A 55702-nucleotide genomic window follows, 5' to 3' on the forward strand; every position below is an offset into this window, starting at 1 on the left:
CCATCAAGACCATGCGCGACACCGGCCGCGACATGCTCGACAAGTACAAGGAGACCTCACGCGGCGGCCTGGCCGTCAACGTCATCGAGTGCTGACCGACCCCTTGAGTGGTACCGTAAAGCTGTACCACTGAAGGGGGAAGGTCATGTCCATCACCGCCAGCGAGGCACGTCGCCGCCTGTTCCCGCTCATCGAAGAGGTCAACAACGACCGCACCGCCGTGGAGATCGTCTCCAGGAGCGGAAACGCCTACCTGGTGGCCGCGGAGGAGTACGAAGCCCTCCGGGAGACGGCCTATCTGCTGCGTTCTCCCGCCAACGCCCGCCGGCTGATCGAGTCGTACCGAGAGGCGGTCGAGGGACGCCACGAGCGTCGCGAACTGCTGGACGACGAGGCTCCCCGGTGAAGGTCGCCTTCACCAGTCAGGGTTGGGAAGACTACGTCCACTGGCAGATGGCCGATCGCCAGATCCTCAAGCGGATCAACCGGCTCATCGAGGACGCGCTGCGCGATCCCTTCGAGGGGATCGGCAAGCCCGAGCCGCTGAAGTACGCGCTGGCAGGCGCGTGGTCACGGCGGGTCACCGAGGAGCACCGCCTGGTGTACCTCCCCGCCGACGACGAGATCGTCGTCCTGCAGGCCCGCTACCACTACGAGTGAGTAGCCGTACCGGCCGGCTCCGACTCCGAGGCGGCCGGCGCGGCGGCGGGCTGCCGCGCGGCGCCGCGCAGCGGCAGCTCCTTGAGGAAGACCACGGCCACGAACCCGAGCAGGCTGACCGGCACCCCCACGAAGAACACCGTCTCCAGGCCCCGGGTGAACGCCTCCAGCACGATGCCCCTGATCGGCTCCGGCAGCTGCTGGATCTCGCTGGGACTGCCGAGCGAGATCGAGCCGCCTCCGGGCACCTTGACGTGCTGGGCGGCGAGCAGGCCGGTCATCTCGTCCTTGAGCCGGTTCACGAGGATGGCGCCGAACGCGGCCACGCCGACGGCGCCGCCGAGCGACCGGAAGAACGACACGCCGGCCGTGGTGGAGGCCATGTCGCGCGGCTCGGAGCCGTTCTGCGCGGCGAGGATGAGCATCTGCATGGACAGGCCCAGCCCGAGGCCCAGGACGGCCACGTCGAACCCGATGAGCCACTCGCTGGAGTCGACGTGCAGCCGCGACAGCATGAACTGGCCCACGGACACGATCAGCAGGCCGGCGACCGGGAAGATCTTCCACTTCCCGGTACGGGTGACGATGCGCCCGGAGACCACGCCCGAGACGAACAGCGAGAGGACCATGGGCAGGGTCATCAGGCCGGAGTGCGCCGGGCTGAGCCCCTTGACGATCTGGAGGTACTGCGGCAGGTAGATCATCGCGCCGAACATCGCCATGCCGACGAACAGCGACGACAGGCTCGTCAGCACGAACGTGCGGTTGCGGAACAGCCGGGGCGGCAGGATCGGCGTGCGGGCCGCGCGCTCGGCGAGGACGGCCAGGACGAGCATGAGCACGCTGACGCCGCCGAGCGCGTACGTCCAGGGGGAGTTCCACTCGAACTCCTGGCCGCCGAGCGTGAGCAGCAGCATCAGGGCCGTGGCGCTGGCCGTGATCGTGGTGGCGCCCCAGATGTCGATCGTGGTGTCCCGCCTGATCCTCGGCAGCTTCAGCACCTGCTGGATCACCACGAACGCGACCACCGCGAACGGCACGACGACGTAGAAGCACCAGCGCCAGCCGAGCCAGTCGGCGTCCACGATGAACCCGCCGAGCAGCGGGCCGGCGACCGTGGAGATGCCGAAGACGGCGCCCATGTAGCCGGAGTAGCGGCCGCGCTCGCGGGGCGAGACGATGTCGCCGAGGATGACCTGCGCGAGGGCCGACAGGCCGCCGACGCCGATGCCCTGCACGGCCCGGGCGGCGATGAGCTGGCCCATGTCCTGGGAGAGGCCGGCCACGAGCGAGGCGGCGACGAACAGGCCGAGGGCCACCTGGAAGAGCAGCTTGCGGCCGAAGATGTCGGACAGCTTGCCCCACAGCGGCGTGGACACGGTCATCGTGAGCATGGTGGCGGAGGCCACCCACGAGTACTGGTCCTGGCCGCCGAGTTCGCCCACGATCGTCGGCAGGGCCGTGCCGACCACCGACGTCGAGATCATCGAGGTCAGCATGGCGAGCATGAGCCCCGACATCACCTTCAGAATCTCGCGGTGGGTGTAATGCCGCGTCTGCGTCATCAGGGCGTCATGCCTCCTGTCCGGAGCCGGGGGGAATGGGGCGCGGAACGCGCGTCGCTCCAGTATACGCCTGTTTACTAGCCGGGCGGCAAGTGGGCTGGGGACGCTAGAGTTTTCGGGTGGAGCAGGTTCAGGTGGAGGCGCGGCCGAGGGGCCGGGAGGCGACGCGCGCCCGGTTGCTCGCGGCGGCCCGCGCGCTGTTCGCCGAGCACGGCTACGAGCACGTCACCGTACGCATGATCGCCGCTGCGGCCGAGGCCAACCTCGCCCTGGTCGGCCGCTACTTCGGGTCGAAGGCCGGGCTGTTCCGCGAGGTGCTGGCGGGGGAGCCGACGATCGCCCCCGTCCTCGACGGCGACCGGGCCGGGCTGCCCGCGCGGCTCGCCGAGTACGCCGCGCTGCGCATGCACGCCGACCCCGAGAGCCGCATCCTGCGCTCGCTCGAACGCTCGGCCGGCGATCCCGAGATCCGGCAGCTCGTCGGCGAGCGCATACGCACGGCCCTGGTCGAGCCGCTGGCCGAGCGCATCGGCGGGCCCGACGCGATGGCCCGAGCCCGGCTGGCGACGGCGGTCTTCCTCGGGGTGGGGGCGCTGCGCCGCAACCTCGGGCCGGAGGAACCGACCCCGGCCGACCTCGCCCGCCTGACCGCCGCCTTCGAGGCCTGCCTCGACGTCTAGGCGTCGAGGTCCGCCTGGACGCCTAGGCGTCCTTCGCCTTGGCGTACTCCGCGATCCCGCTCGCGAAGTCGAACACGATGGCCGACTCGTCGCCCACGACCCACGCGTCGTGCCCCGGCGGCGCGACGAAGACCTCGCCCGGGCCGACCTCCGCCTCGGTGCCGTCGTTCATGCGGATGTGGAGCCTGCCCTTGGCGACGAACCCGTTGTGGTGGACCTCGCACGACTCGGTCCCGGCGATCGGCTTGACGGACGCCGACCAGCGCCATCCCGGCTCGAACGTGGCCACGCCGAAGGTCAGGCCGGTCAGGTTGCACACCTCAAGGTGCCCCATCGGGAAGTCGCGGCGCTCGTCGGGCTTGTCGATGCTCTTGACTTCAATCATGACGTCCCCCTTCGTCACCTTTCAGTGTTTCATCACGGTTTTGACCGGGTTCGAAGGGGGGCTCAGGGGAGGCGTGACCGGTAGACCTCACGGGCCCGCTCGTACACGGCCAGGTGATCCTCGTACTGCTGCTCGCTCTCGAACCGGCCGGACTCCTTGAGGATCTCCTCCAGCCGGTCGAGCCAGGCCAGGCACCACCGCACGTCCGCCGGACGGGCCACGTGCGCGCCCGCCACGTCCAGGTAGACCGGGCTCGTGTGCGCGTAGACCCCGCTCCGGGGGTGGGCGCGCGGGTGCGGCCCGCCGGTCGCGACGGCGACGACGTACGTCGGCTCGCCCGCGACCAGCGTCGCGCTCAGCCGTCCCGGCGGTCCCTGCGCCAGCACCCCGTCCGCCGTGCGGATCTCCAGCTCCTCCACCTCCGGCCCGACCGAGGTGACGGTGATCTCCACCCGCTCGCCCGGCGCCACGTCGAGGGTGCCGCCCGGGCCGAGGCCGTTCACGGAGAGCTCCAGCCAGGGGCCGGAGGTGGCGAAGGTACGGCCGCGCCGGACCGCCTCCGCATACGACTCGACGGTCAGCGGCCCCTCGACCCGCGCGTACACCCGTGCCCATCCCGGCGGGCCCGACGCGGTGCCGCGGCGCAGGAACGACAGCACGGCGTCCGTCCCCGCCGTCACCGCCAGCCGGTTGCCCGCGCCGACCAGCCGCCGGTAGACGCCCGCCGTGCCGGCGATCGAGGAGTGGTTCAGCACGTCGAGGGTGTCCACCAGGCCGAGCGCGGCGTCGGCCACGATCTCCCTGGCCGCGCAGTCGCGTCCCCGGTCGAGCACGACGTCCGGCGGGTCGGCGTCGGAGAACGAGGTGTGGAACGGGTGGCCGTAGCCGAGGACCGCGCCGAGCCCGTGCAACTCCTCGCAGGCGACGGCGTTCGGCGGCCAGTCCACCGTGCCGGCGAAGCCCGCGTGGAAGCGTCCGGGCAACCCGCGCGGCCCGAACGCGCTGAGGTGGCCGACCAGGTCCTCCCGGTACTCGACCCCGAACCTGGCCACGTGCCGCGCGTCCGACCAGGGCAGGTCGGCGTCCAGCCAGTGCGTGAGCGCCTCCAGGTCGTACACCCGCGCGCCCGCCACGTTGCCCGCCACCAGGTTGAGCACATGGAGGTCCTCGCCGTGCTGCGCCGCCGCGGCCAGCGCTGGCGCGGCGGGCTCCTCGCCCATCCAGTTGAGGTGGACGTGCAGGTCGCCGCCGTACCAGCCGCGCGCCGCCGCGTCGTACAGCCGCTCGGGGGTCAGCTCGACCGGCGTCTCCTCCCCGGCGGCCGGGGTCAGCTCGATCTTGGCCTCGGCGTACTCCATGCCGCGCGTCACCGTCACCGTGATCGGCTCGGCGGGCACCGTGAGGACGAGGTCGTCGCCGTGGAAGTACGGCCGGCGGTGGGCGTCCATCTTGTGCGGCACGCCGGCGGGATACCAGCCCTGGCCGTTCGCGCCGGTCACGCTCCACCGGCAGGGGAACCCGGCGCGCAACCGGAGCCGGGCCGCCGGCACCCGCCTGACCAGCGGCGCGAGGTCCACCCGCCGCCCGTCGACGGAGACCTCCCGCTCCACCTCCACCACGCGCGCCCCGCCCGGCTCGACCTCGCGGGGCGTGCCGTCCACGAGCACGGTGACGGGCTCGTACCGGCTGGAGTCGAGCAGCAGCGCCGTACGCGGGGGCGGGCCGTCGCCGGCGACCACCCGCGGGACGCACTCCAGCGCGTGACCATGGCCGGGGGTGAGCCGCAGCGCGGGCAGGTTGTCGGGCACGTGGCCCGCCAGCGCGTCCCGCACCACGCGTTCGGCGTCCACCTCGCCGAGGCGGTCCTCGAGGTCGCCGGGCGAGGCGTCCGGATGGCGCTCGGCGAGCTGCCGTAAGCCGGTGCCCCAGTAGTCGTGCCGCTCCGCGTCGAGGAAGACGGTGGCCCACGCCTGCACGACGTACGTCAGGCGGTCCTCGCCCCACGTGGGCCCGTGCTCGTCACGCAGGGCGCGGTAGTCGTCGAGGGCGCGGGCCACGGAGGCCGGCAGTAACGGATCGTCGTCGAGCATGAGCGGGCTCCTTGGCTCAGACAAACTTCACGTTCATCTCAAAGTAAAGGAATGCCGGACTCAGGGCAGGCAAAGACGGCGGTTCTAGCTCACGGTGCCGTTCGCGGGCGTCTCGCTCGCCGCCGCCGCTCCGGCCAAGGACCCGGCCCGCACCACGACGGCCACCCACGCGCCCAAGGACCAGGCGGTGAAGGCCCAGGTCACGCCGGGCAAGGTCGCCGCGGGTGACGCGTACAAGGTCACCGTCTTCGCGAAGGGGGTCCGGCCGGGCGCCACGGCCACGGTCAGGAGCCCGCAGGGCGCCACGTACAAGGCCACCCTGAACGACGGCAGGGCGGCCAACGGCGACCACGAGGGCGGGCACCGCACGCCCGGCAGGTGACGCCTCCCGGTAGCGGGCCGGCGACGGGGAGGAGCCGGCCCGCCCGCCGGTGTCCGCGGGCGAAGACCAGGTGAACGCCGGATGTTCGCAAGCGTAGATCTGATCGTAACGAAGGCGAATCGCGCTCGACATCTCACATCGTGAGCATGGCCGCATGACGATCACGTCCGCGCGATTATCGGAGACCTATGGCAGAGCCGCCCTCTGACCCGCCGTCACAGCAGTCCTTCGACTTCAACCACGAGCAGCTCAGGAAACAGGCCGCACCGGCCTTCGACGACGCCGCCGCGGCATGGCGGCTGGCCGTGAGGAAGGCGTTCGGCATACTGGACGCGCTGGGCGGCTGGCCGACGGAGGAGGAGGCCGACAAGGCGTTCGTCGAGTGGTACAAGCCGAAGCGCGACGAGATGCGTGAGTGGATCACGGACTTCGCGAAGGTGTACGAGGACATCGCCGACGGCATCCTCACCATGCGCCGCAACACGGTCGTGACCGACTGGGGCATCGCCGACGACGTCAAGCTCGATGACGTGCCGGTCTACGAGTGGCCGAAGGGGGACAAGCCATGGTGATGAACATCAGGCCGATGTTGTCGCCGACGGCCCTGTCCGGGGCCAGGACCCTGTCTCCCGCCACGCTCCTCACGACCCTGCTCGTCGCCTCCGGCGGGACCATGGTGGCGCTGCGCATCTACGCCGGCGTCACCGCGCCCCAGATCGACCCCGCCGAGCTGCGCAAGGCGGCCGCCGCCTTCCGCGAGCTGGCCGACGACCTGAACGGCCCCGAGCAGTCGTCCCAGGTCGACAAGATCGGCGGCGTCGCCGAAATGGCCAACGACGCCGCCGCCTCGGTGTGGAACAACAACAGCGGCGAGAGCGTGGACGCCTTCGCCCGGCTCTACATCCAGCGGATCATGGGCTTCCCCGCCGCGTTCGCCAAGGACTGCCGCGTGATCGCCGCCGGCTGCGACGCGTACGCCGAGCTCGTGGAGGCGGTGCGCAAGCAGCTCGCCGAGCTGGACAAGGCCATCATCCAGTTGCTGTGGCTGGTCTGCTTCCAGCCGCTCACGACCGCGCTGTACGGCGTGGCGCAGGCGATGGCCGCCGCCCAGATGGCGCGCCTGGTGAAGCTGGCCCAGACGGTCAAGGCCGTCTTCGGCCTCAACGTCGGCCGCATCCTGCAGATCTGCCTGCCGAAGTACGTGCTCACCACCCTCAACTACGCCGCCATCGACGGCGCCGCGTACGCCGGTGGAGCCCTCGCGCTCGACGCGGTGAGCGACGCCTCCAACGGGCAGCCGACGAGGTCGCGCGGCGAGAACGCCGACGAGTTCGGGAAGATCGTCGCCGGGAACACCGGCTACATCCTCGGCTACGACGTGGCCAAGCTGGGCCTGCCCGGCCCGGCCACGCGCGGCGGCGAGATGGTGGCGCGGCTGTTCGGCTCAGGCTTCGGCTACACGCCGGTCAAGAGCGCCCTGGACGGGGACGGCGAGATCCTGCCGACGCAGGAGGAGTGGGCGTCCAAGATCGAGGGGCACGGCCTGCGGGCGCTCATCTTCCCCCCGGGCTGGAGGTTCGGCCGTTGAGCCCGTCCTCGAGGCCGTCGAGCAGGGCGTTGCAGTCCCGCAACAGCGTTCCCGCGTCAGCGGCGGTGAGCATGAAGACGCCCAGCCAGTTCGCTACGCCGGCGGCGGGATCGTAGGCGGGGACGGCCTGGCCGATCGGCCGGTCGAAGGCCGCCACGGCTTCGATGGCGCTGCCCGGCGACAGGATCGCCGGCCAGTCCACGGCGCGGGGTGACCAGGGGGGCGTGCTGCGCCACGGGTTTCCCGCGGAGTCGGCGGGAACGGCGACGACGGAGGCGGCCGCACCGTGCCCTTCGACGAGCATCCGCTCGGGGTAGACGACGCGTTCGCCGAGCAACTGCCGGGTGAGCATGGCGATCGGGTCCAGCCCGAACACCTCCTCGACCTGCCGCGTGATCATGACGCCGCCGAACCTGGCGCCGGTCTCGATGACGGCCGGCACCCCACCGGCCCGAAGCTTCAGCTCCGTGTGCGTGCCGCAGGTGCCGAGCCCGAGCGCGTCCACGGCCTGCCTGGAGACCTCCTCGACGACGCGCTGCAACGGCTCGGACAGCACGCATGGCATGAGGCTGGCGACCTCGTTGAACGGCGGGATCGGCGGCATCCGCGCCGCGATGCACAGCGGGTGGTAGACGCCGTCGGCGACGATCCCCTCCACGCTGACGTAGTCGGCGTAGCCCGGCACGTCGTACCAGCCGTCGACGGAACCGGTGACGATCTCCTCGACGATCAGGTGGCGGTCGGCCTCGCTCTCGTACAACTCGCTCATCCCCACCTCGTTGCCCTTGTCCAGGGCGGCGGCGACCTGGACCCAGGCGGCCGGCACGTCGTCCGGTGAACGGAGGACGAGCTGGGCGATCGAGCCGGCGCCCCACGCCGGTTTCAGGAGGACCGGCGGGGTCAGCTCGGCCAGCGCGGTGCGCAGGTCCGCCTCGGTCGAGACCCGGCGGAAACCGGGAATGGGCACACCGGCGGCCGCCCAGCTCTCCCTCATGAGCCGCTTGTCGCGGGCCTTCTCCGCCGCGGCGGCGCCGGCTCCTGCCAGGCCGAGCCGGTCGGCGGCGTGCGCCACCGCCAGGACCGCGAACTCCGACAGCGTCATGACGGCGTCGGCGCCGATGGCCTTGGCGTGCCGGACGATCTCGTCCACGGCGGCCTCCCCGCGGACGCCGCCCGCGTGGGCCTCGGTGATGCTCGCGCAGTGCGGTCGCCACAGCTCCGACCCGTTGTCCGGCAGCGGCATGAGCGCGAGCACGTGCAACTCGCCGCAGCCCGCGATGCGCGGGAAGGCGTGTTCGAGCGGCGCGCCGCCCTTGGCGTAGACGTACAGGATCTTGTTCACGTGACGTTCTCCTTCGTGGCCGTGGATGCCTCCGCGGCGGCGCGCGGCCGCTGCCGGCTCCTGCGCAGCAGTACGGCCAGCGCCGCCATGAGCACGGTCGTCCCGACGGCGACATGGATCAGGAACAGGTCCATCGCGCCTCTGGACAGGTAGCCGCCGAGCGCGAGCACGACGAGGGCGCAGACGGAGCGGTCGATGAGCGACTCCAGGGACAGCAGCGTGGCGCGGTGACGCGAATCGGTGATGGCGGTGTTGATCAGCCGCCGCTGGACGGGGAAGACCAGGCCCGAGGCCAGCGAGAAGACGCACAGGCAGATCACCGTCCCGGTCAGCCCGGCCGGGACGAGCAGGGCCAGCGTGGCCGCCATGACCACGGTGAGCGCGAACACCACCGGCACGTCCCCGAAGCGCCGCAGCCAGGTCGAGCGGGCCGCGCCCACCAGCTCGAAGACCGTGGTCACCGCCATCACCACGCCGAACACCGCGAGCGGCAACTCCTTGACGGTGAGGATCGGCTGGAACAGGTTGGCCTGACCGATGCGCACCAGGGTGAAGACGGCCACCCCTTGGGCGATGAGCAGCATCAGGAGGGGGGAGCGCCAGAGCGTCCTGCCCACGAGGAGCTGTTCGCGCACCGACGGGCGCCGTCCGTCGCGCCCCGCGTCCCCCGACGGCAGGGCGGGCAGCCGGAGCGCGATCAGCACGGCGACCGCGCTGCAGGCGGCCGACAGCCAGTACGGCGAAGGCGCGTACCACTGCATGAGCACACCGGCCGCGGGAAGGCCGGCGATACGGCCGGTCAGCGTGTAGGCGCGTCCGCTGCCTTCCGCCTGCTGGTAGGCCGCGACGGACTCCGAGCGCCGCAGGTACTCGTACAGGTAGGCGCTGCCCGCGCCGGACACCAGCGAATTGCCGAGCGCGACGAGCAGGAAGTGGACGAGGAACCCGGTGTAGGACGTCCAGGCGACGGGGACCAGGTTGGCCGCCGTCAGCACGAGCGCGCCGGCCTGCAGGAACCTGCGGTAGTCGAAGCGGTCGGCCAGCGCGCCGGTCGGGATCTCCAGGAGACAGAACGCCAGGTAGTAGATGCTCTGGATGCCGAAGATCTGCCCGTCGGACAGTCCGCTGTCGTGCTGGTAGACGTAGTAGATCGGCAGCCACCACAGCAGACCGGTGAACAGCTTGTAACCGTTGAAGAGCCTGACGACGCGCCGGACGGCCGGTGCGGTGCCCGCCGTCATGATGTGGGCCGGTAGGGCCGGATCTGCAGGAGTTTGATGCGGTCGCCGTCCAGGGCCCACTCGATGTCGACGGGAACCCCGTAGAGGTAGTCCGGGGAGAAGTGGGACTGCAGCAGGCGGCCGATCAGCGCCAGGCGGGCGAGGGAGTCCTTCGTGGCGGGGGCCAGGTCGGACCGCGCGGACCCGAGGGAGATCGTCCGGCCGCCGCCCTCGACGGTGTTGTAGAGATGCTGCAGGGGATCGCCGGTGCCGGTGACGACGTCGGCGACCGAGCCCAGGGAGATGTTGACGTAGACGTTCCTGAAGTCACGGGGGTCGGCCGGGTTGCAGGTGACCAGGACGCCGCCGAGGGGGACGTCGACCCACTCCTGCACGATCACCCCCATGTAGCAGTCCTCCAGCGGGATGCCCGCCTGCTCGCGCAGCCGTACGCTGCGCGCGGACACGAGCGAGGACCACACCTCCTTGACGCCGTCGGCGATCGACTCGAGGGTGCGCGCGTGCGCCACCGACTCGTACACCCCCGCCGCGGAGAAGCCGGCCAGGTCCTCCGCGTTGGACGAGCTGCGCACCACGAACTGCCCGACACCGGACAGGTGGGTGACGATGGCGTCGTCGATGCGCCGCAGGAGGTCGCTGGGGAGCCGCGTCTCGACGATCATCTGCTGGAGTTCCGCGCAGATGTCCTCGACGTGGTGAGTTCCGGCCTCCACCGCCATCTTCAGGCGGCCGATGGTCTGCTGGATCCGCGGCGACGACTCCAGGAACTGCCGCTGCAGGGAGAAGGGCAGCGCGATACCGCGCGGCACCTCGACGTGCTGTCTCATCAGGCGTTCGGCGGCGGCCGACAGGGTGGCGTCGTCGGCGGGACCGGTGACGCCGAGCCGCCCCGCCAGGTAGCTGAGCAGGTCGGACCGCGGCGGCCGGGGGATCTGGTAGAAGCCGAGCCACCGGCGAGAGCCGTGTTCCAGCACCTGGCACACCTCGCCGAGGTTGGCGGCCTTGGTGCCGTAGCGATAGTGGTCGCCCATCCGCAGCCATGACAGGGGGATGATTTCGGCGGCGGCCGTCTCGGGCCGTTCCAGCGCGACGCGTTCGGCGGTCCACGGCGGCCGGGAGTCGAGACCGGCGGGCGGGTCGGCCGCCTCGATGAGCACCCCGGGAGCGTCGGGAGCCACCTCGTACCTCACCCAGCCGCCGTCGAGGTCGGCCAGGCCGGGCCGGTCGAGCAGGTCGGTCTGGATGGCGTTGGGGATGCCCCACCCGGTGGCCAGCACGTTGGTGTGCGACAGCGGGGTGGTGTGCTCCGTGTTGACCAGACCGGTCACCCGGGGGATGTCGTCGGGTACGCGAGGCATGACGATGATGTCGTGCCATTCCACGGAGCCGGCGGCGGCGCGGTAGTCGGCGGCCGAGGCGAAGAGCCGGAGCCTGCCGTGCGCGGTGCCGCTGTTGAGCGGCACGAACGGCGCCTGGGACAGCAGCTCGTGGGCGAGGAGCCGGGGTAATTCCTCCTCCGGGATGCCTGCGACATGGGATTCCTGCAGGTGGTTGGCCGGCTTGAGGAAAAGCGGCACCGACGGGTGGAGGTGCGCGCGCACGTGGCGGTAGAAGGACAGCAGCATGTCCGCGGACATGGTGTCGGCCTCCACGGTCTCCAGCGACAGGAAGACGCGCTCCTCCCCGTCGCCGTCACCCTGCCTGCGCCGGTGCAACGCGAGCAGGCCCAGCAGGAAGCGCCGGTCCGGGCGGACGTAGACGTCGTGGTTGAAGGCGTCTATGTCGCGCAGCAGGTTCTCCGCCGGAACGCCGAGGATGTGCTCGGCGATGTAATGCACATGCAAAGGGTTGCCGGTGCTGTCGATGACGTGGAACTGCGCTTTTTCGAGGTCCACGACGACCTTCACGAACGGGAACCCGGCCAGGCGCCCGGCGAGCTTCATGAACGTCGGGACGGTCAACGGAACGTCCAGCGTGGCGGGGACGACGGACGTGCGGGGAAGTGTCTTGTCCATGGCGGTCACGACTGCTCGACACCGCCCTTCTTCGTCGGGGTGGAGCTTCTCACGTGATCTCCTTTCGCTGTCGTGTGCGGGTTTCGTCACGGTGTGCGGGCACGCGGGAGGGCACCGTACGCTCACTGCGCGGACGGTGCCTTACTGCAGTTCATGGGTGGTGCGTGCGGGGCGAATACGCCCGATGCGGCTCGGCCGCGCGGTCTCCTGTGGGCAATGGCCGGAGACGTCAGAAGAGGTGGCGCGGCTGTTCGGCACGGCGCGCGGAATTATCTGGAGAATAACTCTCCGAGGTCACTGGGTCGCGAAAGCTAATACCTCATCTGCTGCAACCTTAAACCTTTCTGCGTTCAAGCACATCGGCGGCGGGGCGGTTGTGCGCCGTCGCTCGGGTACGACGATACACATGCCCTGCAGTTAGGAAAAATCACCAAATGGCGGTCGTGGCGTCCTTCGTATACCGGAAGCCCCGCGTTTGCCGTCGTCATCGGCGAGGACTATGATCAACAAGTAAATGCGGCGCTAATTCGCATTGCCGTATGGCGTATCTGACTGACGGTCTCGGCCACGTCCTGCGGGCGTTCATCACCGCCCGGGCTGCACGTCCGGCCGCTGCTCCCGTCAGGGCGAGGTGCGTCCCACCAAGGACGGTCGGACGTAGTCGCCCGGCAGCGTTCGCGTGCCGCCTCCGTGGCAGGTCGAAACCCGCTTGAGCGGTCCCGGTCGTCCTTGCCAGACTGGGAATCCGCCGGACCTCGAACCATCAGCGTCACCCATCCGCGAGGGCCGGGCCGTGAGAGAGCTGGTCAGTGGAAGAGCCTATCCTCGACGATCTCGGGTTCCCCGTCGAGATCGCCTGCGACGAGTCCGGCTCGGAGGGCGAGAAGCTGGTCGGCGGCAACACCGACATGTTCGCCCACGCGAGCGTGCGGATGGACGCCCGGGCGGCGGCGCGGTGCCTCGAGGCCGTGCGCGAGCGGGCGCCCTCACCCACCACCGAGTACAAATCCAGCATCCTCCGCCGCGCCAAGCACCGCTGGGTCGTGGCCTGGCTCCTCGGCCCCTCGGGCCCGCTCCTCGGCCACGCCCACGTCCACCTGATCGACAAGCCGCACTTCTTCACCGTCCGGCTCGCCGACCTGCTCACGGGCAGCCCCGCGCGGGCACGCCACCTGGCCGCCGGGCTTCGCCTGGAGGGGCCCCGGGTGTACGGCGCGGAGACCTGGACCGCGTTCCTGGCCTCGTTCAACGACGTCATGAGAGCCCGCAACGGCCGGATCGAGTTCTCGGCGGACGCCGCCTACGATCTGGTGGAGTCCCTGCGCCCCGCCGCGCCGCCCGGCGGCCCGGTGGCCGAGCTCATGGACCTGCTCCTCCGCGCCAGGCCACAGGTGGAGGCGTTCGGCGCGCGGGTCCCCGGCGCGATGCCCGCCCTCGACCCGCTCATCGCGGCCATCGTCGAGACCGTCGCCCACTGGGGCCGGGGCGGCGTCCGCGTGCGCGTCGTCCACGACCGGCAGACCATCCTGACCGACGAGCGGATCGCCGAGCTGAGGAGCCTCGCGCGGCCCCTGCCCGGCGGCGACCGGCTGGACGCGTTCCGCCTGGCGCCCTCCGTGTCGGACACGAGGATCCAGGTGGCCGACCTGCTGGCCGGCGCGGCCCGGCAGATCGCCGAGGCCGACCTCCGAGGCGATGGCGACCCGGAACTGACGGCCCTGCTCCGCCCGTACACGTCCTTCTGAGGGTTCAGATCGCCATCAACCGGAGAATCTTGCCGTTCTTGTCCGCCGCCAGGTAGGCGGTGCCGTACTTGTCGCCGACGTAGTACAGGATGACCGGCTGGTTGTTGGCGAACACCCAGGACCCCTGCACGATCACATAATGCGTGCTCGGCTTCTTGATCCCGAGCCGCCGGTCGGCCTGCCGGCGGAGGTTCGGCAGGGCGTTCCAGTCGAACGTCTTCGCCGAGAACGGCTTCGTGCCCGGGGTGAGCGTGCCTCCCGTCATGCGGGTCACCTGACCGTCGCGGAACATGTACCTGTCGTACGCGCCCTTCCTGCCGCGCACCGGCGCATCGGCCATCGCGTACTCCTCCCACACGGTCAGTCCGGTGAACTGCGTGCTGCCCGACGCCTTCTCCAGCGCGGCGATGGTCGCGCGGATGCCTGCCGGGGTGAGGAGGTTCCCCGCCGCCGCGGGGTCCGCGGGCTCCGTGGGGTCCGTGTCGGCGGGCTCGGTCCTGGTGGGCTTGCCCGTGCTGGGTTTGCCCGTGGTGGTCTCGGTCTCCTTGGGGGTGGACGTCGTACCCGGGTCATCGGGCGTGGTGCGGTCCTGCAGCCGGGGGACCACGATGAGGGCGGCCGCGAGGACGCCGCCGACGGTGGCCACCCCCGCGATCGTCGCGGCCCGCCGCCCGCCGGAGCGCCGCTTCACATCGCCTGTGGGCAGGCCCGCGTACGCCTGCTGCCGCCCCGGGCCGGTCGCGAAACCACCGCCGGGTGGTACGGGCCCGGAAGGCGCGGGCCCCTGAGGCATGGGACCACCCGGATACATGGGGCCGGACGGGTGCATGGGACCGGACGGATGCATGGGACCGGACGACATGGGACCGGACGACATGGGGCCGGACGACATGGCGCCGGCGGGCGGCGGCGCGAAGGGCGGTGGGGGTGCGGTCGCCGCCTGCTCCTCGGCCCTGGCCAGCATCCGGTCGAGCTCCGCCAGCGGTGGACGCGCCCGAGGATCGGGCGTCATCAGGGCGTGCAGCACGTTCGCCAGCGGCCCCGCCCGGTGCGGCGGCGGGACCTGCGCGTTCAGCACGGCCGCGAGCGTCGCGATGGGCGTGTCCCGGCGCAGGGGGTGGCGGCCCTCCACCGCCACGTACAGCAGCATGCCGAGCGACCACAGGTCGGAGGCGGGGTCGCCCTCGTGGCCGCGCAGCCGTTCCGGGGCGATGTACTCGGGGGAGCCCACCACGTCGCCGCTGGCCGTGAGGCCGGGGGAGTCGAGCATCGCCGCGATGCCGAAGTCGGTGAGCACCGGGCTGCCGTCGGGTCGCAGCAGGACGTTCGCCGGCTTCACGTCGCGGTGGCAGATACCCGACTCGTGGGCGGTCCGCAGCGCGGCCAGGATCCCGCGCCCCAGCCGGGCCGCCTCGGCGGGCGTCATCGGCCCCTCGGAGAGCCGGTCCGCCAGCGACCGGCCGCGCACCAGCTCCATGACGATCCACGGGTGCGCCAGGGCCGGTGTGTCGATGATGTGGTGAATGGTCACCACGTTCGGATGGTCGAGCCGGGCCAGGGCGCGGGCCTCGCGCAACACGCGTTCGCGCAGCATGTGGGCCCGGCTGGAGTCGGGGTCGGGGGAGTCGGACGGGCGGACCTCCTTGAGCGCGACCTCACGTTGCAGGGCCAGGTCATAGGCACGCCACACCGTCCCCATGCCGCCGCTGCCCAACCGCCCGACCAGCTCGAATCGGCCGTCGATGACCGTACGCCCGGATGTCACAGCGCACAGCCTAGAGCCGCCAAAGGGGATACACCGGGTTGATCGCCCCTTATCTACCCGGCAAGATATCCGGACTCCCTTTTCCCCTATTTCTGGATCACATGTTTCCGCGAAAGCTCCTCCCCGCACTCGTCCTCGCGGCAGCCGTCATGGCGGCCACCGCGTCACCCGCCGGGGCGAACGGCTTCGGCTCCGGCAACGGCTGCTGCCCCTTCGCCGACAACGGCAAGCACTGGTACAACTACGCGTCCCTGGAGACCCGCACCCGCACCGCCGTGAAGGCCGCGCTGCTCAACCTGGACGCCCAGACCGACATGACCGTGGCCGCCGACACCACGCCCGACCCCAGCACCGACGTCGAGTCGTTCGACCGCTACTACGTCGACCACTGGGACCTCGACTGGGACGGCTCCAGCACCGGCTACAACCTGTACGCGTACTCGAAGTGCGTCAAGACCATCGCCCCGGCCAGCAGCGGCCAGCCGTGGCGCTGCGACCAGTACGAGGTCCGTTACGATCTGCGCGACATCGACTGGATGACCGCGACGCAGCGGCAGGCCCTGGCCTGCCACGAGGTCGGGCACACGGTCGGCCTCGACCACTCCACCGAGTCGACGTCCTGCCTGAAGACCGGCGCGCACAAGATCCTCAAGTACAGCGCGCACGACGTCGCCCATATCAACGGCCGCTACTAGGAGACCGGCGATGCGAAACCTCAAGCTCCTCACGACCGGCCTCGCCGCCGTCGCCGTCGCCTCCAGCGTCGGGTGCGCCGCCCAGCAGAGCGCGGCCCGGCAGCAGCCCCAGCGGTCCTTCTGGTCCCAGCTCCACACCGACGCCGGCGGGACGGGACAGTACCTGTTCGACTCGCTCGACGACATCACGCCCGGCGCCCGGCCGTCCGGCGCGTTCCGTCCGGCCGCCGCGCTGGTGGAGGGCACGGTTGTCGGCGTCGAGCCCGGCATCGCGTACGCCTCGGACGACGACTCGCCGACGCCGCGGGTCGTGCCGTACGAGAGCCAGGAGGCGGCGATCCGCTGGGCCAGCGTCGTGGTCAAGGTCGACAAGGTCCTCGCCGGCAAGCTCGGCCGCGGCTACACCGGCGGGCAGATCCGGCTGCGGGTCGAGCAGCCCACGGGCACCACGCTCGACGGCCTGCGCCAGTCGATCGGCACGGCCGGCCGTGGCCTGTTCTACGTGGACAACGCCCTCACCCGGGCCAAGCGCCGGGCGGCGTCGCCGCAGGCGCAGGCGTACCAGGCGTCCGTGCACATCCCGATCGGGCAGGGCGTGTTCATCGAGGAGAAGCCGGGCGCGGCCCTGGTCGCCCCGCTCACGGACGAGAACCGCGCCGCCCAGCTCCTCGGGGGCGGCGGCGAGCAGGCCGCCCAGCCCACGTCCACGTCCACGAGCGCGAGCGCCGCGCCGTCGGCCAAGCCCGACACCGCGGGCCCCTCGTCCTCCGCCCAGCCCAACGCGACGGGCCGGCCCGACGCGACGGGAGCCACGCCGCGATCCACGGCCACGGGCGCCTCGCCGCAGCTCAAGGTCGCCGGCGACTCGCCGCTGGCCCGGCTCCGCGGCCGCGCCCAGCGCTCCGCCTGCGAGACGGGCACGGCCACGGACCGCTCCACCTGCTGACGAGTACACGGCTGGGAGCCTCGCCGGCTCTCAGCCGTGGCTGATGACGACCTTGCCGAAGCCGCCGCCGGCCATGCAGTAGCGGTACGCCTCGTGGACGTCCTCGAACCGGAACGCCCGGTCGATCACGGGACGCAGCCGGTGCGCGGCCATGGCCCGGTTCACCTGGAGGAAGTGGGCCCGGCTGCCGGTCGCCACCGGACGCAGGACCGCGCCCGCGCCGAACAGGACCGCCGGGTCCACCGGCCTCGCCCCCTCGGCGCCGGACAGCCGGTAGCCGACGAACGCCACCTCACCGCCGAGCGCCACCGACCGCAGCGACTGCTCCAGGGGCCCCGCCGGGTCGACGACGCGGTCCGCGCCTCTCCCGTTCGTCAGCGCGCGGACCTCCTCCCACCAGGAGGGGGTCGCCCGGTAGTCGATCACGTCGTCGGCGCCGAGCTCCCGCAGCCGCCCGGCCTTGTCCGGGCCGGACGTCGTCACGATCACCCGGGCGCCGGCCGCCTTGGCGAACATCAGCGTGAACAGCGACACCCCGCCCGAGCCGAGTGTCAGCACGGTGTCGCCCGGCAGCGGCATGCCGCCGGAGGTCAGCGCGTTCCACGCGGTCACGGCCGCCAGCGGCAGCGCCGCCGCCTCCTCGAACGACAGGTGCTCCGGGATGGGCACCACGCCGTCCTCGCCGAGCACCGCGTACTCGGTCAGCATGCCGTCGATCATGGTGCCGAGCTGGGCGGCGTTCTCGCGCAGGAACGGCCCGTCATGCCACTGCGGGAACACGGCGGCCGCCACCCGGTCGCCCGGCTTGACCCGGGTGACGTCCTTTCCGACGGCCACCACCTCGCCCGCGCCCTCGCAGCCGGGCACGATGCCGGGCCTGATCGGCAGCGGGTAGTCGCCGTTCAGCACCAACAGGTCGCGAAAGCCCAGCCCGTTGGCGCGCATCCGCACCACGACCTGCCCGCGTCCCGGCGCGGGCTCGTCGCGGTCCGCCATGGTCAGCCCGTCGAGCCCGCGCCCCGGCTCCAGGTGATAGCTCCTCATCGCACGTCCTTCCTCGCGGTGTTTCCGGTACGAGGGGATCGTCCGGACGAACCATGACATCGGGCAATTCCCCGGAGGGAATCGCCGACGGTCGTACGAAGCGGATAGAACTACCGGGTGAGCACCATGACGGAGCGAACCGCCATCGGCGGCATCGCGGGCGAGCTGAAGCGGTGGCGCCAGACGCGCCGCGTCAGCCAGCTCGAACTCGCCACGCTGGCCGGCACGACCCAGCGCCACCTGAGCTTCATCGAGAGCGGCCGATCGCTGCCGGGACGCGCCATCGTGATCCGGCTGGCGGAGTCGCTCGGCCTCACACTCCGCGAGCGCAACGACCTGCTCACCGCGGCCGGCTACGCGCCGGTGTTCGCCGAGTCCGGCTTCGACGAGGCGGCCCTGCGTCCCGTGCGCGCGGCGCTGGAGCAGATCCTGGACGGCCACATGCCGTACCCGGCGCTGGTCATCGGGCCGTACGGGCAGGTCGTGGCGGAGAACGCCGCCATCGAGGTCTTCACCGAGGGCGCGGCGCCCGAGCTGCTCGAACCCCCGCTCAACATGCTGCGGCTCATGCTCCACCCCGACGGGATGGGACCCCGCGTGCGCAACCTCCCGGAGTGGGGGCGGCACGTCGTCGAGAACCTCCGCGCCCGCTCCCGCCGCAGCCCCGACCCCCGCCTCGACGCCCTGGTCGCCGAGCTGGCCGGGTACGTGCCCCAGACCCCGGTCGGACCGGAGCACCTCGGCTTCGCGGTGCCCATGCGGCTGGCCACGGCCGACGGGGAGCTGCGGCTGATCACGACACTGACGTCGTTCGCCACGGCGACGGACGTCACGCTCGCCGAGCTGCGCCTGGAGGCCTTCCTGCCCGCCGACGACGCCACGACCGCCCTCCTCCGCGCCCGCGCCCACCGCCACCGCGTGAACGAGTAGCGGAGACCGGCTCCACGGTGGACCGCGCGATCGAGTGGCGGGAGATCGGCTCTACGGTGGACCGCGCGATCGAGTACACGCCCGCGCCGGACGAGGTGACGCGAGCGCTCGGGGAGGGCGTCAGGCGGCAGCTCAGGACGCTCCGTGTGGTGTTCCCGGCGGTCCTGGCCGCGGCGGGAGCGGTGTGCGGCGTTCTTGGCGACCTCGGCCTGGCGACCTCGGCCTGGCGACCTCGGCCTGGCGACCTCGGCCTGGCGACCTCGGCCTGGCGACCGGCATGTTAGCCGGGGCGGTCGCGTTCCCGGTCGCGCTGACGTGGGCGATCCGCCGGACCGCGCGGCGGCGGCTCGCGTACCTGTGCGTCCCGACGACGCTCCGGCTGACCAGCGGGGGGCACGAGTGCCGGACCGACCAGTACACGACCACCCTCAACTGGTCCATGTTCGGAAATGTCGTGACCACATCGGAGTTCTGGTTGTTCTTCGTCGGCAGGCAGTGCGCGGCCTTCCTCCCGCGCCTTCGCACCCGACCAGCAGGCCGCCCTCGACGCCTTCTTCGCCACGCGACGCTCCTCGGGCGCGGCGGTCTCCTAAGATCGCAAATGTCGCCGGTATCCACAGGGGGAGCGCGTGAACCGCACCATCCGCACGATGGAAGACGTCGACGAGCTGTTGGAGCGGCTCTCCGCCTCCGGCTCGGACCGCATGGAGACGCCGGTTTCCTCCGACGGCAACGGCATGGAGATCCTGGACCGGCTCTTCGCGGCCGACGCCGACCGGTGGACCGCCGAAGCCTCGGCCTGGTGGGACGACTTCTACGCCGACCGGTCCAAACCAGTCCCGTTCTTCGCCACCAAGCCGGACGGTAGCCTCGTCTCGTACGTCGAACGTGGTCTCCTCGCCCCAGGCGATCCCGTCCCCGCCGACAGCGCTGCCCCTCCAGACCGTGCCCGGACCCCGGACCGTGCCCGGACCTCACCCCGTGCCCTCGACCTCGGCTGCGGCCCCGGCCGCAACGCCCTCTACCTCGCCTCGCTCGGCTACGAGGTGGACGCCGTGGACCTGTCCCCGGCCGCCGTCGAGTGGGCCGCGCAGCGCGCCGCCGACATGGGCGCCGACGTCCGCTTCATCTGCGGCGACGCCTTCACCGCCGACCTGGCGTCGGGCGGGTACGACCTGGTCTACGACTCGGGCTGCCTGCACCACCTGCCGCCGCACCGCCGCGTGAGCTACCTCGAGCTGCTGGACCGGGTCCTGGCGCCCGGCGGCCACCGCGCCGTCGCCTGCTTCGCCGCCGGCGCCATGGGCTCCGAGCTTTCCGACGAGGACTTCCACCGGGACGGACGCCTGCACGGCGGCCTGGCCTACAGCGCCGAGGCGCTGCGCTGGATCTTCTCGGACCTCAACGAGATCGAGATCCGCAGGATGGAGGAGCAGCCGCCCGACTCCCCGTACTTCGGCGTCCCGTTCCTCCTGACCGCCCTCTTCCGCCGGCCGGCGGAGGGCTGAGCCGTGAAGCCGGAGCCCGCCCCGCGCACGGTCCTGTTGGCGCGCGTCGTCGCGACCGTCCAAGCGGTCGCCTGGTTCGTGGGGGCGGGAATCTGCCTGCTCGCGGCGGCTCAAGGGGCCGGCGTGGCGTGGGCCATGGCGGCCGTGGCGGCTGCGTGGGGATGGGCCATAGGCAGGTTGGCGAACCGGGTGCCGCGGCGGGTGCGCGGCACCCGGTGGCTGCTGATCGCGTTGGAGGCCGCCGAGGCGGCCTTGTTCGTGACCCTGGGAGTGGTGGACGGCGACTTCGGCGACGGCAGCGGACTTCACCTGGACCACACCGGGCTCTCCCCGAACGTGCTGATGGCGGTGGCCGTCATCGTCCTGCTCCTGCTCCCGCCCGCGAGGCGGTGGTTCGACCGCCCCGGTGACGCCGTTCACCTGAGCGCGTCGCGCACCAGCGACGGGTAGTCCTTCAGGGCGATGTTGTCGGCGAAGTCGTCGGTCATCTTCATCATGAGCTTGAGCAGGAAGCCGACCTTGAACGTCCAGTTGCGCATCGTGATGCGCGTCTGGGACGGGGGAGCGAGCCACGGCCCGGCGTTGCCCTTGTCCGAGACCTTGGCGTACTCGCGGAAGCCCTCCTCGTAGCGCCGGAACGCCGCCCGGTGGTCGCCGCCGGCCGCCGCCAGCTCACCCGCCAGCACGTACGCCCCGACGAGGGCGAGCCCGGACCCGAACCCGCCCAGCGTGTTGGCGTAGGCCGCGTCGCCCACCAGCGCCACCCGGCCCTCCGAGTACCGGTCGATCTTCACCCGGCTGATCGAGTCGAGGTAGAAGTCGCCTGTGCGGCGCACCGCGTCCAGGACGGCCGGCGTCTGCCAGCCCATCCCGGCGTACGCGTCGAGCACGACCCGCTTCATCTGCTCGGTGTCGTAGCGGTCGTAGTCGAGGCGCGGTGCGGCGAAGACGAAGAAGACGGACGCCTTGGGGCCGCCCGCGGCGATCATCCGGCCCGGCTCGTTGTAGATCTGCGGCTCGGCGCCGAACCGCTCGGGCAGCTCGGCCAGGGCGTAGTAGTGGCCGAGGAACTCGACGTAGTCCGACTCGGGGCCGAAGGCGAGGCGGCGCACGTTCGAGTGGATGCCGTCGGCCCCGATCACCAGGTCGAACGTGCGCGGCGCGGACCGCTCGAAGGTGGCGTGCACGCCGTCGGACGTCTCGGTGAGCGAGGTGATCGAGTCGCCGAAGACGTACTCGCAGCCGGCCGCGACGCTCTTCTCGTAGACCAGCCGCGCCAGGTCGCCGCGGGGGATCTCCAGCTCGCCGCCGGTGAACTCGCCGGGCAGGACCGCGAGCGCCCGGCCGCGGGCGTCGACGAAGGTCTGGTCGGCGCCGCCGGTCTGGAGCCGCCGCACGTCGTCCAGGATGCCCATGCGGCTCAGGACGGTCATGTGGGCGTTCCCCTTGAAGTCGACGGCCTGGCCGCCGGGGCGCAGGGTCGGGGCCTTCTCGACGACCGTGACCCGGAAGCCGTAGCGGGCGAGCCAGTAGCCGAGGGCCGGGCCGCCGACGCTGGCACCGGAGATGAGGATGTTGGTGTTCTGCATGTCCACGACTCTCGCCGGACCCGCTGACACCCTGGGCTCAACCGGCTGACAGTACCTGAACCACACCGAAGAGCACTGACAGTACGCCGCCTCGGACCAGCCGGCATGCAGGGACAGCGCGACGCTTCAGCTCGTCATGGGGGGTGAGGGGTGTGTGGGAGTTCGGCCTCTTGCGGGGTGGGGGTGGTGTGAGTTTGCGGGGGCGGGTGGTGCGGAGACTTCGGCCTCTCGCGGAGGCGGGTGGCGTGGGACTTCGAGGTCTCTCATGTGGGCAGATGAGCGCCTCAGGCCCCTCAAGAGGGCCGGGCCCCTCAAGAGGGCCGGGCCCCTCAAGAGGGCCGGGGAGTACGGTGCTCCACCCTCTCAGGAGCGCCTAGGAAGTGCGGTGCTCAGAAGACGGACAAACGGCCGTACGAACGGCCGGGCAACGGGGCGGGCTCAGTCGAAGAGGGCTGACAGCGCCTCCTCCTGGCTCAGCGCCGCGCCCTTCGTGAAGTGCGCGGCGAACGCCTCGGCGCCCAGGAACGCCGTGACCCCGGCCGCCACCCTGGCCACGTCCCGGTCGCCGGTGATCGTGGTGCCGCGCAGCGCGGCGCCCACACCGAGCAGGTACGCCGCCCGCTCGGCCGCCCCTTCGAGCAGCGCCGGCCCGGCCAGGCCCTCGGCGACGTCGGCCACGTCGCCGGGGACCGCCCCGCGCACCAGGCGCAGCGCCTCGGCGTGCCTGCGCCCGGCCTCCGCGTGGTCGCCCTCGGCCTCGGCCAGCCGCCCGAGCGCGGTGTGGGCGAGCGGCCTCATACCCTCGGTCACGTATGCGCCTGGAGCAGCGGACTGCAGCACGGCCGTGTAGCGGGCCCGCGCCTCGTCGTGATCGCCCGAGAAGCGGGCCAGGTCGCCCCATCCCAGGTCGAGCGCCGGCACCGAACCGTACGTGCCCGTCCGGCGGGCCAGCTCGGTGGCCTGTTCGAGGTCGGCGCGGGCGCCGTCCAGGTCACCCTCCCGCACCAGGCCGGCCGCCCTGCGGTACAGCACGTCCACCAGCTCGTCCGCCGAGCCGAGCTCCTCGTGCAGCTGGACGGCCTCCCGCCAGAGCCGTCTCGCCCCCGCCCAGTCGCCGCGCCAGCTCGCGATCATCGCGAGGAATTCGAGGCTCTGCGCCGTCCCCCAGCGCTCGCCGGCGGCGCGGAAGCGTGCCAGTGTCTCCGCCAGCCGGCGCTCGGCCTCGGCCGGTCGGCCCTCCACCAGGGTGATCAGCGCCTCGCTGAGCATGGACACGGCCTGGCTCCACGGATCGGAGCCGAGCAGCCGCCCGCGCCGCCGGGTCGTCGCCGTGTCGGCCGGACCGGCCGTCATGCCCCACAGGGCGGCCAGGAACGGGTGGCGCAGCTCGCGGTCCATCGATCCCATGATCTCCATGGCCCGCGTCCATCGCCCGGGAGGCATGTCGCGGATGGCCAGCAGCACGCACAGGACATACTCCTCCTCCAGCCCCTCCAGCGGCTCGCCGCCGATCCGGTCCAGCAGCCGCACCGCCGACGAGGTGATCTCGCCGCGCCGCCCGCTCAGCCACCAGTACGCCGCCAACGCCCCGACCAGCCGCGACGCCGTCTCCGGGTCGTGCTGGACGGAGTGCCGGAGCGCGGCCCGCAGGTTGTCGTGCTCCTCGGAGAGCGTGGCCAGCCAGTCGAGCTGCTCGGCCCGGCGCAGCCACGGGTCGGCGCGCCGCGCGAGGCCGAGGTACCAGGCGGCGTGCGCGTCGCGGGCCCGCCGCTGGTCTCCCGCCTCGGCCAGCCGTTCGGCGCAGAACAGCCGGATGGTGTCGAGCATCCGGTAGCGCCCGCCGTCGGCCTCGACGAGGGACTTGTCGACCAGGTCGGCCAGCACGTCACCGTCACCGCAGACGCTCTCGGCCGCCTCCAGCGACGCGCCCCCGGCGAACACCGAGAACCGCCCGGCCGCCTCCCGCTCCGGCGGGCTGAGCATGCCCCAGCTCCACTCGACCACCGCGTGGAGGGTGCGGTGCCGGGCCGCCGCCGTGCGGTCGCCGCGGGAGAGCAGCTTGAAGCGGCCGTGCTCGGCCAGCCGGGCGGCGATCTCGGCGGGGGTGAAGGTGCGCAGCCGGGCCGCCGCCAGCTCGATGGCCAGGGGCAGGCCGTCCAGCGTGGCGCAGATCTCGGCGACCTCGGGGCCGGTCGTGAACCCGGGCCGGACGGCCGCGGCCCGCTCGGCGAACAGCCGTACGGCGGGATAGGACAGGGCGTCGGCGGGGCCGGTGCCGGGCGGCGGCACGGCGAGCGGGGCGAGCGGGACGAGCACCTCGCCGGTGAGCCCGAGCGGCTCCCGGCTGGTGGCCAGGATCGTGAGGCCGGGGCAGGCGTCCAGCAACCGCCGGGCCAGCTCGGCGGCGGCGGCGATCACGTGCTCGCAGTTGTCGAGGACGAGCAGCAGCGGCTGGTCGGAGAGCGCGGCGACGAGGCGCTCGACCGGGTCGGGACGGTCCAGCGCCGGCGCCTGCAACCCGGCCTCGCGCAGGCCGAGCGCGCCGAGCACGGCCAGCGGCGCCTGCGCACCGTCGTCGACCGGCGACAGGTCGGCGAACCCGGCCTCACGCCCGGGGCCCGCCCGGTGGGCGGCCTCGACGGCCAGGCGGGTCTTGCCGGTGCCGCCGGGACCGACGATCGTGATGAGCCGGGCGTCGCCGAGCGCGGCGATCCTGGCCAGCTCGTCCTCCCGCCCGATGAGCCGGTTGAGCGGGGCGGGCAGCCGCCGCCTCGGCGGCTGCTCCCGGCGCTCCTCGCCGCGCAGGATCGCGAGGTGCAGCTCCGCCAGCTCCGGCGCGGGGTCGGCGCCCAGCTCGTCGGCCAGCAGCCGGCGCACCTCGTCGTAGACGGCCAGCGCGGCCGCCTGCTGACCGGAGGCGTGCAACGCCCGCATGAGCAGGCCGCGCGGCCGTTCGCGCAGCGGGTGGGCCGCCACCAGCTCGCGCAGCTCCGCGATCGGGGCGCCGCCGGGCAGGGCCAGCTCGGCCTCCGCGAGGTCCTCCCTGGCCGCGAGCCGCGCCTCCTCCAGGCGAGCCACATGCGGCTGCGCGAACGGCGCGTCGGCCACGTCGGCCAGCGCGGGCCCCCGCCACAGAGCCAGCGCCTCCTTCAGCACCCGGGCGGCCCGCTCGTGCTGCCCCGCGGCCAGCGACTCCCGGCCCTCGCGGGCCAGCCGCTCGAACCGGTGGGCGTCGACGTCCTCCCGGTCGGCCACCAGCCGGTAGCCGGCGCCGTGGAACTCGACCAGCCCGGCCGGCAGGTTGCGGCGCAGCCTGGAGACGTGGGTCTGGATGGCGTTGGCCGCACCGGCCGGCGGGGCGTCGCCGTACTGGCCGTCGATGAGCCGCTCCACGCTGACGAGGTGCCCGGCGTCGAGCAGCAGCAACGCGAGCAGCGCCCGAGGGCGGGGCCCGCCGACCGCGACCGTCTCGCCCCCGGCCGCGCGCACCTCGAGGGGCCCGAGAATTCCGAACTGCACGCCGCTGATTCTGCCCGGCGCGCCGGCCGGACCGCACCGGGGTGTCAACACCCTGTGGACAGAGGGGTGGACGCGTCAGCGTCCTGTGGACAACGACTCCGGCAGGGGGACGCTCAGCGAGGGGAGGTCGGGCGGGAGCGGGGAGGCGAAGGCGTCCGTCAGCATGACCGAGACTGTGTACAGGTGCCAGAGGAGGTCCATCCGGGCGCCGGGCGGTTCCTCGCCGGCGATGTGCGCCTCGTTCACGACGGCCGCGAGCCCGTCCCCCTTCAGCGCCTCGTGCGCCTCCACGACGCCCGCGCGCATCAGGCCCAGCAGCTCCGGCGAGGGCTGCAGCCGCCAGTTCCAGGGCTTGCCGGCCGGGACGGAACCGCCCGGCTCCGGCGCGGCCTCCTTGGCCGGCAGCCGGAGGTGGAGCCGGAGCCGGTCCGCCAGCGTGGGGTCGCGGGCCTCGGTCGTGAAGCGCCAGGGGCGGCCCTCCACGGGGACGTCGCGCAACTGGGGGGCGAAGGCGCCGATCACGCCGTGGATGAGCGCCTCGGAGCGCCGCCACAGCGGGTCCATGCTCAGGGCCGTCCGTACGACCAGATTGTCGAGGAACGGCGGGACGGGGTTCTGCGCGCGCAGCAGCGACGCGCGGGAGGCGGCGTGCCAGCGGCCCACCCGGTACGCCAGGTACAGGTGGTCGAGCGTGCCCGGGCCGTCCTCCCGGCATCGCTCCTGCCACGGGGACGCCACGGCTCGGGCGTGCTCCTTGCCCTCCCTCGTCAGCACGTCGGCGTTCTTGCCGAAGAGGGCGTCCACCCGGCGCCTGATGGCCCTCGGGTCCGGATCGGCCTGGTTCTGCAGGAAACCGCCCCGCAGGACCTCCCCGCCGTGGCCGGACATCCGGGGCGTCGGGTCGTACCGCGTGCCGCCGGGGATGTTCTCGTACGCCGAGATCATCCCCTCGCAGGCGAACAGCGCATTGTGCGTGCGTACCCGCGGGTGCGGGATGATCAAGTCGGTCCCGCCCTCGGAGCGTTTCGGCCGGGAGACGCGGTGCCGCACGCCGAGCGCCTCCGCGACGCGCCCGGCGAGCACCACGTCGGGGCTGTCGTCGTGCCCCGAGGTCGCCGTCACGAACGGGATGTCCGCCTTGTACAGCAGCGCGGCGAGAAGACGGCTGTCGCGGCCCCCGGTGAGCGACAGACGTACCGGTTCAGTGGTGTCCCGCAGGGGACGCACGGCGGTGAGCAGGGCGTCGGCGAGCTCGTCGACCTGGGCGCGCGTCCCGCGCCTGGAGGTGGGCGCCGCCCGCGGCTCGGGGGCCGGGCTCACGGTGATGACGCGCCGGCCCGCCGTGATCGAGATCTCGGCCCCGGCCGGTAACGCGCCGACCCCGCGGAACGGAGTCTCGTCGGAGAGGAAGTACCCCGTCCGCGCCATGGACTCCAGCGCGGGCAGATCCCAGACGATCTCGGGCCGGTGCGACGCGGTCTCGGCCGCCCTGGCGGCGAGGTGGACGAGCAAGGCCCGGCTGCCCACGACATGGACGTCGGCGGTCTCGGCGTGGAAGACCGGACAAGCACGGGTGAGCCCCGTGGCCGCGTCCACCTGTCCCTCGCCGGCCCGGAAGACCGAGAACACCCCACCGGTACGGACGACGGCCTCCCCCAGCCGGGACGCGGCCAGCAACCGGTCCATGTCGCCCGGATCGGCCAGGTGTCCGGTCAGACCCGCCACCCGGCCGGCCCCCGAGCACAGGGCGGGCGGCCCGTGCCCCTCGGGCTCGTTGGACCAGGAGAGCGACGCCGTGTCGCCGGAGGCCGAGCGCCATCCGCTCGCGGTCACGGTCGCGGCCGGCACCGGGAAGGCGCGCGTGATCGCCTCACGCGCCGCTTCCAGCACCACGGGCGGCACCGGGACACCCGCGCGCCTGGCCGCCAGCATCAGATGGACGCGCAATGCCACCTCCCGGGGACGGGACGGGCTGCGGCGTTCGGTGGAGCGGTCATGCGGCGCGTGTCCTTTCGATGGCCTACACCCTTTACTCCGCCTTAGTCCGGAATCGCGTTCACGCCCACGGGGGCCGCATCGCACGGTTTATGCCTGTTGAACACGTAGGGGAGTTGCCTTGCCCTGCGCCCGCCCTCGATCGACCCGGCGGGCGGGTCCACCCGAGACGTGAGGAGTGGGGCATGACCTCCCGAGACGATTCGCACACGTTCGGCCGGCGCACCTTCCTGCGCGGAGCCGGCCTGGCCGCGGCCGTGGCACTCCCGCCGGCGGTACCGGCGGACGCGTCCGCGGCGGCCACCGCGACCCCGGACGAGCTGTTCAGGGACGGCAGGTTCGCCGAGGCCGAGCGCGGCTACCGGCGCCTGCTGCGCGACGACCCGAAGAACGCGCGCGCCGCCGCGCAACTGGGCTACATCGCCCTGCTGTCCAACCGGTTCGGCCCGGCCGAGACGTTCCTGTCCGGAGCAGTCGCCCTCGACCCCGGCGACGTCGCCTCGAAGCGGCGGCTCGCCGAGTGCTTCGTACGGCAGGACCGGCACACCCGTGCCGTACCGCTGCTGCGGCAGACCGGCGACCAGCGTGACGCGGCCTTCGCCACCGCCTTCGCCCAGCTCCCCGGCACGCCGTGGCGCGTCGAGGGGGCGGCCGGCACGCGTGTGCCCTTCCACACCCTCGACCCGGTGCCCTCCGTCGAGGCCGCGCTCAACGGCGGCCCCCCCAGGAAGTTCCTGCTCGACACGTACGCGACGCTCGACCTGTCACAGGAGGCGGCGGAGGAGGCGGGGCTGCGGGCCCTGGCCACCGTGCCGGGAGGAGTCGCCGACAACAAGCCGGTCACCATCCGCCTGGGCGTGCTCGACTCGTTCCGGATCGGACAGATCGAGATCCGCGACCTGCCGGTGCAGTGGATCGACATGCGGCGGCCGCCCATGCCGGACGGCTCCCAGCCCGCGGGCGTGATCGGGACGACCCTCTTCTACCATTTCCTGACCACCATGGACTACGCCGGCCAGGCCCTGATCCTGCGCCGCAGGACCGAGGCCCAGCGACGGCGCCTCCGGGAACGGGCCCGCCGCGCCGGAGCGAGCAGGCTGCCGCTGTGGCTGGCCGGCGACCACTACCCCTGCACGCTGGGCGGCGTCCTCGACTCCGGGCAGCGGATGGTCACCGTGGACACGGGCGGCATCGGCCACGGCCTCGACACGACGGTGGAGATCGCCGAACGGCTCGGCATCACGGTGGACCGCGACCACCCGGTGCCGGGGAACGGGCCCTCCAAGCTCTACCCGATCACGCCGGAGCGGATCAGCCTCGGCCGGGCGGTGGGCCGCGACGTGCGGGGCTTCGCCGCGGAGAAGGTCTTCCCCGGCTTCCCCGGCCCGGGCCAGTCGGCGCAGTTCGGCTTCGACCTGCTCGCCAACTTCACCCACGAGTTCTTCAAGCCGTACGCGATCACCTTCGACTACAGCGGGATGGACTTCTACGTCGCCGGCGGATGACACGTCTGCGCTACGGTTGCCCGCCTTGACCGACTTCATCTCCTTCCCCTTCTACGACCTCATCCATGAGGACGGGCAAATACCGGCCATCCGTGAGAAGCTGCCCCCGCTCCTCGCCGGGGTGAGCCGGAGCATCCTGGAGATCGGCGCGGGCAGCGGGCTGATCACCAAGTCGCTGGCCGAATGGACCCCGGCTGAGATCTTCGCCCTGGAGCCGTCGGCCGGCATGCGCGGGATGCTGCTCACCCGCCTGAGCCGGAGCCAGGAGCTGCTCGAGCGGGTCACGGTGCTGCCGTACGACGCGCTGAGCCTCGACCTGGACGAGCCGGTCGAGGCCATGGTGATGATCAACGTGATGTACGCCCTGGAGCCTGATTACCGCAGGCGGCTCTGGCCCGTACTGGCGTCCCGGTTGGAGGCCGGCGGGCTCCTGGTCTTCACGTGGCAGCCCGGCGGCGCTCCGCGGCCGGGCCCCCTGCCGGAGATCCCCCCGCGCCGGGTGGGCCGCCACACCTACAAGGTCTCGGGGGAGATCCTCGAGTCGGACGGCGAGTCGTGCAAGGCCCGGTACCTCTACGAGGTCGTCCAGGGCGACAAGGTGATCGACGAGGAGGAGATCGTCGGCCACGCCTACCGTCCCGTATGGGAGACGATCCAGGAGGAGCTCGTGGGGGCCGGCTTCGTCCAGGCCGACGCGCCCGACGGCCTTCTCGCCTGGCGGCTCCCCTGAGGGACCACCCCCGCTGACCGAAAGCCCCTTGCCGAACGAGAGGCGAAGTGTCGGTCATCGCCGCTACGGTCACCAGGCATGATCATCCATGGCAGGCAGATCGTGCTGGCCGGGCGGTTCGGGCGGCTTTCGAAGGACGAGGCCAAGCGCGGCCTGGAGGCGTTGGGCGCGAAGGTGGCCACGTCGGTCCCCGCCAAGACGGACCTGGTCTTCGCCGGGGCGCAGGCCGGCGCCAAGGCGGGCGCGACACCGTGCCGCTGCGGGACGCCCTCCACGCCCTGGAGCGCGTCCACGGCGTCACCGGCGCGCATCGCCTCGCGACCGCCCGGCTCCGCGAAGCGGGCGCGCTGCTGCGCCACTCCGACGTGCACCGCGGCGAGCCGACCGGTCACGCGCTCAGCCCGGACGGCCGTCACCTCGCCGTCGGCGTCGACGTGGACGTCTGGTGAACCGGACGCCTCGCGGAAGGGTGGCGGTGCCCTGAAGTCCATCGCGGCGGAGTAGGCCGGTCATCCGGCGGGCTCACTCCGGCTCGTTGGCGGCCGGCCCGCCCACGGTGAACGGCGTGCTGACTCCCTCGTACATCAGATGAGCGACCAGCCCTTCGGTCGCGTGCGGCAGGTTGTGGCAGTGGTCCATCCAGACGCCGGGGTTGTCGGCGACGAAGGCGACGTCGTACGACTCGCCGTTGCCGACCTCGAGCGAGTCCATCCACCACGGGCTCCCCGTCGCCCGCACGCCGTTCCTGCTCAGCACCACGGCGTGATGGCCGTGCAGGTGCATGGGGTGCGACTCGCCGCTGTGGTTGGAGACGCGCATCCGCACCACGTCACGCTCGGCGACCACGAACATCGGCACGTCGGGGAACATGTGGCCGTTGACGGTCCACCAGACCCCCGGGACCCCGTCGAGGAAGCCCGGCCGGCGCCCGATGTCGTACGCGAACCGGCGATCGGCCCGTTCCACGGCGAAACCGATCGGCTTCGGCGCGCCGTAGGAGAGCAGGTCCAGCTTCTTCGCCGGCCGGGGCGCGGCCGGCGCGTCGTACGACCGTGAGCCGAGCACGAGACCGCCCGGGCCGCCGATGTGGACCCGTACCGGCGACCCGTCCTCGGGCATGGTCACCTCGATGTCGGCACGGCCTCCGGCGGTCACCATCACGGCGGTGTCGCGCACGGGGGTGGGCTCGTTCACGTCGGTGCCGTCGACCGCGACGAGCCGGAACGGTGCCCCGCCGACCCATGCCGGCGTCTCGCCGTTCTCCGTGTTGATCACGCGTACCCGGACCCGGTCACCGGGACGCGCCGCCACGCGGACGTCGCCCTCCCGCCCGTTGACCGTGCGGGCCGCGTCGTACAGGTGCAGCAGCGCCACGACGTCGACCGTCCCGGCGGGCGGCCGCCGCGCCGGGGCCACCACCAGCGCTCCGAGCAGACCCCGGCGAACCTGCTCGTGGGACACCTGGTGGGAGTGGTACCAGAACGTGCCCGCCTGGTCCACGACGAAGCGGTAGGTGTGCGACCTGCCCGCGCCGACCGCGTCCTGGGTCACGCCCGCGACCCCGTCCTCGGCGTTCGGGACGTCGACGCCGTGCCAGTGCAGCGTGATGCCGCCCGGCACCGACTCGTTGACCAGCCGGACCTCCACCAGTTGCCCGACGGTCGCGCGGATGGCCGGGCCGGGGGACGTGCCGTTCAACGTGTACCCGTCGACGGAACGGCCGGTGGGCAGCCGGAACCGCTGCGCGCGGGCGACGAGCGTGACCGCGACGTCGGCCGTGCGGCCCCGCTCGGCGGTGAGCGACGTGACGCTGCGAGCTGTCGCGGTGTGGCCGCTGTGCCCCTGGGCGCCCGTCGTGAGGTGGGGTCCGTGTCCCGAGCCGGTTCCGTGGCCGGGCGGGCTCGGTGAAGGGCCGCCCCCGTAGTCCGCGTACCCCATGTCCATGACCGAGTACGCCGCCGGCATCAGGCTGTCCTGCCAGAGCCACACCAGGGGGCCGAGTACGGCGATGGTCGCGACGCCCGCGACGGCGAGACGGAGGCGGGCGCCACGACGGCGAGTGTCCTTCATGCGGTGTGCGTCAGCCCGTGGTCCCGAGACGTGGCTCGGCCTGGGCGGGAACGCCCACGCTCCGGTCACGGCGCGCCGCGTAGAGGGCCGTGCTGAAGAGCAGCAGCGCGTTCAGGCCGTGCAGGGCACCCAGGGCGGGGATGTCGTGGCCGAACAGGCCGAGCGTCACCTGGACGGCGACGAGCAGCAGCACCAGTCCGGCCGCCTTGACCGCTCCCGGCACCCGCGCGAAGAACGAGGAGATCAGGAGCAGCAGCGCGATCACCGGGATGACCATCATCCCGTTGATGCCGTGCGCGATGAGGCCGATGACCTCGGGGAACGGGGACGCCTCGCTCTCCATGACCGTCTTGTCGAGCACGCCGCCCTGCGCCACCCACTTGCCCAGGCCGGCATCGCCGTAGACCATCACCGCCGCCTGTACGGCGACCTCCACCGCGACGAGGTAGGCCAGGACCTTGTAAACGATTTTCATGCCGTACTCCCCGCCATGGGTCTTGCGTCGTGGGCCATGCGATCCCCTCCTGCCTCGGTCACCGAACTGGTGCCTTCATAGGCGAAGGTAGGGAAGCCGACTTGGTGAACTCTTGTAGACGAGTTGCAACGCTCTGCCACCAAGGTCGGGCTGAGCTGCTCGTACGGGTCGAGCTCCGCCGAGTTCCGCACACGAGAGGAACACCGCCATGCGAATGTTCACCTTCGGAATCCCCGGATACAGGCCGGAATGGTTGAGCGGACGCTCGGCGATCACTGCCACCCATGGGGCGAGACTGGGCCGCCTCGTCGACCGGCGACTGACCCGGGCGCTGCTCGTGTGGGACCTCGACGAGGACGAGTGGTCCGCCGACTGCCCGGTCCTCCTTGACTTCGAGGGCGAACAGGTCGAGATCAACCACTGGAAGTTCGACGAGCTCTCCATCACCTGGAACACCATCGATCCGGCGCGCTCGCCGGACTGGCCGGACTTTCACCTCGCCTGGCGGGACGACGTACCGGATGACCTCACCGCACTGGTCGGGCAGCCTTGTTCGGCAGTGGAGCTGCTGATGTGGAGGGACAGGGATCTCGTGGAGGGGACGAGCGTGTCCTTGGGCTTCGGCTTCCCGGACGGCCACGTGACGATCTACAACGCGCTTGATGAGAACGGCATGGAGTTCACACCGCCCGGCGACCACTACACGCGGTACAGCATGGCCTTCTGAGCAGTCCCACGGCAGCGAACAGCAGAATCCCCGTGATGCGGGCAGCGGAGCGCACCGTATCCTCCTTCACACGTTCTCGGCTTTCCGCTCAGCGTGCAGGAGACTTTGATGTCGGCGCTTTCACCACCCCGTCGCGCCGCCGCCGGGGCCGTGGTGTGGCTGTGGCCGGGCCGCGCCCTGTACGCCGGGCCGTCCCTGCGGCTGGGACCGCATTCCGGCGCGGTCGCGTGCCTGGCCGTGGGCGTGGACGCGCCCTTCACCGTTCACCCGACAAGCGGTGGCGAACTGCGGGCGCGCACCGCGCTCGTCGCCCCTCGGGTACGCCACCAGCTCACGGCGTTCGGTGACCGCATGGTGTTCCTCTACCTCGACCCCGGCTCCGCGGACGACCGGGCGTGCCGAACCTGTTTCACCACCGGCGAGGAGAAGATCCTGGCAGGGCACCGGCACGAGGACGACCTGCTCGCCCAGGCGGCGGAGCTGTCTTCGCGGACTCCCGTCCCGCAGGTCACCGCCTGGGTCGCCAAGGCCACCGGCCGCGCCAGGACGTGGTGCGCCGACCCGCGGATCACAGCCGCGACTCGGCGGCTCATCGACGCCGGCCAGCCGTTGCCCGCCGCGCCGCTGGCAGCCGAGCTGGGATTGTCGGAGTCCCGCTTCCTGCGGCTGTTCAGGTGCGGCACGGGTACGTCGTACCGACGCTTCCGGCTGTGGGCGCAGATGCACCGGGCCGCGCGAGCGCTGGCGGCGGGCCACAACCTCACCCGCGCGGCGGCCGACGGCTGCTTCGCCAGCCCGTCCCACCTGAGCACCGCGTTCCGCGCCATGTTCGGCCTCACGCCCAGCGCCCTGTTCTCCCAGAACCTGACGATCCGCTGCCTGGACCCCTCGCCTGACGCCATGCCTGACGCGGTCACCTGACGTCGTCACCTGACGCCGGCCAGCAACGCTCCGGCGGCGGCGACCTCCACCCAGAAGTAGCACCAGACGGGATAGAACGCCGCCGGCCGCTCGACCGTCCGCCCCACCAGCCGCCCGAAGGCCATGCCCAGCAGGGACACGGCGACGGTGACAACCACGCCCGCGCCCATCCTGCCCCCGTCGGCGAGCGCCATCAGCAACAGCCCACCCACGGCCACGCCGAAACCGCCGTACACCGCCCGGACCTCACTGCGCGCTTCTGCCGAGTCGGCGATCATCCGGAACGGCCTGACCAGCGCGGCGGGCGCGACCAACCCGAACACACCCATCCCGAGAAAGAAGACCGCCACCACGACGATCACCACGGCCTGCACGACAATGCCCCCAGAATCCGACGACAGCGAACGAGGCAGCCCAGAATGCCTTCGACGCTCCGCACAGCGCTTCCACGAACCTGCCGCAACTGTTGGCAGGGGCAAGTGGTGTGTTTCGCGAAGCCATGCCAACCGCGCGGCCTCAGCCGGCAGGCTCCAGAACTCGGGCGGCTGTGGACATCGCCGAGTCCTTCGATAAGGCTGAAGGCCGTTTCCCAGTCGTCGTCTTTCAGGCACCCCATGACCTGAGTAGCGCTTACGGCGTCCTCCTCAGTGCGGTCGGTCAGCCGGTACAGCTCTGTCGTACATCAGCCGAAATGTCGGGCGCGGTGGCTAAGGTCCCCGCCATGGCCACCTCAGACGCCCCCCGCTATCCCTGGGACGATCTTCTCCACACCGTGAACAGTGCGGCCCAGGAGTACTTCGCGCAGTACAGGGCTCATCGGGCGCAACGTCCAACGCAGCCGGACGACGGATTCGGCCGCGCGGCCTGGCTCGGCGCAACCGGTGCCAGTGAAGCCGAGATCGTGCGGCACGAGGAGCGGCTCGGCATGCGCCTGCCGCCGAGCTACCGGGATTTTCTCCAGACCACCAATGGCTGGGATGAGTACAGCCATTCAACTCTCCGCCTCTTGACCCTGGCTGAGGTCGGCTGGACTCGTGATGTCGAACCGATGATCGCCCAGATCTGGGATGGCCTGGATGGCGCCGACCCGCAGGACAAGTGGTATCTCCACCAAGAGTCCGTGTCTGCCAGCCTCTGCGTCTCCGAGGAGATCGAGGGGCAGGTGTGGCTGCTCAACCCACATGTCGTCGGGGAGGACGGCGAGTGGGAGGCATGGGACCTCGCGAGCTGGCACCCTGGCGAGGTCCGTTACCGGTCGTTCTGGGACCTCATGGAGTACCAATTCCGCAGGTACCTGGCCTGATGCCTATGCACCTTGCCGTGAGCCTGCCTTGAAGAGCGCGGGCTCCACGGCGCCCACGGCGGCCAGGACGCAGGGCGTTGACGTGGTGATCGAGCTTCAGAGCGGGCTGAGGATGCCGGTACACGCCGCTCGATCCCGGGTGAAGTCCGTCCGAGGAACTCCGCAGCGAGGTCAGAGTCCCAAGGCGAAGGCCCACCCGGAGCGTCCCCTGGAGGCACCAGCGCAGGAGGATCTCATGCGCGAAAGGGATACGGCGGTGTTCGTTCTGCTGCGAGGACGTAGGCCGATCGCGGAACCGGTGGTGATCGGAGAAAACTTTCCAGGCTGTCATGTGAGGTTCGGCCTCCCCACGGGTTCGACGAGGTACGACCTGTCCTCGTGAAGACACGGGAGGCGGTGGTCACCCGTGCCGCGATCTGGCCGATCTTTCGTACGAGGCGCTTGCGCTGTTCTCGGCCCACTGGGCGGCTTGCGTGGTTTTGGAAGGCGTCCGAGCGGAGCGAGGCCCTCCAGGGGTCGGGCCTTCGGCCCGACTGGAAGCAACGCCTGAGCCCACGGGCGCGAAGCGCCCCATGCGAAGCCCTTTGGGCGAGCCGCCCGATACCCACGGCCTGCAGAGATCGAAAAAGGCCCTTCCCCCGTGTACCGGGGAAGGGCCTTCCGACCTGCGGAGGATCGGGGATTTGAACCCCGGATGGTGTTGCCACCAAACCGCATTAGCAGTGCGGCGCCATAGACCTGACTAGGCGAATCCTCCTGGATGCCAAGCGGCTCAGGACAGCGTACCGGCCTTCTGGCGAGGCGGCAAAGCGGTTGGCCCGCGAGCCTTCCCGAGTCGTTATCCACAGCCTGTGGACAGTGGCCTGTGGATGAAGCCCGCCCGGGTCGTCAGGGCGGGCTGTCCGTGGAAGTCAGGCGGCCGGGTTGGCCTCGCCCTCGATCTCGATCTTGACCTTCTTGCCCACCAGCACGCCGCCGGTCTCCAGGGCCTGGTTCCAGGTCAGGCCGAAGGCCTCGCGGTCGATCTCCGTGGTGATGGAGAAGCCCCACACCGCCTGGCCCCACGGGTTGGTGCCGGCGCCGCCGTACTCGACCTTGAGCTCGACCGGCTGGGTGACGTCGCGGATCGTGAGGTCGCCGACGACCGTGAACTCCTCGTCCGACTGGTGCACGACGCGGGTGCTGCGGAAGGTGATCTCCGGGTACTTGTCGGTGGCCAGGAAGTCATCGCCGCGCAGGTGGCCGTCGCGGTCGGCGACGCCCGTGTTGATGCTGTCGGTCTGGATGGTGAGCTCGGCGGCCGACTCGACGGGGTTCTCGGCGATCGTGACCGAGCCGTTGAACTTGCCGAAGGTGCCGCGCACCTTGCTGACCATCATGTGCTTGGTCACGAAACCGATGGTGGTGTGAGCCGCGTCCAGGTTGTAGGTGCCGGGGGCGGGGATGGTCAGGCCTTCCCAGGTGCGGGTGCTCATGAAGTCCTCCAAGTGAAGCTTGCCTTGCGGATATTTGCGTCAACAGAGGTCTATAGGAGGAATATTCCCCACGTCAACTAACGTTGGCTAGAGTGTGAACGTGAACGCCATCGACGACCCGCGACTGACCGCCATGGGGCTGCTCGCCGAGGTGCACGCAGGACTGATCTCCCGGATGCAGCCCGTGCTGAGCGCGTCCGGGTTGTCGGACATCGACTTCGAGACGGTGCTCCGCCTGGGCCGTTCCCCCGGCCAGCGGCTGCGCATGACCGATCTCGCCGCGCAGACCTGCCTGTCGACCAGCGGCGCCACCAGGGTCGTCGACCGTCTGGAACGTGACGGCCTGGTCGAACGGGTCGCCTGCGCCTCCGACCGGCGCGCCTCCTACGCGGCCCTCACCGACGCCGGCCGGGCACGGCTGGAGTCCGTGCTGCCGCTGCACCTGCGCGACATCGAGAGCTGTTTCACCGGCCTGCTCTCCGACGACGAGCTGACGGCGTTCCTCGCCACCCTCCGCAAGATCCGCGACGTCGTACGGCCCTGCGCCACAGCAGGCACAGCCGGGACAGCAGGCACAGCGGCGACACCTACAGCGGTGACGGCGGGCGGACCTCAGGGTCGGCGACACTGATGCCCAGCTCGTTCCTGAGCTTGGCCATGGCGCGTGACACCGTGCTCTTCACCGTGCCGATGCTGATCCCGAGCGCCCGGGCGACCTCCGGCTCGGTCAGGTCCTCGTAGTACCGCAGCACGATCGCGGCCCGCATGCGTTCGGGCAGGTTGCCCAGCGCCTTCTCCAGCCGCTCGTGGACGTCCCCGTACGCCCCGTGGGAGTCGTGCGGCTCCGTGGCCACCTCGGGCAGCTCGTCCGAGGGGTACTCCTCGACCTTGCGCCGCCGCCACTGCGAGATGTTGATGTTCACCATGGCCCGCCGGACGTAGCCGTCGAGCGAGCCGCGGTCCTCGATGCGCTCCCAGGCGAGATATGTCCGGGTGAGCGCGTTCTGCAGCAGGTCCTCGGCGTCCAGCGGGTGACCGGTGAGCTGGTGGGCGGTGCGCAGCAGGGAAGGCCCGCGGGCGCGCACGTACTCGCGGAACTCCTCTTCGCCCTCGGTGATCGGCATCGTGGTCAGAATCGCAGCCGAACGCGCCGTTCGGGCTGAACCGGAACCCAGGATTCGGCCCGCCGACGACAAAGGTCCGTCAAGGTCGGTGGCGGTTTGTACGACGACGGGTGCGATCTCCTGCACCGAGGGGTGCGTAAATTGCTCCCTTATACGGTGTCACCCCCACACGACCGGCCAAGACGTGTGAATCTAGGGGGATGGGCTACCCGAGCGTTGACCGGCGCAGGCTGCTCGCCGCCGCCGCCCTGGGCCGCGAGGCCGGAGTGCCGGGGCCGGCTCCCGGCGACGGCGTCCCCGTCCGGGCCGTCGCGGGCGAGATCCGCGACGTCAGCCCCCACCTCGTCGTCGTCGAGACCCCCGAGGGCCAGGAGGAGCGCCTGGTCATCGCCCCCTCGGCGACCGCGTGGAACGGCGGCGACACCACCCCGGCCGACCTGCCCATCGGGGCCCGGGTGATCATTCGAGCCCTGCACGAGGGCAAGGTCGTCGACCGGATCTGGGCCGGTATCACCCGCATCACCGGGACGATCCTGTCCGTGGAGGGACGCACCGACCTGGCCGTCGAGCTCGCCTGCGGGCCGCACCGGGGCCGCCGCACCGTCACCGTCCCGCACCGCGCCACCGGCCGGCTCCAGGTGCGCCACCCGCGGCTGGAGCCCGGCTACCTGCTCGACGCGATCGGCGTACGGCGCGACGGCGGCTGCCTGGCACTGCTGCCCGCCACCTCGCAGCCCCCGTACCCGGCCCGCGCGGTCCCCCCTCCGCCGTCCGCCTACGCCGGCACCCAGCAGCGGGTCTCCGGCACCGTCACCTGGTCCGACGGGTTCGACGAGGGGGAGCAGGGGCTGGCGTACCCGATGGTGGAGCGTTCCGACGCGGGCTGCCCCGAGGCCGAGGTGTCCTGCGCCGGCCTGCCGTACCTCGCGATGGGCTCGCTGGTGCAGGTCCACAACCAGTGCACGGGGCGCTCGGCCAACGTGCCGATCGTCGCCTGCGGTTGCGTGGCCGGCCGATTCTGTGATCGTTGCGTGGAGTGCGGTACGTCGCCGCGCGGGCGCGTCGCCGAGCTGTCGCCCTCGACGTTCGTGGAGCTCGGCGGCGAACTGGTCAAGGGGTGCTTCAACGCTCACATCGGATTGGGGTGACGCTCGTGCTGGCATCGCAGCAGCCGGCGCTGATCGTGCTGCTCGTCCTCGGGACGGTGGCCAAGGCGATCACGGTGCGCTCCGGAGGGGAGCCGGGCGCGCTGTCGCGGCTCGGGCCGGCCGTCCTGGTGCCGGGCCGCATGCAGGCCCCCGCGCTGGTCGTCTGCGCCACGGGGGAGCTGGTCCTCGCGTCCGGGCTCCTGCTCACCACCCATCCGATCTTCCGCTGGGGTACGGTGACGTTCTTCACGCTGTCCACGTACGTGCTGCTGGAGCTGCGCAGACGCCGCCCCGACGCGGGCTGCGGCTGCTTCGGCGAGGTCAGCGCCACCCCGGTGGGGCTGCGCTCGGTCGCGCGGACGGTGACGCTCACCGGCATGGCGGTGATCACGGTGTGGGCCGAGACGCCCGGCTGGATGGCGTTCGCCCGGCCGTCCTGGTACACCCTCGCCGGCCTCGCCGTGCTGGTCGCGCTCTCGCCGGAGCTGGAGGAGATGGTGGACCGGGTGCGCTATCGCGCTCCCTGTGAGCAGCGCGGGGGCCCCGCCGAGAGCGTCACGCTGTCACGGCTCAGGAGCAGCGGTACGTGGCGCGCCCACCAGGCCGAGCTGGCCGCGGCCGAGCCGTACGACAGCTGGCGGGAACTGTGCTGGCGCTTCTTCGCCTTCGACGGTCAGGGGAACCGGGACGTGGTCTTCGCGGTGTACCTCAGCGGACGCCGGCCGGTGGTGCGGGCGGCCGTGGTCGACCGCCAGGACAGCGACTCGATGCCGGAATATACCCCTGTATCGGCCTGACGCTAGACAGCCGTAGATTTCCCACGACGGCAGCTCGATGTAGCTCTATTGGGCTGTCTAGCTTCCCCACTAGACAGCCCAATAGAGGACTAGGGGGTGCCGCTCAGATCGGCTGGGCCCGCAGGAACCTCCCGAAATGCGGCACGGTGAACGCGATCAGCCCGCGTTCGGCGCTGTAGATCAGGCCCTTCTTGATGAGGCTGTCGCGCGCCGGCGACAGGCTCGACGGCTTGCGGCCGAGGGCGTCGGCGACCTCGGCGGTGGCGACCGGCTCGTCGCCGATCTGCGCCATGGCGTGCATGTAGTCGCGCTCGGCGGGCGTCGCCCGCTCGTACCGGCTGCCGAAGAAGCCGACCGCGAGCTCCTCCTCGGCCTCGGGGGCCGACACCTTCACGTCCTCCACCGTGATGGGGCTGCGCGGCGCCAGGTCCCAGGCCACCTTGCCGTACGCCTGGACGAAGTAGGGGTAGCCGTCGGCCGCCTCGTAGAGCGCGTCGAGGGCGTCCTGGGTGAACTCGACGTCCTCCTCGCGGGCCGGCAGGATCAGCGCCAGGTCGGCGGCCTCCCGGTCGAGCCGGTCGATGCGGGCGTAGCGGAACAGCCGCTCGGAGTAGCTCTTGCTGGCCGACAGCACGCTGGGCAGGTGCGGCAGCCCGGCGCCGACCACGATGAGCGGCCCGCCCGACTGCGACAGCTCGTGGCAGGCGGCGCACAGCGCCGAGACGTCAGCCGCCGGCACGTCCTGCATCTCGTCGATGAACAGCGCGATGCCGACGCCCAGGTCGGTCGCCACGCTCGCCGCGTCGACGAACAACTCGGTCAGGTCGATCTCCAGGTCGCCGGAGTCGGCGCGGCCACGGCTGGCCGGCACCTCGATGCCGGGCGACCAGTGCGAGGTGCCCTTGGCCGCCGCCGGGTCGCGCATCGCGAACGCCTTCAACACGCCGAGGAAGTCCTCGATGCGTTCCGGCGCGCGGTGTCGCGGGGCCAGCTCGCGGACCGCCATGTGCAGGGCGGCGGCGACGGGACGGCGGATCGACTGCTCGGGCCGGGCCTCGATCTTGCCCGTGCCCCACAGCCGCTGCATCGCCATGGACTTGAAGGTGTTGAGCAGGACGGTCTTGCCCACGCCGCGCAGCCCGGTGACGACCATGCTGCGCTCGGGCCGGCCACGGGCCACCCGCTCCAGCACGACCTCGAACTGCTGGAGCTCACGGTCACGGCCGGCGAGCTCGGGCGGACGCTGCCCGGCTCCGGGGGCGTAGGGATTGCGCACAGGGTCCACGCTCTCGGACTTTATTGCCGGATATAGCGGCCGTCGTAGATTTGCGCAGAAAGCCGTACGGCGTGTCCGGGCGCGGGCCGTCGCCGTCACCGTCATCGGACACACCCCCTCTCACCTGGCCGAACCCATGTTCGATTCGACACCCAGAACTGTAGCGCGGACTCGAACACCCATGCGACGCTTTCGGGTAAAGATCTTCGCAACAGATCCACCGCCGGAGGAGCTGCGGCGGGGGTGCGACACGTACCGGCAGCTCGACTTGGCAGCCGTCCCGCCAGCGCAATAGCGTTCAGGCCCATGCGGACCTTCGCGAACGTACACGAGCTCAAGTCGGCCGTCGGCGAGACGTTCGGCCCGACCGAGTGGCGCACGGTCACCCAGGAGCAGGTCAACCTGTTCGCCGACGCCACCGACGACCACCAGTGGATCCACGTCGACGTGGAGCGCGCCAAGGACGGGCCGTTCGGCGGCACCATCGCCCACGGCTACCTGAGCCTGTCGCTGCTGCCCTCGTTCATGTTCGAGCTGGTCAAGGTCGAGGGCATCGCCATGGGCGTCAACTACGGCCTGAACAAGGTCCGCTTCCCCCGGCCGGTGCCGGTCGGCGCGCGCATCAGGGCCACGGGCGAGCTGACCGACGTCAAGGGCACGCCCGCCGGCTACCTGTCCAACCTCAAGATGACGATCGAGGTCGAGGGCGAGAAGCGCCCGGCCTGCATCGCCGAGACGCTCAGCCTGTACGTCCCGGCCGAGTAGCCCCCGCTGTCACCTGAGGACCTCAGGGACAGCAGTCTCACCTCAGGGACAGCACGATCGCGACGGACGCCGCCACCGCCAGCAGTCCCAGGTAGGCCAGCACGAGCCGGGTGTCCCGCAGCAGGCACTTGCTGCGGGTCAGCCCGGCCCGCCGCGCCTTCCAGTACCCCGCGAACCCCAGCGCGGCGAACCCCAGCACCGCCCACGGCCCGAGCAGCCACGCCAGCAGCGCGACCGTCGCGTACACGCACAGCCGCAGCGGGTCGTACGTCCCGGCCTTCACGTGATCACCTCAAGGGGAAGCCGCGTCCGGGGCTCCGACGCCACCGCCGTACAGCCGCTGCGCCGAGAGCTGCGGCCACGCCTGTACGGCGCAGAACGGCGCGCACTGGTCCTGCTCGGCCCGCGTGCCCACGTGGACGCAGCACTGCGTGAGCCGTTCCTCGATCATTGTCGAGATGTCCATGAACGGCTTGATCGTGATCCGGACGACCCGCTCGCCCAGCATCCGGCGCAGCTTCGCGCGCCGTCCCGGCAGCGCCGACGAGGCCAGCGTGAGCAGCGTGGACACACCGAGGTCGCAGTTCTCGCAGATGTCGCGCCACAGGTCGCCGATCTGCGGGTGCGACAGCGACGACTGCTCCGACAGCAGCCCCAGCAGCGACTCCTGTACGGCCGCCCGCAGCTCGCGCGGGATGTCGCTGTCGGCGATCCGGTTGGCGACCAGGCCCAGATTGGCCTTCAGCCGGTCATGGCCCATCAGCGCCACCAGCGACCGCCACTGCCGCGAGTCGTCGCGGATCAGGTAGCCGACCGAGCAGCAGTGGGGGTGGGAGCACGGCAGCGCGGTCAGGTCGCGCCAGGTCACCAGCCCGCCGGTCTGCGGTCCGAGCCGGCTGAGGACGCCGGTGTGGGTGAGCCGGTCCACCGGGTCGATCCGCGCCGAGCGGCCCGAGCCGAACTGCGGCTGCAGCGACACCCCGCCCACGAACGGCGTGTCGAGCGCGAGCCGTACGACGTCGCCGATCTCGCCGTCGTTGACGCCGAGCGCCGCCGTCATCACCAGCGTGGTGAAGATCTCCCGCTCCGACAGCCGCCGTACGGCCTGCTCCTTGAGCCGCCGCAGGTCGCCGCCCCGGTGGTGCCGCGACGCCTCGGCCGAGCTGCCGTCGTACTGGAGGTAGACCTCCACCCGCTCGCGGTGCTCGGTGAGCAGGTTGAGCAGGTCGTCGTCGCGGGCGATGAGGACGCCGTTGGTGTTGATCAGAATGCGCGTGACCGGCCGCTGCGTGAGCTCGCGCAACAGCAGCGGGAGCTCCGGGTGCAGGGTCGGCTCGCCGCCGCTCAGCATGAGCACGTCCAGCCGGCCGTTCTCGCGGGCCAGCCGCTGGTCGACGTTCGCGAGGACGTCGGCGACCGGGACGATCCCGCTCAGGTCGGGCGAGCTGTCGGCGAAGCAGGTCGGGCAGCGCAGGTTGCACGCCTCGGCGATGTCCTCCAGCAGGATGCACGTGTGCTGCGTCTGCATTTCCGGCAGCCCCTGGAGGTACGCGGCGGGGACGGGCGCGAAATTGCCCGACACATCCGGCATGTGCTGCTTGGTGGGAGCGGTCCACTCCTCCAGGTACTCCAGGATCTCCGGGTCCTCGTCGTACAGGGTCCGGACCAGGCCGTGCTCACGGCACCCGCGCTCCAGCCACACCCGGTCGTCGCGCACCGCCAGATAGCCGCTGAGCCGTTCGACATGTTCCAGATCGCGGCCGTGGCAGTACGGGCAGAACGCGTTGACGTACCGGAGGATGCGGTCACCCCGCAGTCCCATTCCTGTGCTCATGACCGTACCCTCGCCTTCCGCCGGGCAAGTGCCCGGGAAAGTGCATCGTAGTGGCCGCGCCGCTGCCCGTATCCGATCCGTACGGCCAGCAGAATCAGCCCCGGGACGAGGAACCACTGCGGGCGCGTCAGCCCGAGCCACACGGTCTCGTTCGCCCGCGTGAACTCCACGAGGAACCGGAAGGCCGCGTAGCCGGCCAGGTACAGCAGGAACAGCTCGCCCGGCCGCGTCACCCTGTCCCGCGCCCACACCAGAGCCCCGTACGCGACGAGATGGAAGATGATCTCGTAGACGAACGACGGGTGCATGGCCTGACCGGTCAGGCATCCTGGGCACTCGGGCGTGCTCGGGGGCGCGTGGACGCCCCACGGCAGGTCGGTGGGCCGCCCGGGGGCCTCGGTGAGGTGGCAGCCGATGCGCCCGACGGCCATGCCCAGCGCCACGGCAGGGGCGAACAGGTCGCCGGTACGCTCCCGGAAGCCGATGATCCGCTTGGCGACCAGCACGCCGACGTACGCCCCGGTCAGGCCGCCCAGGATGCTGCGGGATCCGTACAGCCAGAGGTCCTTGAGGTCGAGCGTCTCCATCCAGCCGGCCAGGCGCATGCCGATGGCGCCGCCGACCAGCGCGCCGGTGACGGCCACGAGCGACTGCTCGTTGAGTGCGCCACGGCGGCGGGCCTCCCGTACGAACACGACGGAGGCGACCAGGACGCCGAGCCCGACGAACACCTCGTGCAGCGGCACCTCGTGCAGCGGTATGGCCATGTCAGCCGTACAGCCCCGGGTTGATGCCCGTGCAGGACCCAGCGGACACGATCGACCACAACGCCCACCCCAGCATCAATCCGAGCCCCGGTCCGGTCGCCCACGGCCGTCGCAGGATCAGCAGGCCGCCTCCTGCGACTGGGCCGACGAACGCGAGCACGACGGCGCCGAGGCCGGGGGAGCCCTCACGCGGCGGTCTGGGCGGCGGCGCCCAGTAGCCCTCGGGCGGCTGGTGCCCGGGATGAGATGGTTGCCCGTGAGGTGGCTGTCCCAGGGCGGGCTGTCCGTGAGGTGGCGTCGATGGATGGGACCCGTCAGGCGGAGGCGCCGGCGATTCGCTTATCACCGCGCCCCGCCACGACCAAGCGTCACGCGTAGAGCCCCGGATTGATCCCGGTGCAGAATCCGGCGGTCACGATGGAAGCCAACGCCCACCCGATCATCAACCCCAATCCCAGCCCGAGCGCCCACGGCTTTCGCTGCAACGCCAACAGAACCCCGCCGCCCAACGCCCCGAGGGCCAGCAGCGCCGCCCCTGCCCCGATCGCGACCGGGGATTCGAGGGCGATCACGATCAGCGCCACGACCACGTTCACAACCCAGTACCCGAAGGCCCCCGTGAACGCCAATGCCACCACGAGGCCGGTCTGGCGGGGCGGCTGACCGGAAGGCCCACCGGGAGGCGGCGGCGGAGAACTCACGACGGCCAGCCTACGTTCCTCCGCCGGAGGAGAGTAGGCCTGGACGATGACGACAGCCCTCCTGCACCGCTCACTTTCCTCCAGAGATCTGGTCGGTACGAGGCAAGCACCAACAAGACCAACTGCGAGGTACTGTGCGCGAGATCGCACGCGCCACACCCAACCCACACCATCCCCCAGCGACCCTGTCCAGCACCGCCAGGACCTGGAGACCCCGGCCACCACCCTGGCCGGAGATCCTGACGCCAGGACCAGACCCTGCCCAGCAGCACCCGAGCCCGGAGACCCGGCCAGCGCCAGCATCCCTAGACGCGAGGACAAGGAGCGGAAAGTCATGACCCCGACCCCAGCCCAAGACCCTCACCCGCAACCGAAACCGGCCCCGGCCATCCACCCCCTCCTCGCCCCGCTCACCCCTCTCCTCGGCCGCTGGACCATCCAGGCCCACGTCCCCGGCCTCATCCCCGCCTGGACAGAGTTCGCATGGACCGAGGACGGCCTGTTCCTACGCCAGTACGCCGACATGGGCGACATCCCGGAAACCGCACCCGACCTGTGGCGGGAGAACGCGCCGTTCCCCACCACCGCCCTGATCGGCCTCGACGACGCCACCGGCGAATTCACCATGCTGTACGCCGACGCCCGAGGCGTACACCGCGTCTACCGGATGACCTTCGTCGACGGCATCTGGCGCCTCTGGCGCAACGCCCCCGGCTTCCACCAACGCTTCACCGGCACCCTCCGGGACGACACCATGGAAGCCCAATGGGAGATGTCGCAGGACGGCACCACCTGGAACCTCGACTTCGCCCTCACCTACACCCGCACGCCGTAGGGCCGGCCCTCCCCATGACCGGCGAAAGCGGCAGCAGTGCTACTCCTCGTAGGCCGAGTAGTAGATCGCCGCCTGCACCCGGCTCTTCAACCCCAGCTTGCCGAGCACCCTGCTCACATGCGTCTTCGTCGTCGCCTCCGCCATGTCGAGCTCCTTGGCGATTTCCGCGTTCGACAATCCCCGGGCCACGCAGGCCAGTACCTCCCGCTCCCGAGGCGTCAACCCTGCCACGGCCTGCCGATCGCGCGGCGGGGGCAGCTCCGCGAAAGCCGAGATCAACCGCCGGGTGACAGCCGGCGAGATGAGCCCGTCCCCCCGAGCCACCACCCGAACGGCCTCCACCAAACTTTCCGCATCGGTGTTCTTCAGCAAGAATCCCGCCGCGCCGGCCCGAAGCGCCCCGAACACGTACTCGTCCACATCGAAAGTCGTCAAGATCAGCACATCCGCGACCCCGGCCAACTCGCGAGTGGCCGAGATCCCGTCCAGCCGTGGCATGCGCACATCCATCAACACGACGTCCGGCCGTTTCTCCCGCGCGAGCGCCACAGCCTCCTCCCCATCGGCGGCCTCGCCCACGACCTCGATGTCGTCGACGCCCCCGAGGATCAGCGTGATTCCCGCCCGTACCGCCGCATGGTCATCAGCCACCACCACCCGAATAGCCATCACCCCACCACCCACCTGAACGAGCCCACCCACCATTGCGGCACCACAACCCCCGCCAACGTCCAAAGCGCCGGCCCTGCTAGCCACCAACTCCTCAGTCGGCGATTCATGCAGCCATCACCCCCGTAGGCAACACAGCCTTCACCCGCCAGACATCCGCCCCGGAGGACGAGCCGTCACCACCCGCCGCCACCCCGGCGCCGGGGAAGCCGTCATGACCCCCCACCGCCCCCGCAGCGGAGAGGCCGCCACCACCCCCATCCGCCCCAGCGCCGGCTCCGACAACTCCGGCTCCGACAACTCCGGCTCCGACAACTCCGGCTTCGCAGGAGCCGCCCACCAGCAAGGCCCTCTCCCGCATCCCCACCAGCCCGGCCCCGGACCCCGGCAGCCAGACATCGCCCGGACGACCACGCCCCGCTCGATCACCCGATTGCCCGGAGTGCCCCGAGTGCCCTGAACCACCACCATCCCCGACTCCAGCCCCATCACCGACGCGCACCCCCACGCCAGCAGCCCGCCCACCCGCAGGAACGAGAGACGACACCGCATCGGACACGGTGACGGGATTGTCAACGAGCACCGTCACACTCTCAGCCCCATAACCCAGGACGACGCCGGCCGACCGCCCCCCGTGCTTCAGCGCATTGGTCAGCGCCTCCTGCAGAATCCGATATCCCGCCAGATCGACAGAGGCCGGCAGCTCCCGTGGCTCACCCTCGACCCGCAACTCGACGATCATCCCCGTCCGCCGAGCCCGCTCCACCAAGCTCTCGGCGTCAGCCAGCCGAGGCCGCACGGCGTCGCCGCCGTGCTCGTTGCCGTCGTCCTGCCGCAACAGCCCGATCATGGCCTGCATCTCGGCCATCCCCTTGACGCTGTTCTCCCGTACCGACTCCATGACCGTCCGCACAGTCCGTGGATCGAGATCCTTGCGGGAGAGCACGGCCGTCGCCTGAATCGCGATGGCGCTGAAGTGATTGGCCACCATGTCGTGAAGCTCGCGCGCCATGGCCGCCCGTTCGGTCGCGATGGCGGCCTGCCGATCGAGCTCGGCGAGGCGCGCCACCTGCTCCGCCCGAGCCCGTTCGGCGGCCGCCTGCTCCCGCTGCTGCCGCAACACCATCGCCGTCGTGACCGGCGAGATGAGCATCAACCCCGCCTGGACCCCATAGACAGCCGGCATCCGCCAGTTCTCCGTCAGGAACCAGGTGACGGCCCCCACCGACACCGCCAGGCAGCAAGCCGCACCCAGCAGCCACCGCCCGAACCGGGCAGGCCCATAGAGCGCCGCGGCATAGATGTTGTCCGTGTAGACCAGCAGAGTGGACAGCGAAGGCCCCACGAACAGGTCCACCACCACGCCCAGGGTCCCCAGCCCCAACGCCCCCAGAGGACTCCGCCAACGCACGGCGACCCCGGCGCACGTCAACGCCAGGGGAGCGAGGAGCACCCACTCATCCGCCCCACGGCGAAAGAAGGCGCCACCCGCGATGAGTAGCGCTCCGCACAGAAAAGCGGCCACCGCCCACAACCCCGCACTCCGCATGCCCCCATCACACCACCCCGCGCCGCCGAGCTCCTCCTCCATCCGACCGCCTGTGGATACACCCTTCGATGTATCCACAGGCTCCTATCCACCGACGATGCACCAGGCCATCGCCTCCGCGACCATGGGAACGTGATTGTCGCCATACTCATCGGCTGCGAGATCGGCTTCTGGCTCCTCCTCGCTCTGGGCCTCGCGTCCCGCTACCGCTGGAAGCGCCGCACGCTGAGCACCGTCCTGCTCCTCTGCGTGCCGCTCCTGGACGTGATCCTGCTCACAGCGGCCGTCATCGACATGCGAGGTGGCGCCACGGCGGACCTCAGACACGGCTTGGCGGCCTCCTACCTCTCGTACTCGATCGTCTTCGGCCACCGTACGATCCGCTGGGCGGACGCCAAGTTCCACCACCGCTTCGCCGGTGGCCCCCCACCTCCGCAGCCACCGGCGGGCGGCATGCCCAGAGCCCGCTACGAATGGGCGATGTGGCTCCGCATAGTCCTCGCCTACGCGCTGACCTGGGGCATCGTCCAAGCCCTCATCTGGCTCGTGGGCGACCCGACCCGCACGGACTACCTCCTCGCCTTCATGGGAGACCTCCTCAAGATCCCCCTGATCGCCCTGATCTGGCCGGTCAGCTACACCCTCTGGCCCCGCAAACCAGAGTCCGCCAGCCCCTGACCCCCAATCCGGTTCGAGGTACTGCCGAAGGTCCGCTATGCTTGCTTACGCAGCGAGCGGCCGTAGCTCAATGGATAGAGCATCTGACTACGGATCAGAAGGTTGGGGTTTCGAGTACCTCCGGCCGCACACATGCGAAAGGCCCGCCACCAGGGGTTCCTGGGAGCGGGCCTTTGGTGTTTGTCAGGACAAGTTCGGGATCTTGCTGACACCTCTGCTGACACGCGTCCTTCTCACTCGCCAATCGCCTCGGCGAAGATGTCGGCGGCTGATGCTTCGGCGGCGCGGATCACGTGGGCGTAGACCCGGAGGATGATCGATGGGTCAGCGTGGCCGAGCCGTGTCGGGGTGAACGGGCTCGCCCATCCTGTGGTGAACACGTAGTCTCCGCCGGCCGTCGACGAACGAAGCGGAGCCGCGAATGGTGATCTGCTTGCCTCCGAGGTCGACATCGGACCAGCGCAGATGAAGCAGCACGCCGCGCCGGGCGCCCGTGTAGGCGCCGCAACGGGGAAGAAGGGCCACAGGCGATGATCGCCCATTAGGTATGTCCCATGTGCCCAACAATAAGCAGGAAGGCCCAGGGCGAATCCAGCAGGAAAGGCCAGACGTCCTGGGATGTCCTCTCCGAGTTCGAGCGAGATCGGTGGGAACCGGAGGGCTGGTGCGGGTGAGTTAGGGGTGAAGGGTGCGAACGCGCCCTGCGGAAGGACTTCCCCTATGAGAGGACTCACCCCAGTGGCGGCCATCACCGACGCCGCCCTCATCGAGGAGTCGCTGGCCGACCCCGAACGGTTTGCGAGCCTCTTCGACAGGTACGCGGATGAGATCCACCGATATGCCACCAGGCGCCTTGGCCAGGAGAACTTCTCCGTGGCCGACGACGTGACGGCGGAGACGTTCCTGGCGGCGTTCCGCAAGCGTTCCCGCTACGACCTGTCCAGACCGGACGCCGCGCCCTGGTTGTACGGCATCGCCTCCAACCTGATCGCCAAGCATCGCCGTACTGAGCTGCGTAGGCTGCGGGCGCTGGCCAGGGTTCCGAGTCACGACGACAACCCTTTCGAACAGCGCAGCATTGACCGGATCGACGCCCAGCGGCTCGGTCCCCGCCTGGCCGATGCGCTGGCGAGGCTCTCTTCGGCGGAGCGCGAGCTGCTCTTCCTGGTCACCTGGGCCGAGCTGTCCTATGAGCAGGCGGCTCAGGCGTTCGACATCCCGGTGGGCACCGTCCGTTCCCGCTTGTCCCGGGTGCGGGCCAAGATTCGCAACGTCCTGGAGGACACCCGATGAACGAGTTCGACCTGATCAACGAGGTCCGGCCCGAAGTGGCGCCCTACGACCCCGGCACGAAGGCCTTGGCCAGGCATCGGCTTCTCATGGCCGGCCGGTCCCGCTGGTCCTGGCGCAAGCCGTATACCTTCGCGGTCGCCGGAGGGCTGGCGCTGGCCGTCGGCTTGGTCATGGTGAAGGTCCCGCCCGCCTCGAACCCGTCTCACGAGATGAAGCTGCTGTCGGCCGCCGAAGTACTCCACCGCGCGGCGAGGGCCGCTGTTGACGAGATAGAGCCGCGCGCGGACCAGTACATCGTGGTGAAGACCCTGCAAACCAGCGACTACTCACTGGCGCCCTACGACAAGTCCCGGGAGCACTACTACTCGCGCTTCAAGGACACCGTCTGGCTGCGGGCGGGCGAAAGGCAGCGGGGGCAGTTCGCCGACGGGGTGCGCGAGCATACGGTCATTGAGCCCCTGGCCTATGCCGGCCGACCGATCCCGAAGTCCGCCTACAAGACGATGGGAACCACGGTCGACCCCATCTGCAAGGGCTGGAAGAACGACTACCCGACGATCAAAAGGCTGCCGACCGACGTGGAGGGCATGCGTGCCCACCTTGACGCCATGTGGAAGCCCAAGGCGGACAAGCTGACACCGTTCCTCGCTTACCTCGCCGCACGCGAGTTGCTGTGGCAGACGTACTTGCCGGCCGCGCAGCGCAGTGCGCTGTACCAGGCTCTGAGCACGTTCCCCGGCATCACCATCGACGAGGAGGTGCAGGATGCTGCGGGCCGCAAGGGCATCGGTGTGGGCTTCGTGAGCCCGGACGGGCTGCGCTGGGAACTGATCTTCGACAGGGACACCTACGCGCTGCTCGGCGACCGGAACGTGGTGGTCGACGCCAAGGCTGCCAAGTCGCCGGCCGGCACCCTGGTGGCTGCCACTGCGCAACTCGAGATCTCGGTCGCCGACTCGGCGCCCAAGGTCAAGATCGACGACAAGTTCAAGGGCGGAAAGTGGTGCACTGGCATCTAGTCCCGACGATCGCTGGGATGAGGCCGCGCTTTCACGCCCAAGCGCGGTCCGACGTCCCGCGCCTGCCGGCCGAGATCCGCCGCCTACGTGCTCCGCTGGAACAAGCACCGATCAAGCCGATCAAGCCGATCAAGCCGAAGGGCCGCTGAGCAGGCGCTTGCGCCAGCGATGGACACCTGTGGACGATCTCGAACTGGCTACGGATCAGATGGTTGGGGTTGCGAGTACCTCCGGCCGCACGGCAGGTCAAAGGCCCTTCGGGATCATCCCGGGGGGCCCCTTTGATGGCCGTACAGCATCGCGGTCCCACACAGACTTCTCGGGCACCAGTAGGCCCGTGCCCTGCGTCTTGAGCCGGTTGCGGGGGTGGGCCAAGCTCTACCGGATCTTGCTGGACGAGTTCGGCGCCCGGCGAGGTAGCCGGTCGCGGTGCCCGATCGACTCGGTCAGCGCTTGGGGTGGTGAGGGTGAGGGGCAGGTCTTTTCCTGCGACGACTTTGGGCCTGTGCCCGGCACCGTGCCGGGCCGGCTGACCACTGGACGGAGAGTGCCCTGACGAAGATCGACGTCACCTTCCACAGCGCCGGCGCCCCGCTCGCTGATCCAGGCGGTCCAGTGCCGTGACCGGGAACGATCACCGGGTTGATAATTTCGTATGAAGTGCTCTGGGGGAGATGTCCGATTCGGGGCGGGGGCTTTCAGCGCGTCGGCGTGAAGGACGAGACGATCAGCCAGACGGCGGCGGCCGCGATCACAACCGCGACGGCGAGATCCTTTGCCCGGCCGGGAAACAGGACTTCCGGGCGTCCACGGATCATGCTTCGCGCCAGGCGGACGGTCCCGGCCCAGGAGATCCGCACCGAGGGGCTCCAGGCGGCCGCCACAACGAGGACGGCCGCGAGAAGCAGCTGCCACCGTACCGAATCGGCGAAAGGCATCTCGAAGTCGCCGCTGTACTGGCTGATGTACGTCGCGACGTCGAGCAGCGGGAAGAGGAGGAGAGCCGCGGCGGCCCCGGCGCCGGCCAAGCGTCCCCCTCGGGTGGAAGCGGTGGCTCTCGCGGCCGCCGCCAAGGCGACGAGAATGACTGGTAAGCCGATCCCGTCGGCCTCGCCGGACCACGATGCGAGGCCGTCCCAGGACGACTCCCGAGTCGCGACGTAGGTGACAAGAAACTGCCACGTGTCGTATGCGACTCCGCAGCGGTGGAACATCGCCGCCCACGCCGCCGCGCCGGCGGCGCCCGCCCACAGGACGATGCCGCGCTGTCTCCGGGGCAGGGGGGACCGGGCCGCCAGGAGCAGCGCCCCCGCGGCCACCGGGTAACAGGCGCTCAAGAGCCAGGGCGGTACGGCCGCGCGTTCCTGTCCGGTGCAGGGGTCGGGGCCCGGAAGGAGAAGCGCGGTGACGAGCCCGAACGCGAGCACGGTGCCGACCGCGGCGACGGCGGTGAGCACAGCCCGACGTGACCCGCGCAGGAGCAGGCCGACCACGACGACCGGCAGCAGGAGAACGCCCCAGAACAGCAGTTCCCCGGGCACGTACTCCAGCGCGTATGGACCTACCCCCGGCTGGGGAGCCGGGCCCGTCGCGGAACAGAACCAGCCGACGCTCTGCCTGCCGACCCCGAAGACCGTCAGGATCACCGGGCCGGACGCGGCCAGAACCGCACCGAAGCGCAGCGCCGCCGCCCCCGGGGACGGTGTTTCTGCCGCGGGCTCCTGCATCACCGCACCTTCTGCCGTAAATGATCAATTGAGTCAGGGTAGTGCCCGCCTTTCCCTGCGGACCGGAAGGTCTGTGGCGGGGCTGTGGAGGTATCGGGCGGGTCGTGTGCAAACGGTCGTACGGGTGAGGCATCGCGCCTACCGTCGCAGGATATGCAGACAGTGGATGTACTGGTCGTGGGTGCGGGCCTGGCCGGCCTGCACACGGCCCGCCTGCTCGCGCGACGGCGACTCGACGTGCTGGTGGTCGACCGCCGCAGGTCGCTGTCGACGGGCATCCGCACGACCGGGATCTTCGTGCGTCGCACCCTCGATGATTTCGACCTGCCGGACCACCTGCTCGGGCCTGGTGTCCGGGACGTGCTGCTCTATCCGCCGTCGCGGCGGGCACCTGTCCTGCTCACCAGTGATCGGGACGAGTACCGCGTGGCCGACATGGCGGCCGTCTACGAGCACGCGTACCGCGCGGCGGAGTCGGCGGGGGCGCGGGTCCTCCTGGGCGTACGTTATGTCGGCGCGTCGATGGGTGTCGTGCGGTTCGCGGATGCGGAACCGGTGATGACCCGGTTCATCGTCGGCGCGGACGGCGCCCGCTCCCGGGTGGCCCGTGATCTCGGCCTGGATGTCAACCGGCGTTTCCTCGTCGGTGCCGAGATCGTCCATCCGATCGCGTCGGGTACGACCATCCCGGCGTTCCACTGTGTGCTGGACCCTCGGGTCGCTCCGGGGTACCTGGGGTGGGTCATCGACGACGGTCGGCATGCGCATGTCGGCGTGGCGGGTTATCCGGACGCCATGACCACCGGCATCCGTCACCTGCTGGACGCGTTCGCCGCGGACGCGCCCGGCCGCGCGGCGCCGGCTGGTCCGGTCGAGCTCCGGGGCGGTCCGATCCCGGTCGGTGGTGTGCTGCGACGGTTGGCGTGCCCTGCCGGGCTGCTCGTCGGGGACGCGGCGGGCGCGGTGTCGCCGCTGACGGCCGGCGGTCTGGACCCTTGCTTCCGCCTGTCCGAACGGGCCGCGGCGGTCGCGGCCGGGTACCTGCGTACTGGCGACCAACGCGTGTTGAGCCGGTACGACGGCGATGCGTTGCGGGCCCGGTTCCGCGGACGGCTGTTGCTGCGCCGCGCGTTCGCCGGCATCCGATCGCCTGCCGCGGCGGAGGCGGCGGTGGCCGTGCTGCGCAGTCGTGCCGGTCGTGCCCTGGCGGCGCGGATCCTGTTCGGTGACGGCTCGTTTCCCGAGATCAGCTCACGTCCGGCGGATCCGGCGGTCGACCGCCCAAGCAGGTGATGTCGGGCCGGCTCGCCTGTGGCGGACGGGCGCGTAGAACTTCTTGACCCACCGGGCGGCGGCCCGGTTTCCGGGGGTGCGGGCGAAGCGCCGCTCGCCAGCCGGCACCCCAGGAGGCGGCCGCCGGGGAAAATCGGGTGACACTTCGCCCTACTTGCCGGAATGCTGGGCATGGGCGATGAGTTTTGTCGGTGGTGTCAGTCAGACTTGGCATGACCACGACTTCTTGTGAGACCCCCGGCTGCGACGCCAGCCATGACCATGTCACGTCCGACAACCCCGATCGAGGTGCCGTGCCCAGCCCACAGCTCGACTCACCCGCCAACTCCGCGGCCGCCGTTCCAGGTCGCACCCCGGCCGTGATCCGGCTGTTGGTGCTCGCCACGTTCGTGGTCATCCTGAACGAGACGATCATGATCAACGCGATCCCTCGGCTGATGGAGGCCCTGCACATCACCGAGCAGACCGCGCAGTGGCTCTCGACCGCCTTCATGCTGACCATGGCCGCGGTCATCCCGATCACCGGATGGTTCCTGCAGCGGGTGTCCACCCGCAGCGCGTACACCACCGCGATGGGGCTGTTCCTGCTCGGCACGGCGTTGGCCGCCGTCGCGCCGACGTTCGAGGTGCTGCTGGGCGCCCGCATCATCCAGGCGTCCGGGACGGCGGTGATGATGCCGCTGCTGATGACCACGCTGATGCAGGTGGTGCCCGAGTCGGAGCGGGGCCGGGTGATGGGCAACGTCACGCTGGCCATCTCGGTCGCGCCCGCGATGGGGCCGGCGGTCTCGGGGGTGATCCTCAACTTCGGCTCCTGGCGGCTGCTGTTCGCCGTGGTGCTCCCCATCGCCGCCCTGATCGCGTGGCGCGGCCTGAAGCAGCTCGAGAACGTCGGAGAGCCCGAGCTCAGCACCATCGACTGGTTGAGTGTGATGACCGCCGCGGCCGGCTTCGGCGGCCTGGTCTACGGGCTCAGCCGGTTCGAGGGCGGTGACGTCCGCGTCGCCGCCGCGATCGTGGTGGCCGGCCTGGCCGCCATCGCCGTCTTCGTCGTGCGCCAGCTCTCGCTGCAGAAGCGCGGCGTGCCGCTGATGGACCTGCGCACCCTGCGCCACCGCACCTACACGGTCGCGCTGATCCTGATGTCGGTGTCCTTCATGGCGATGCTCGGCTCCATGATCCTGCTGCCGCTCTACCTGCAGAACATCCGCGGGCTCGACCCCCTGCAGACCGGGCTCCTCGTGATGCCGGGCGGCCTCGCGATGGGTCTGCTCGGCCCGACCGTCGGCCGGCTGTTCGACCAGTTCGGCGGCCGGGTCCTGGTCATCCCCGGCGCG

General features: G+C 71.0%; 54 protein-coding genes, 2 tRNA genes and 2 pseudogenes (1 of these 58 cut by a window edge). 32 read left to right on the forward strand and 26 right to left on the reverse strand.

Translation table 11 applies throughout. The features are described from left to right. Nucleotides 1-145 precede the first annotated feature (145 nt). Together AB0H81_RS05230 and AB0H81_RS05235 are read left to right on the forward strand one after the other, a co-directional pair. A complete protein-coding gene (locus AB0H81_RS05230; RefSeq protein WP_358369509.1) occupies nucleotides 146-406 on the forward strand; it encodes a type II toxin-antitoxin system prevent-host-death family antitoxin in 261 nt (86 codons plus the stop codon). 47 nt (nucleotides 407-453) lie between these two features. Then, complete coding sequence (locus tag AB0H81_RS05235; protein WP_358369805.1) at nucleotides 454-660, forward strand: Txe/YoeB family addiction module toxin; 207 nt, start codon at nucleotides 454-456, stop codon at nucleotides 658-660. Here AB0H81_RS05235 and AB0H81_RS05240 read toward each other — a convergent pair. Beyond that, complete coding sequence (locus tag AB0H81_RS05240) at nucleotides 651-2225, reverse strand: MDR family MFS transporter (RefSeq protein ID WP_358369512.1); 1575 nt, start codon at nucleotides 2223-2225, stop codon at nucleotides 651-653. The genes AB0H81_RS05235 and AB0H81_RS05240 overlap by 10 nt on opposite strands. Before the next feature lie 119 nt (nucleotides 2226-2344). Here AB0H81_RS05240 and AB0H81_RS05245 point away from each other — a divergent pair, with 119 nt between their 5' ends. Continuing rightward, a complete protein-coding gene (locus AB0H81_RS05245; RefSeq protein ID WP_358369514.1) occupies nucleotides 2345-2905 on the forward strand; it encodes a TetR family transcriptional regulator in 561 nt (186 codons plus the stop codon). A gap of 22 nt (nucleotides 2906-2927) precedes the next feature. On the opposite strand, the gene AB0H81_RS05250 is transcribed toward AB0H81_RS05245, so the two are convergent. Both AB0H81_RS05250 and AB0H81_RS05255 read right to left on the reverse strand, forming a co-directional pair. Then, complete coding sequence (locus tag AB0H81_RS05250; protein ID WP_358369517.1) at nucleotides 2928-3290, reverse strand: cupin domain-containing protein; 363 nt, start codon at nucleotides 3288-3290, stop codon at nucleotides 2928-2930. A 62-nt stretch (nucleotides 3291-3352) separates the two neighbouring features. Continuing rightward, a complete protein-coding gene (locus AB0H81_RS05255) occupies nucleotides 3353-5380 on the reverse strand; it encodes a CehA/McbA family metallohydrolase (RefSeq protein ID WP_358369520.1) in 2028 nt (675 codons plus the stop codon). Between the two features lie 94 nt (nucleotides 5381-5474). Between AB0H81_RS05255 and AB0H81_RS05260 the strand changes: the two genes are divergently transcribed. The 3 genes from AB0H81_RS05260 to AB0H81_RS05270 all read left to right on the forward strand — a co-directional run bounded on the left by AB0H81_RS05260 (nucleotide 5475) and on the right by AB0H81_RS05270 (nucleotide 7350). After that, nucleotides 5475-5762 carry a hypothetical protein gene (locus AB0H81_RS05260; protein WP_358369523.1) on the forward strand — a complete coding sequence of 96 codons (288 nt, stop codon included), beginning with the start codon at nucleotides 5475-5477 and terminating at the stop codon, nucleotides 5760-5762. A 188-nt stretch (nucleotides 5763-5950) separates the two neighbouring features. After that, complete coding sequence (locus tag AB0H81_RS05265) at nucleotides 5951-6334, forward strand: hypothetical protein (RefSeq protein WP_358369526.1); 384 nt, start codon at nucleotides 5951-5953, stop codon at nucleotides 6332-6334. Continuing rightward, nucleotides 6328-7350: a hypothetical protein gene (locus AB0H81_RS05270; protein ID WP_358369528.1), complete on the forward strand. Its 1023-nt coding sequence runs from the start codon at nucleotides 6328-6330 to the stop codon at nucleotides 7348-7350. The genes AB0H81_RS05265 and AB0H81_RS05270 overlap by 7 nt, the downstream gene beginning before the upstream one ends. On the opposite strand, the gene AB0H81_RS05275 is transcribed toward AB0H81_RS05270, so the two are convergent. From AB0H81_RS05275 to AB0H81_RS05285, 3 genes are read right to left on the reverse strand one after another with little or no spacing between them, the layout of a single operon-like run. Continuing rightward, nucleotides 7316-8692 carry a hypothetical protein gene (locus AB0H81_RS05275; protein WP_358369531.1) on the reverse strand — a complete coding sequence of 459 codons (1377 nt, stop codon included), beginning with the start codon at nucleotides 8690-8692 and terminating at the stop codon, nucleotides 7316-7318. The genes AB0H81_RS05270 and AB0H81_RS05275 overlap by 35 nt on opposite strands. Beyond that, entirely contained in the window at nucleotides 8689-9933 is a 1245-nt protein-coding gene (locus AB0H81_RS05280) for an MFS transporter (RefSeq protein WP_358369533.1), read from the reverse strand. The genes AB0H81_RS05275 and AB0H81_RS05280 overlap by 4 nt, the downstream gene beginning before the upstream one ends. After that, entirely contained in the window at nucleotides 9930-11948 is a 2019-nt protein-coding gene (locus AB0H81_RS05285) for a PEP/pyruvate-binding domain-containing protein (RefSeq protein WP_358369535.1), read from the reverse strand. The genes AB0H81_RS05280 and AB0H81_RS05285 overlap by 4 nt, the downstream gene beginning before the upstream one ends. Nucleotides 11949-12757: 809 nt before the next feature. Here AB0H81_RS05285 and AB0H81_RS05290 point away from each other — a divergent pair. Further along, on the forward strand, nucleotides 12758-13693 hold the full coding sequence (locus AB0H81_RS05290) for a hypothetical protein (RefSeq protein ID WP_358369538.1): 936 nt from the start codon (nucleotides 12758-12760) through the stop codon (nucleotides 13691-13693). 4 nt (nucleotides 13694-13697) lie between these two features. On the opposite strand, the gene AB0H81_RS05295 is transcribed toward AB0H81_RS05290, so the two are convergent. After that, nucleotides 13698-15458, reverse strand: coding sequence for a protein kinase (locus AB0H81_RS05295; RefSeq protein WP_358369540.1), 1761 nt, complete (start codon nucleotides 15456-15458; stop codon nucleotides 13698-13700). 101 nt (nucleotides 15459-15559) lie between these two features. Between AB0H81_RS05295 and AB0H81_RS05300 the strand changes: the two genes are divergently transcribed. Then, complete coding sequence (locus AB0H81_RS05300; protein ID WP_358369543.1) at nucleotides 15560-16153, forward strand: hypothetical protein; 594 nt, start codon at nucleotides 15560-15562, stop codon at nucleotides 16151-16153. Between the two features lie 10 nt (nucleotides 16154-16163). Further along, a complete protein-coding gene (locus tag AB0H81_RS05305; protein ID WP_358369544.1) occupies nucleotides 16164-17099 on the forward strand; it encodes a hypothetical protein in 936 nt (311 codons plus the stop codon). A 30-nt stretch (nucleotides 17100-17129) separates the two neighbouring features. Here AB0H81_RS05305 and AB0H81_RS05310 read toward each other — a convergent pair whose 3' ends face one another. Next, nucleotides 17130-18143, reverse strand: coding sequence for an NAD(P)-dependent alcohol dehydrogenase (locus AB0H81_RS05310; protein ID WP_358369547.1), 1014 nt, complete (start codon nucleotides 18141-18143; stop codon nucleotides 17130-17132). A gap of 126 nt (nucleotides 18144-18269) precedes the next feature. Here AB0H81_RS05310 and AB0H81_RS05315 point away from each other — a divergent pair, with 126 nt between their 5' ends. The 4 genes from AB0H81_RS05315 (at nucleotide 18270) to AB0H81_RS05330 (ending at nucleotide 21031) form a co-directional block, all read left to right on the forward strand. Continuing rightward, the gene (locus tag AB0H81_RS05315; RefSeq protein ID WP_358369550.1) at nucleotides 18270-19073 is read left to right on the forward strand and encodes a helix-turn-helix transcriptional regulator; all 804 of its coding nucleotides are present in this window, start codon (nucleotides 18270-18272) and stop codon (nucleotides 19071-19073) included. 17 nt (nucleotides 19074-19090) lie between these two features. Beyond that, a complete protein-coding gene (locus AB0H81_RS05320) occupies nucleotides 19091-19357 on the forward strand; it encodes a hypothetical protein (RefSeq protein WP_358369553.1) in 267 nt (88 codons plus the stop codon). A gap of 345 nt (nucleotides 19358-19702) precedes the next feature. After that, nucleotides 19703-20581: a class I SAM-dependent methyltransferase gene (locus AB0H81_RS05325; RefSeq protein WP_358369556.1), complete on the forward strand. Its 879-nt coding sequence runs from the start codon at nucleotides 19703-19705 to the stop codon at nucleotides 20579-20581. 3 nt (nucleotides 20582-20584) lie between these two features. Further along, entirely contained in the window at nucleotides 20585-21031 is a 447-nt protein-coding gene (locus AB0H81_RS05330; RefSeq protein WP_358369559.1) for a hypothetical protein, read from the forward strand. Here AB0H81_RS05330 and AB0H81_RS05335 read toward each other — a convergent pair. From AB0H81_RS05335 to AB0H81_RS05345, 3 genes are all read right to left on the reverse strand, one after another. After that, on the reverse strand, nucleotides 20998-22170 hold the full coding sequence (locus AB0H81_RS05335) for an FAD-dependent monooxygenase (protein ID WP_358369561.1): 1173 nt from the start codon (nucleotides 22168-22170) through the stop codon (nucleotides 20998-21000). The genes AB0H81_RS05330 and AB0H81_RS05335 overlap by 34 nt on opposite strands. 438 nt (nucleotides 22171-22608) lie before the next feature. Next, entirely contained in the window at nucleotides 22609-25689 is a 3081-nt protein-coding gene (locus tag AB0H81_RS05340; RefSeq protein WP_358369564.1) for a BTAD domain-containing putative transcriptional regulator, read from the reverse strand. Between the two features lie 75 nt (nucleotides 25690-25764). Further along, nucleotides 25765-27636: an asparagine synthase-related protein gene (locus AB0H81_RS05345; protein WP_358369567.1), complete on the reverse strand. Its 1872-nt coding sequence runs from the start codon at nucleotides 27634-27636 to the stop codon at nucleotides 25765-25767. A gap of 233 nt (nucleotides 27637-27869) precedes the next feature. Here AB0H81_RS05345 and AB0H81_RS05350 point away from each other — a divergent pair, with 233 nt between their 5' ends. From AB0H81_RS05350 to AB0H81_RS05365, 4 genes and pseudogenes are all read left to right on the forward strand, one after another. After that, the gene (locus AB0H81_RS05350) at nucleotides 27870-29189 is read left to right on the forward strand and encodes an aspartyl protease family protein (RefSeq protein ID WP_358369569.1); all 1320 of its coding nucleotides are present in this window, start codon (nucleotides 27870-27872) and stop codon (nucleotides 29187-29189) included. Between the two features lie 25 nt (nucleotides 29190-29214). Continuing rightward, nucleotides 29215-29919: a class I SAM-dependent methyltransferase gene (locus AB0H81_RS05355; protein WP_358369571.1), complete on the forward strand. Its 705-nt coding sequence runs from the start codon at nucleotides 29215-29217 to the stop codon at nucleotides 29917-29919. A 78-nt stretch (nucleotides 29920-29997) separates the two neighbouring features. Beyond that, nucleotides 29998-30132 (forward strand): annotated as a pseudogene (locus AB0H81_RS05360) (BRCT domain-containing protein); the annotation flags it as partial. Between the two features lie 38 nt (nucleotides 30133-30170). Further along, nucleotides 30171-30368 (forward strand): hypothetical protein, encoded by a 198-nt coding sequence (locus AB0H81_RS05365; protein ID WP_358369811.1) that lies wholly within the window; start codon nucleotides 30171-30173, stop codon nucleotides 30366-30368. A gap of 73 nt (nucleotides 30369-30441) precedes the next feature. Here AB0H81_RS05365 and AB0H81_RS05370 read toward each other — a convergent pair whose 3' ends face one another. Beyond that, complete coding sequence (locus AB0H81_RS05370; protein WP_358369574.1) at nucleotides 30442-31989, reverse strand: multicopper oxidase family protein; 1548 nt, start codon at nucleotides 31987-31989, stop codon at nucleotides 30442-30444. A gap of 10 nt (nucleotides 31990-31999) precedes the next feature. After that, a complete protein-coding gene (locus tag AB0H81_RS05375) occupies nucleotides 32000-32464 on the reverse strand; it encodes a hypothetical protein (RefSeq protein ID WP_358369577.1) in 465 nt (154 codons plus the stop codon). A gap of 208 nt (nucleotides 32465-32672) precedes the next feature. On the opposite strand from AB0H81_RS05375, the gene AB0H81_RS05380 reads away from it, so the two are divergent. Together AB0H81_RS05380 and AB0H81_RS05385 are read left to right on the forward strand one after the other, a co-directional pair. After that, nucleotides 32673-33191, forward strand: a complete 519-nt coding sequence (locus tag AB0H81_RS05380) for a hypothetical protein (RefSeq protein ID WP_358369579.1) — start codon at nucleotides 32673-32675, stop codon at nucleotides 33189-33191. Nucleotides 33192-33299: 108 nt separating this feature from the next. Then, nucleotides 33300-34112 (forward strand): AraC family transcriptional regulator, encoded by an 813-nt coding sequence (locus AB0H81_RS05385; RefSeq protein ID WP_358369582.1) that lies wholly within the window; start codon nucleotides 33300-33302, stop codon nucleotides 34110-34112. A 5-nt stretch (nucleotides 34113-34117) separates the two neighbouring features. On the opposite strand, the gene AB0H81_RS05390 is transcribed toward AB0H81_RS05385, so the two are convergent. Then, complete coding sequence (locus tag AB0H81_RS05390; protein ID WP_358369584.1) at nucleotides 34118-34477, reverse strand: DUF4345 family protein; 360 nt, start codon at nucleotides 34475-34477, stop codon at nucleotides 34118-34120. 182 nt (nucleotides 34478-34659) lie between these two features. On the opposite strand from AB0H81_RS05390, the gene AB0H81_RS05395 reads away from it, so the two are divergent. After that, the gene (locus AB0H81_RS05395) at nucleotides 34660-35415 is read left to right on the forward strand and encodes an SMI1/KNR4 family protein (protein WP_358369587.1); all 756 of its coding nucleotides are present in this window, start codon (nucleotides 34660-34662) and stop codon (nucleotides 35413-35415) included. A gap of 668 nt (nucleotides 35416-36083) precedes the next feature. On the opposite strand, the gene AB0H81_RS05400 is transcribed toward AB0H81_RS05395, so the two are convergent. Further along, a tRNA-Ser gene (locus tag AB0H81_RS05400) sits at nucleotides 36084-36172 on the reverse strand. A 154-nt stretch (nucleotides 36173-36326) separates the two neighbouring features. Next, a complete protein-coding gene (locus AB0H81_RS05405) occupies nucleotides 36327-36890 on the reverse strand; it encodes a YceI family protein (protein WP_358369589.1) in 564 nt (187 codons plus the stop codon). A 100-nt stretch (nucleotides 36891-36990) separates the two neighbouring features. Here AB0H81_RS05405 and AB0H81_RS05410 point away from each other — a divergent pair, with 100 nt between their 5' ends. Next, nucleotides 36991-37521: a MarR family transcriptional regulator gene (locus AB0H81_RS05410; protein ID WP_358369592.1), complete on the forward strand. Its 531-nt coding sequence runs from the start codon at nucleotides 36991-36993 to the stop codon at nucleotides 37519-37521. On the opposite strand, the gene AB0H81_RS05415 is transcribed toward AB0H81_RS05410, so the two are convergent. Continuing rightward, nucleotides 37478-38014 carry a SigE family RNA polymerase sigma factor gene (locus tag AB0H81_RS05415; protein WP_358369595.1) on the reverse strand — a complete coding sequence of 179 codons (537 nt, stop codon included), beginning with the start codon at nucleotides 38012-38014 and terminating at the stop codon, nucleotides 37478-37480. The two genes, AB0H81_RS05410 and AB0H81_RS05415, sit on opposite strands and share 44 nt — an antisense overlap. A gap of 200 nt (nucleotides 38015-38214) precedes the next feature. Between AB0H81_RS05415 and AB0H81_RS05420 the strand changes: the two genes are divergently transcribed. Together AB0H81_RS05420 and AB0H81_RS05425 are read left to right on the forward strand one after the other, a co-directional pair. Next, a complete protein-coding gene (locus AB0H81_RS05420) occupies nucleotides 38215-39162 on the forward strand; it encodes a hypothetical protein (RefSeq protein WP_358369598.1) in 948 nt (315 codons plus the stop codon). A 5-nt stretch (nucleotides 39163-39167) separates the two neighbouring features. After that, a complete protein-coding gene (locus AB0H81_RS05425; RefSeq protein ID WP_358369599.1) occupies nucleotides 39168-39959 on the forward strand; it encodes a MauE/DoxX family redox-associated membrane protein in 792 nt (263 codons plus the stop codon). Nucleotides 39960-40062: 103 nt separating this feature from the next. Here the strand turns inward: AB0H81_RS05425 and AB0H81_RS05430 are convergent, their stop codons facing one another. Further along, on the reverse strand, nucleotides 40063-41244 hold the full coding sequence (locus tag AB0H81_RS05430) for an ATP-binding protein (protein ID WP_358369602.1): 1182 nt from the start codon (nucleotides 41242-41244) through the stop codon (nucleotides 40063-40065). A gap of 297 nt (nucleotides 41245-41541) precedes the next feature. Between AB0H81_RS05430 and AB0H81_RS05435 the strand changes: the two genes are divergently transcribed. Continuing rightward, entirely contained in the window at nucleotides 41542-42000 is a 459-nt protein-coding gene (locus AB0H81_RS05435; protein ID WP_358369605.1) for a MaoC family dehydratase, read from the forward strand. 37 nt (nucleotides 42001-42037) lie between these two features. On the opposite strand, the gene AB0H81_RS05440 is transcribed toward AB0H81_RS05435, so the two are convergent. The 4 genes from AB0H81_RS05440 to AB0H81_RS05455 form a co-directional block, all read right to left on the reverse strand. Continuing rightward, nucleotides 42038-42283 (reverse strand): hypothetical protein, encoded by a 246-nt coding sequence (locus AB0H81_RS05440; protein WP_358369608.1) that lies wholly within the window; start codon nucleotides 42281-42283, stop codon nucleotides 42038-42040. 9 nt (nucleotides 42284-42292) lie between these two features. Continuing rightward, a complete protein-coding gene (locus tag AB0H81_RS05445) occupies nucleotides 42293-43834 on the reverse strand; it encodes a radical SAM protein (protein ID WP_358369611.1) in 1542 nt (513 codons plus the stop codon). Then, nucleotides 43831-44601, reverse strand: a complete 771-nt coding sequence (locus AB0H81_RS05450; RefSeq protein ID WP_358369614.1) for a prolipoprotein diacylglyceryl transferase family protein — start codon at nucleotides 44599-44601, stop codon at nucleotides 43831-43833. Before AB0H81_RS05450 ends, AB0H81_RS05445 begins: the two co-directional genes overlap by 4 nt. A 368-nt stretch (nucleotides 44602-44969) precedes the next feature. After that, on the reverse strand, nucleotides 44970-45197 hold the full coding sequence (locus AB0H81_RS05455; protein WP_358369617.1) for a hypothetical protein: 228 nt from the start codon (nucleotides 45195-45197) through the stop codon (nucleotides 44970-44972). Between the two features lie 439 nt (nucleotides 45198-45636). Between AB0H81_RS05455 and AB0H81_RS05460 the strand changes: the two genes are divergently transcribed. Then, entirely contained in the window at nucleotides 45637-46137 is a 501-nt protein-coding gene (locus AB0H81_RS05460; RefSeq protein ID WP_358369619.1) for a hypothetical protein, read from the forward strand. Between the two features lie 39 nt (nucleotides 46138-46176). On the opposite strand, the gene AB0H81_RS05465 is transcribed toward AB0H81_RS05460, so the two are convergent. Then, a complete protein-coding gene (locus tag AB0H81_RS05465) occupies nucleotides 46177-46806 on the reverse strand; it encodes a response regulator transcription factor (protein ID WP_358369621.1) in 630 nt (209 codons plus the stop codon). 106 nt (nucleotides 46807-46912) lie between these two features. Then, nucleotides 46913-48169 carry a histidine kinase gene (locus AB0H81_RS05470; protein ID WP_358369624.1) on the reverse strand — a complete coding sequence of 419 codons (1257 nt, stop codon included), beginning with the start codon at nucleotides 48167-48169 and terminating at the stop codon, nucleotides 46913-46915. A gap of 318 nt (nucleotides 48170-48487) precedes the next feature. On the opposite strand from AB0H81_RS05470, the gene AB0H81_RS05475 reads away from it, so the two are divergent. Together AB0H81_RS05475 and AB0H81_RS05480 are read left to right on the forward strand one after the other, a co-directional pair. After that, complete coding sequence (locus AB0H81_RS05475) at nucleotides 48488-49033, forward strand: hypothetical protein (RefSeq protein WP_358369626.1); 546 nt, start codon at nucleotides 48488-48490, stop codon at nucleotides 49031-49033. Nucleotides 49034-49089: 56 nt separating this feature from the next. Beyond that, a tRNA-Arg gene (locus tag AB0H81_RS05480) sits at nucleotides 49090-49162 on the forward strand. Nucleotides 49163-49266: 104 nt separating this feature from the next. Here the strand turns inward: AB0H81_RS05480 and AB0H81_RS05485 are convergent. Continuing rightward, the gene (locus tag AB0H81_RS05485) at nucleotides 49267-49413 is read right to left on the reverse strand and encodes an integrase (RefSeq protein ID WP_358369627.1); all 147 of its coding nucleotides are present in this window, start codon (nucleotides 49411-49413) and stop codon (nucleotides 49267-49269) included. 340 nt (nucleotides 49414-49753) lie between these two features. Here AB0H81_RS05485 and AB0H81_RS05490 point away from each other — a divergent pair, with 340 nt between their 5' ends. The 3 genes and pseudogenes from AB0H81_RS05490 to AB0H81_RS05500 form a co-directional block, all read left to right on the forward strand. Then, on the forward strand, nucleotides 49754-50326 hold the full coding sequence (locus AB0H81_RS05490; RefSeq protein ID WP_358369629.1) for an RNA polymerase sigma factor: 573 nt from the start codon (nucleotides 49754-49756) through the stop codon (nucleotides 50324-50326). Then, the gene (locus AB0H81_RS05495; protein ID WP_358369632.1) at nucleotides 50323-51345 is read left to right on the forward strand and encodes a CU044_5270 family protein; all 1023 of its coding nucleotides are present in this window, start codon (nucleotides 50323-50325) and stop codon (nucleotides 51343-51345) included. Before AB0H81_RS05490 ends, AB0H81_RS05495 begins: the two co-directional genes overlap by 4 nt. A gap of 361 nt (nucleotides 51346-51706) precedes the next feature. Then, nucleotides 51707-51796, forward strand: a pseudogene (locus AB0H81_RS05500) (IS5/IS1182 family transposase); the annotation flags it as partial. A 247-nt stretch (nucleotides 51797-52043) separates the two neighbouring features. On the opposite strand, the gene AB0H81_RS05505 reads toward AB0H81_RS05500, so the two are convergent. Continuing rightward, nucleotides 52044-53072, reverse strand: a complete 1029-nt coding sequence (locus AB0H81_RS05505) for a hypothetical protein (protein ID WP_358369635.1) — start codon at nucleotides 53070-53072, stop codon at nucleotides 52044-52046. Between the two features lie 153 nt (nucleotides 53073-53225). On the opposite strand from AB0H81_RS05505, the gene AB0H81_RS05510 reads away from it, so the two are divergent. Beyond that, entirely contained in the window at nucleotides 53226-54365 is a 1140-nt protein-coding gene (locus tag AB0H81_RS05510) for an NAD(P)/FAD-dependent oxidoreductase (RefSeq protein ID WP_358369638.1), read from the forward strand. 293 nt (nucleotides 54366-54658) lie between these two features. Beyond that, nucleotides 54659-55702 carry the 5' portion of an MDR family MFS transporter gene (locus tag AB0H81_RS05515; RefSeq protein ID WP_358369641.1) on the forward strand. The gene runs 414 nt beyond the window's last position, so only the first 1044 of its 1458 coding nucleotides appear in the window; it begins with the start codon at nucleotides 54659-54661; its stop codon lies beyond the right edge, outside the window.

It is taken from the genome of Nonomuraea sp. NPDC050691 (assembly GCF_040654455.1).
GTDB lineage: Bacteria > Actinomycetota > Actinomycetes > Streptosporangiales > Streptosporangiaceae > Nonomuraea.

Bases quoted from the DNA above. Each gene is read 5' to 3' on its own strand.
- AB0H81_RS05230 (WP_358369509.1), top strand. From the start codon at position 146: ATGTCCATCACCGCCAGCGAGGCACGTCGCCGCCTGTTCCCGCTCATC.
- AB0H81_RS05235 (WP_358369805.1), top strand. From the start codon at position 454: ATGGCCGATCGCCAGATCCTCAAGCGGATCAACCGGCTCATCGAGGAC.
- AB0H81_RS05240 (WP_358369512.1), bottom strand. From the start codon at position 2,225: ATGACGCAGACGCGGCATTACACCCACCGCGAGATTCTGAAGGTGATG.
- AB0H81_RS05250 (WP_358369517.1), bottom strand. From the start codon at position 3,290: ATGATTGAAGTCAAGAGCATCGACAAGCCCGACGAGCGCCGCGACTTC.
- AB0H81_RS05255 (WP_358369520.1), bottom strand. From the start codon at position 5,380: ATGCTCGACGACGATCCGTTACTGCCGGCCTCCGTGGCCCGCGCCCTC.
- AB0H81_RS05265 (WP_358369526.1), top strand. From the start codon at position 5,951: ATGGCAGAGCCGCCCTCTGACCCGCCGTCACAGCAGTCCTTCGACTTC.
- AB0H81_RS05270 (WP_358369528.1), top strand. From the start codon at position 6,328: ATGGTGATGAACATCAGGCCGATGTTGTCGCCGACGGCCCTGTCCGGG.
- AB0H81_RS05280 (WP_358369533.1), bottom strand. From the start codon at position 9,933: ATGACGGCGGGCACCGCACCGGCCGTCCGGCGCGTCGTCAGGCTCTTC.
- AB0H81_RS05285 (WP_358369535.1), bottom strand. From the start codon at position 11,948: ATGGACAAGACACTTCCCCGCACGTCCGTCGTCCCCGCCACGCTGGAC.
- AB0H81_RS05300 (WP_358369543.1), top strand. From the start codon at position 15,560: ATGTTTCCGCGAAAGCTCCTCCCCGCACTCGTCCTCGCGGCAGCCGTC.
- AB0H81_RS05305 (WP_358369544.1), top strand. From the start codon at position 16,164: ATGCGAAACCTCAAGCTCCTCACGACCGGCCTCGCCGCCGTCGCCGTC.
- AB0H81_RS05310 (WP_358369547.1), bottom strand. From the start codon at position 18,143: ATGAGGAGCTATCACCTGGAGCCGGGGCGCGGGCTCGACGGGCTGACC.
- AB0H81_RS05315 (WP_358369550.1), top strand. From the start codon at position 18,270: ATGACGGAGCGAACCGCCATCGGCGGCATCGCGGGCGAGCTGAAGCGG.
- AB0H81_RS05335 (WP_358369561.1), bottom strand. From the start codon at position 22,170: ATGCAGAACACCAACATCCTCATCTCCGGTGCCAGCGTCGGCGGCCCG.
- AB0H81_RS05350 (WP_358369569.1), top strand. From the start codon at position 27,870: ATGACCTCCCGAGACGATTCGCACACGTTCGGCCGGCGCACCTTCCTG.
- AB0H81_RS05370 (WP_358369574.1), bottom strand. From the start codon at position 31,989: ATGAAGGACACTCGCCGTCGTGGCGCCCGCCTCCGTCTCGCCGTCGCG.
- AB0H81_RS05375 (WP_358369577.1), bottom strand. From the start codon at position 32,464: ATGAAAATCGTTTACAAGGTCCTGGCCTACCTCGTCGCGGTGGAGGTC.
- AB0H81_RS05380 (WP_358369579.1), top strand. From the start codon at position 32,673: ATGCGAATGTTCACCTTCGGAATCCCCGGATACAGGCCGGAATGGTTG.
- AB0H81_RS05385 (WP_358369582.1), top strand. From the start codon at position 33,300: ATGTCGGCGCTTTCACCACCCCGTCGCGCCGCCGCCGGGGCCGTGGTG.
- AB0H81_RS05405 (WP_358369589.1), bottom strand. From the start codon at position 36,890: ATGAGCACCCGCACCTGGGAAGGCCTGACCATCCCCGCCCCCGGCACC.
- AB0H81_RS05415 (WP_358369595.1), bottom strand. From the start codon at position 38,014: ATGCCGATCACCGAGGGCGAAGAGGAGTTCCGCGAGTACGTGCGCGCC.
- AB0H81_RS05420 (WP_358369598.1), top strand. From the start codon at position 38,215: ATGGGCTACCCGAGCGTTGACCGGCGCAGGCTGCTCGCCGCCGCCGCC.
- AB0H81_RS05435 (WP_358369605.1), top strand. From the start codon at position 41,542: ATGCGGACCTTCGCGAACGTACACGAGCTCAAGTCGGCCGTCGGCGAG.
- AB0H81_RS05445 (WP_358369611.1), bottom strand. From the start codon at position 43,834: ATGAGCACAGGAATGGGACTGCGGGGTGACCGCATCCTCCGGTACGTC.
- AB0H81_RS05450 (WP_358369614.1), bottom strand. From the start codon at position 44,601: ATGGCCATACCGCTGCACGAGGTGCCGCTGCACGAGGTGTTCGTCGGG.
- AB0H81_RS05460 (WP_358369619.1), top strand. From the start codon at position 45,637: ATGACCCCGACCCCAGCCCAAGACCCTCACCCGCAACCGAAACCGGCC.
- AB0H81_RS05465 (WP_358369621.1), bottom strand. From the start codon at position 46,806: ATGGCTATTCGGGTGGTGGTGGCTGATGACCATGCGGCGGTACGGGCG.
- AB0H81_RS05490 (WP_358369629.1), top strand. From the start codon at position 49,754: ATGAGAGGACTCACCCCAGTGGCGGCCATCACCGACGCCGCCCTCATC.
- AB0H81_RS05495 (WP_358369632.1), top strand. From the start codon at position 50,323: ATGAACGAGTTCGACCTGATCAACGAGGTCCGGCCCGAAGTGGCGCCC.
- AB0H81_RS05505 (WP_358369635.1), bottom strand. From the start codon at position 53,072: ATGCAGGAGCCCGCGGCAGAAACACCGTCCCCGGGGGCGGCGGCGCTG.
- AB0H81_RS05510 (WP_358369638.1), top strand. From the start codon at position 53,226: ATGCAGACAGTGGATGTACTGGTCGTGGGTGCGGGCCTGGCCGGCCTG.